The 43833-nt window shown below is 59.7% G+C and carries 53 protein-coding genes and 1 tRNA gene; all 54 read left to right on the plus strand.

What is annotated here, in order from left to right:
• Nucleotides 1–899, plus strand: an 899-nt coding sequence (tuf, locus tag H7687_RS20585; protein WP_183350940.1) for an elongation factor Tu, incomplete at its 5' end; no start/stop codon positions are given.
• Between the two features lie 66 nt (nt 900–965).
• Entirely contained in the window at nt 966–1118 is a 153-nt protein-coding gene (gene rpmG, locus H7687_RS20590) for a 50S ribosomal protein L33 (RefSeq protein ID WP_183350942.1), read from the plus strand.
• 42 nt (nt 1119–1160) lie between these two features.
• Nucleotides 1161–1237 (plus strand) — tRNA-Trp (locus H7687_RS20595).
• A 33-nt stretch (nt 1238–1270) separates the two neighbouring features.
• Nucleotides 1271–1456, plus strand: a complete 186-nt coding sequence (gene secE, locus H7687_RS20600) for a preprotein translocase subunit SecE (protein ID WP_183350944.1) — start codon at nt 1271–1273, stop codon at nt 1454–1456.
• 12 nt (nt 1457–1468) lie between these two features.
• Nucleotides 1469–1996 carry a transcription termination/antitermination protein NusG gene (gene nusG / locus H7687_RS20605; protein WP_183350946.1) on the plus strand — a complete coding sequence of 176 codons (528 nt, stop codon included), beginning with the start codon at nt 1469–1471 and terminating at the stop codon, nt 1994–1996.
• Nucleotides 1997–2060: 64 nt separating this feature from the next.
• A complete protein-coding gene (gene rplK, locus H7687_RS20610) occupies nt 2061–2483 on the plus strand; it encodes a 50S ribosomal protein L11 (protein WP_183350948.1) in 423 nt (140 codons plus the stop codon).
• A gap of 22 nt (nt 2484–2505) precedes the next feature.
• The gene (gene rplA, locus H7687_RS20615) at nt 2506–3207 is read left to right on the plus strand and encodes a 50S ribosomal protein L1 (protein WP_183350950.1); all 702 of its coding nucleotides are present in this window, start codon (nt 2506–2508) and stop codon (nt 3205–3207) included.
• 239 nt (nt 3208–3446) lie between these two features.
• Nucleotides 3447–3968, plus strand: a complete 522-nt coding sequence (rplJ, locus tag H7687_RS20620; RefSeq protein WP_183350951.1) for a 50S ribosomal protein L10 — start codon at nt 3447–3449, stop codon at nt 3966–3968.
• 60 nt (nt 3969–4028) lie between these two features.
• Nucleotides 4029–4409: a 50S ribosomal protein L7/L12 gene (rplL, locus tag H7687_RS20625; RefSeq protein WP_183350953.1), complete on the plus strand. Its 381-nt coding sequence runs from the start codon at nt 4029–4031 to the stop codon at nt 4407–4409.
• Nucleotides 4410–4571: 162 nt separating this feature from the next.
• Nucleotides 4572–8687: a DNA-directed RNA polymerase subunit beta gene (gene rpoB / locus H7687_RS20630; protein ID WP_183350955.1), complete on the plus strand. Its 4116-nt coding sequence runs from the start codon at nt 4572–4574 to the stop codon at nt 8685–8687.
• Between the two features lie 122 nt (nt 8688–8809).
• Complete coding sequence (rpoC, locus tag H7687_RS20635; protein WP_183350957.1) at nt 8810–12955, plus strand: DNA-directed RNA polymerase subunit beta'; 4146 nt, start codon at nt 8810–8812, stop codon at nt 12953–12955.
• Between the two features lie 159 nt (nt 12956–13114).
• Complete coding sequence (rpsL, locus tag H7687_RS20640; RefSeq protein ID WP_015719175.1) at nt 13115–13486, plus strand: 30S ribosomal protein S12; 372 nt, start codon at nt 13115–13117, stop codon at nt 13484–13486.
• Nucleotides 13487–13538: 52 nt separating this feature from the next.
• Nucleotides 13539–14009 carry a 30S ribosomal protein S7 gene (gene rpsG, locus H7687_RS20645; protein WP_129128342.1) on the plus strand — a complete coding sequence of 157 codons (471 nt, stop codon included), beginning with the start codon at nt 13539–13541 and terminating at the stop codon, nt 14007–14009.
• A gap of 50 nt (nt 14010–14059) precedes the next feature.
• The gene (gene fusA, locus H7687_RS20650) at nt 14060–16138 is read left to right on the plus strand and encodes an elongation factor G (protein ID WP_183350959.1); all 2079 of its coding nucleotides are present in this window, start codon (nt 14060–14062) and stop codon (nt 16136–16138) included.
• 33 nt (nt 16139–16171) lie between these two features.
• Nucleotides 16172–17362 carry an elongation factor Tu gene (tuf, locus tag H7687_RS20655; RefSeq protein ID WP_183350961.1) on the plus strand — a complete coding sequence of 397 codons (1191 nt, stop codon included), beginning with the start codon at nt 16172–16174 and terminating at the stop codon, nt 17360–17362.
• Between the two features lie 111 nt (nt 17363–17473).
• Entirely contained in the window at nt 17474–17782 is a 309-nt protein-coding gene (rpsJ, locus tag H7687_RS20660) for a 30S ribosomal protein S10 (protein WP_012529365.1), read from the plus strand.
• A gap of 21 nt (nt 17783–17803) precedes the next feature.
• Complete coding sequence (rplC, locus tag H7687_RS20665) at nt 17804–18439, plus strand: 50S ribosomal protein L3 (protein ID WP_183350963.1); 636 nt, start codon at nt 17804–17806, stop codon at nt 18437–18439.
• An 18-nt stretch (nt 18440–18457) separates the two neighbouring features.
• Entirely contained in the window at nt 18458–19081 is a 624-nt protein-coding gene (gene rplD / locus H7687_RS20670) for a 50S ribosomal protein L4 (protein ID WP_183350965.1), read from the plus strand.
• Nucleotides 19078–19362, plus strand: coding sequence for a 50S ribosomal protein L23 (locus tag H7687_RS20675; RefSeq protein ID WP_183350967.1), 285 nt, complete (start codon nt 19078–19080; stop codon nt 19360–19362). The genes rplD and H7687_RS20675 overlap by 4 nt, the downstream gene beginning before the upstream one ends.
• A 22-nt stretch (nt 19363–19384) precedes the next feature.
• Nucleotides 19385–20209 carry a 50S ribosomal protein L2 gene (rplB, locus tag H7687_RS20680; RefSeq protein ID WP_183350969.1) on the plus strand — a complete coding sequence of 275 codons (825 nt, stop codon included), beginning with the start codon at nt 19385–19387 and terminating at the stop codon, nt 20207–20209.
• Between the two features lie 26 nt (nt 20210–20235).
• Nucleotides 20236–20517, plus strand: a complete 282-nt coding sequence (rpsS, locus tag H7687_RS20685) for a 30S ribosomal protein S19 (RefSeq protein ID WP_129128539.1) — start codon at nt 20236–20238, stop codon at nt 20515–20517.
• Between the two features lie 20 nt (nt 20518–20537).
• On the plus strand, nt 20538–20873 hold the full coding sequence (gene rplV, locus H7687_RS20690; protein ID WP_012529371.1) for a 50S ribosomal protein L22: 336 nt from the start codon (nt 20538–20540) through the stop codon (nt 20871–20873).
• Nucleotides 20874–20894: 21 nt separating this feature from the next.
• Complete coding sequence (gene rpsC, locus H7687_RS20695) at nt 20895–21530, plus strand: 30S ribosomal protein S3 (protein WP_012529372.1); 636 nt, start codon at nt 20895–20897, stop codon at nt 21528–21530.
• Nucleotides 21531–21548: 18 nt separating this feature from the next.
• Nucleotides 21549–21971: a 50S ribosomal protein L16 gene (gene rplP / locus H7687_RS20700; protein WP_183350971.1), complete on the plus strand. Its 423-nt coding sequence runs from the start codon at nt 21549–21551 to the stop codon at nt 21969–21971.
• The gene (gene rpmC / locus H7687_RS20705) at nt 21961–22149 is read left to right on the plus strand and encodes a 50S ribosomal protein L29 (RefSeq protein ID WP_183350973.1); all 189 of its coding nucleotides are present in this window, start codon (nt 21961–21963) and stop codon (nt 22147–22149) included. Before rplP ends, rpmC begins: the two co-directional genes overlap by 11 nt.
• Nucleotides 22150–22158: 9 nt before the next feature.
• Nucleotides 22159–22416 carry a 30S ribosomal protein S17 gene (gene rpsQ / locus H7687_RS20710; protein ID WP_183350975.1) on the plus strand — a complete coding sequence of 86 codons (258 nt, stop codon included), beginning with the start codon at nt 22159–22161 and terminating at the stop codon, nt 22414–22416.
• A gap of 21 nt (nt 22417–22437) precedes the next feature.
• A complete protein-coding gene (gene rplN, locus H7687_RS20715; protein ID WP_129128535.1) occupies nt 22438–22806 on the plus strand; it encodes a 50S ribosomal protein L14 in 369 nt (122 codons plus the stop codon).
• 22 nt (nt 22807–22828) lie between these two features.
• Entirely contained in the window at nt 22829–23155 is a 327-nt protein-coding gene (rplX, locus tag H7687_RS20720; protein WP_183350978.1) for a 50S ribosomal protein L24, read from the plus strand.
• A gap of 14 nt (nt 23156–23169) precedes the next feature.
• Complete coding sequence (gene rplE, locus H7687_RS20725) at nt 23170–23709, plus strand: 50S ribosomal protein L5 (RefSeq protein WP_183350980.1); 540 nt, start codon at nt 23170–23172, stop codon at nt 23707–23709.
• A gap of 21 nt (nt 23710–23730) precedes the next feature.
• A complete protein-coding gene (locus H7687_RS20730; RefSeq protein ID WP_183350982.1) occupies nt 23731–23913 on the plus strand; it encodes a type Z 30S ribosomal protein S14 in 183 nt (60 codons plus the stop codon).
• Nucleotides 23914–23948: 35 nt separating this feature from the next.
• Entirely contained in the window at nt 23949–24347 is a 399-nt protein-coding gene (gene rpsH / locus H7687_RS20735) for a 30S ribosomal protein S8 (RefSeq protein WP_183350984.1), read from the plus strand.
• A gap of 25 nt (nt 24348–24372) precedes the next feature.
• Entirely contained in the window at nt 24373–24915 is a 543-nt protein-coding gene (gene rplF / locus H7687_RS20740; protein WP_183350986.1) for a 50S ribosomal protein L6, read from the plus strand.
• A 21-nt stretch (nt 24916–24936) separates the two neighbouring features.
• Nucleotides 24937–25305, plus strand: coding sequence for a 50S ribosomal protein L18 (gene rplR / locus H7687_RS20745; RefSeq protein ID WP_183350988.1), 369 nt, complete (start codon nt 24937–24939; stop codon nt 25303–25305).
• A 21-nt stretch (nt 25306–25326) separates the two neighbouring features.
• The gene (gene rpsE / locus H7687_RS20750) at nt 25327–25815 is read left to right on the plus strand and encodes a 30S ribosomal protein S5 (protein WP_183350990.1); all 489 of its coding nucleotides are present in this window, start codon (nt 25327–25329) and stop codon (nt 25813–25815) included.
• A gap of 17 nt (nt 25816–25832) precedes the next feature.
• Nucleotides 25833–26009, plus strand: coding sequence for a 50S ribosomal protein L30 (gene rpmD / locus H7687_RS20755; RefSeq protein ID WP_183350992.1), 177 nt, complete (start codon nt 25833–25835; stop codon nt 26007–26009).
• A 21-nt stretch (nt 26010–26030) separates the two neighbouring features.
• Entirely contained in the window at nt 26031–26471 is a 441-nt protein-coding gene (gene rplO / locus H7687_RS20760) for a 50S ribosomal protein L15 (protein WP_183350994.1), read from the plus strand.
• Between the two features lie 2 nt (nt 26472–26473).
• Nucleotides 26474–27781 carry a preprotein translocase subunit SecY gene (secY, locus tag H7687_RS20765; RefSeq protein WP_183350996.1) on the plus strand — a complete coding sequence of 436 codons (1308 nt, stop codon included), beginning with the start codon at nt 26474–26476 and terminating at the stop codon, nt 27779–27781.
• 9 nt (nt 27782–27790) lie between these two features.
• Nucleotides 27791–28441, plus strand: a complete 651-nt coding sequence (locus H7687_RS20770) for an adenylate kinase (RefSeq protein ID WP_183350998.1) — start codon at nt 27791–27793, stop codon at nt 28439–28441.
• Nucleotides 28438–29184 carry a type I methionyl aminopeptidase gene (gene map / locus H7687_RS20775; protein WP_183350999.1) on the plus strand — a complete coding sequence of 249 codons (747 nt, stop codon included), beginning with the start codon at nt 28438–28440 and terminating at the stop codon, nt 29182–29184. Before H7687_RS20770 ends, map begins: the two co-directional genes overlap by 4 nt.
• Nucleotides 29185–29216: 32 nt before the next feature.
• On the plus strand, nt 29217–29330 hold the full coding sequence (gene rpmJ / locus H7687_RS20780) for a 50S ribosomal protein L36 (RefSeq protein ID WP_012529389.1): 114 nt from the start codon (nt 29217–29219) through the stop codon (nt 29328–29330).
• 15 nt (nt 29331–29345) lie between these two features.
• A complete protein-coding gene (gene rpsM / locus H7687_RS20785; RefSeq protein ID WP_183351001.1) occupies nt 29346–29714 on the plus strand; it encodes a 30S ribosomal protein S13 in 369 nt (122 codons plus the stop codon).
• A gap of 15 nt (nt 29715–29729) precedes the next feature.
• On the plus strand, nt 29730–30125 hold the full coding sequence (rpsK, locus tag H7687_RS20790; protein ID WP_183351003.1) for a 30S ribosomal protein S11: 396 nt from the start codon (nt 29730–29732) through the stop codon (nt 30123–30125).
• Between the two features lie 59 nt (nt 30126–30184).
• Nucleotides 30185–30811 (plus strand): 30S ribosomal protein S4, encoded by a 627-nt coding sequence (rpsD, locus tag H7687_RS20795; RefSeq protein WP_183351005.1) that lies wholly within the window; start codon nt 30185–30187, stop codon nt 30809–30811.
• Nucleotides 30812–30844: 33 nt separating this feature from the next.
• Nucleotides 30845–31864, plus strand: a complete 1020-nt coding sequence (locus tag H7687_RS20800; protein ID WP_129128519.1) for a DNA-directed RNA polymerase subunit alpha — start codon at nt 30845–30847, stop codon at nt 31862–31864.
• Nucleotides 31865–31906: 42 nt separating this feature from the next.
• Nucleotides 31907–32440, plus strand: coding sequence for a 50S ribosomal protein L17 (rplQ, locus tag H7687_RS20805; RefSeq protein ID WP_183351007.1), 534 nt, complete (start codon nt 31907–31909; stop codon nt 32438–32440).
• A gap of 422 nt (nt 32441–32862) precedes the next feature.
• Nucleotides 32863–36396, plus strand: coding sequence for a chromosome segregation protein SMC (gene smc / locus H7687_RS20810; protein WP_183351009.1), 3534 nt, complete (start codon nt 32863–32865; stop codon nt 36394–36396).
• A gap of 140 nt (nt 36397–36536) precedes the next feature.
• A complete protein-coding gene (locus H7687_RS20815) occupies nt 36537–36896 on the plus strand; it encodes a roadblock/LC7 domain-containing protein (RefSeq protein WP_183351011.1) in 360 nt (119 codons plus the stop codon).
• Nucleotides 36896–38128, plus strand: coding sequence for a signal recognition particle-docking protein FtsY (gene ftsY / locus H7687_RS20820; protein WP_183351013.1), 1233 nt, complete (start codon nt 36896–36898; stop codon nt 38126–38128). Before H7687_RS20815 ends, ftsY begins: the two co-directional genes overlap by 1 nt.
• A 55-nt stretch (nt 38129–38183) precedes the next feature.
• Nucleotides 38184–38360 (plus strand): cell division protein ZapB, encoded by a 177-nt coding sequence (locus H7687_RS20825; RefSeq protein ID WP_183351015.1) that lies wholly within the window; start codon nt 38184–38186, stop codon nt 38358–38360.
• A gap of 4 nt (nt 38361–38364) precedes the next feature.
• A complete protein-coding gene (locus tag H7687_RS20830) occupies nt 38365–38646 on the plus strand; it encodes a cell division protein ZapA (protein ID WP_183351017.1) in 282 nt (93 codons plus the stop codon).
• Between the two features lie 317 nt (nt 38647–38963).
• Nucleotides 38964–39545, plus strand: a complete 582-nt coding sequence (locus tag H7687_RS20835) for a 5-formyltetrahydrofolate cyclo-ligase (RefSeq protein ID WP_183351019.1) — start codon at nt 38964–38966, stop codon at nt 39543–39545.
• An 8-nt stretch (nt 39546–39553) separates the two neighbouring features.
• Nucleotides 39554–41143 (plus strand): ribonuclease Y, encoded by a 1590-nt coding sequence (rny, locus tag H7687_RS20840; RefSeq protein WP_371877592.1) that lies wholly within the window; start codon nt 39554–39556, stop codon nt 41141–41143.
• Entirely contained in the window at nt 41133–41921 is a 789-nt protein-coding gene (locus tag H7687_RS20845) for a TIGR00282 family metallophosphoesterase (protein ID WP_183351023.1), read from the plus strand. Before rny ends, H7687_RS20845 begins: the two co-directional genes overlap by 11 nt.
• A gap of 103 nt (nt 41922–42024) precedes the next feature.
• Nucleotides 42025–43236 carry a tyrosine--tRNA ligase gene (tyrS, locus tag H7687_RS20850; RefSeq protein WP_183351026.1) on the plus strand — a complete coding sequence of 404 codons (1212 nt, stop codon included), beginning with the start codon at nt 42025–42027 and terminating at the stop codon, nt 43234–43236.
• Nucleotides 43237–43833: the final 597 nt, after the last annotated feature.

A 43833-nucleotide genomic window follows, 5' to 3' on the forward strand; every position in this document is an offset into this window, starting at 1 on the left:
AGATGGACGGCGCGATCCTGGTTGTTTCCGCAGCTGACGGCCCGATGCCGCAGACCCGCGAGCACATCCTGCTCGCACGTCAGGTCGGCGTCCCCTACATCGTCGTGTTCCTGAACAAGGCCGACATGGTTGACGACGAGGAGCTCCTCGAGCTGGTCGAGCTGGAAGTGCGCGAACTGCTCTCCTCCTACGACTTCCCGGGCGACGATATCCCGATCATCAAGGGTTCCGCTCTGAAAGGCCTCGAAGGCGACGCAGGCGAACTGGGCGAGCAGGCCATCCTGAAGCTGATGGACGCCGTCGACACCTACATCCCGGAGCCGCAGCGCGCCATCGACCGTCCGTTCCTGATGCCGGTCGAGGACGTGTTCTCCATCTCCGGTCGTGGTACCGTCGCTACCGGTCGTGTCGAGCGCGGCATCATCAAGGTCGGCGAGGAGGTCGAGGTTGTCGGCATCAAGGCCACCACCAAGACCACCGTTACCGGCGTCGAGATGTTCCGTAAGCTCCTCGACGAGGGCCGTGCCGGCGACAACATCGGCGCACTGCTCCGCGGCGTGAAGCGCGAAGAGATCGAGCGTGGCCAGGTTCTCGCCAAGCCGGGCTCCATCACCCCGCACACCAAGTTCAAAGCCGAAGCCTACATCCTGTCCAAGGAAGAGGGCGGCCGTCACACCCCGTTCTTCAACGGCTACCGTCCGCAGTTCTACTTCAGGACCACCGACGTTACCGGCGTGGTTGACCTCGAAGCCGGTGTCGAGATGGTTATGCCGGGCGACAACGTCTCGGTAACCGTCAACCTGATCACCCCGATCGCAATGGACGAAGGTCTGCGTTTCGCTATCCGCGAAGGCGGCCGTACCGTCGGTGCAGGCGTCGTCGCCTCCATCATCGAGTAAAACCTTTCGGGTTGTGAGTCCCGGAAGCATCGGGACACGATAATAGTTTGAAAAGGACGAAAGAAAATGCCTAGAGACATCATCACCCTTGGCTGCACCGAGTGCAAACAGCGTAACTATACCACCACGAAGAACAAGAAGAATACGCCGCAGAAGCTGGAGTTCAACAAGTACTGCCGCTTCTGCCAGAAGCACACGCCGCACAAGGAAACCAAATAGTTTGATTTGGGGATCCTGGAACTGTCCAGGATCCCCCGCCGCAGGCCAGTAGCTCTAACGGCTAGAGCACCGGTCTCCAAAACCGGGTGTTGGGGGTTCGAATCCCTCCTGGCCTGCCATTTTTTTTATCTTCACGAAGTGAGGAGTGACAAGTGCTCGCGAAAGCCAAGACTTTTTTTGAGGATGTACAGGCGGAGCTCGCCAAGGTGACTTGGCCGACCCGTAAAGAGACCTTCTCTACTGCTCAGGTAGTTGTCGTCATCATCGTGATCATCTCACTTTACCTTGGCGTCTGCGACGTGGTCCTTACTAAGCTCATCAAGTCGATTATCCGCTAGAGGACTCATCAAATGGCACACAAATGGTACGGCGTACATACCTACTCCGGCTTCGAGAACAAGGTGCGGCTCTCGCTGGCAGAGCGCATCAAGAATCTCGAGATGGAGGAGTTCTTCGGCGAGATCCTGATCCCGTGCGAAACCGTCGTCGAACTTAAGAAGGGGGAGAAGAAGACTTCTTCCAGGAAGTTCTTCCCCGGATACATCCTGGTGAACATGGAACTGAACGACGACACCTGGCACGTGGTCAAGGAGACCGCGAAGGTTACCGGGTTCGTCGGTGGCAATAATCCCTTCCCGATCCCGGACGACGAAGTCAACAAGATCACCAAGAGGATGGAAGAGGGTGCCGAGAAGCCCCGTCCCAAGGTCCTCTTCGAAGTGGGCGAGACGGTCAGGGTCATCGACGGTCCCTTCCTCAACTTCTCGGGTGTGGTCGAGGACGTCAAGCCGGACAAGGGGAAACTCAAGGTCATGGTAAGCATCTTCGGGCGTGCGACCCCGGTCGAGCTCGAATTCATGCAGGTAGAAAAGCAGTAGGGGAGACCCTCTGTTACCGATAGAAGCTTCAGGCAGTTCGAAGGAATGAAAAAGGAGTAGGAAAATGGCGAAAAAGATCACCGGTTACATAAAGCTGCAGGTACCCGCAGGGAAGGCAAACCCGTCTCCTCCGATCGGTCCCGCACTCGGTCAGCACGGCGTCAACATCATGGAGTTCTGCAAGGCCTTCAACGCGAAGACCCAGGCGGACGAAGGGACCATCACCCCGGTCGTGATCACTGTCTACGCCGACAGGTCCTTCACCTTCATCACCAAGACTCCGCCGGCTCCGGTTCTCATCAAGAAAGCTCTCGGCCTGCAGAGCGGCTCCGCTACCCCCAACAAGACCAAGGTCGGCAAGCTGACCAAGGAGCAGGTACGCGAGATCGCAACGAAGAAGATGCCCGACCTCAATGCCGCGAGCCTTGAGGCTGCCATGAAGACCATTGAAGGTACCGCGCGCAGCATGGGCGTTGAAATAGCTTAAGTTAAAGAGAGGGTTATCAGAAATGTCTATGACAAAAAAGCTTAAAGAGGCTCGCGCCAAGGTCGACAGGACCAAAACCTATCCCCTGACCGACGGCCTTGAGCTCGTGAAGAGCGCGGCTTATGCGAAGTTCGACGAGACCGTCGACCTGGTGGTGAAGCTGGGTGTTGACCCGCGTCACGCCGACCAGATGGTCCGCGGCGCCGTAGTGCTCCCCAACGGTCTCGGCAAGGACGTGCGCGTCCTGGTCTTCGCCAAGGGTGAGAAGGAGAAGGAGGCCCGCGAGGCCGGTGCCGATTACGTCGGTGCCGACGACCTGGTCGCCAAGATCCAGGAAGGCTGGTTCGAGTTCGATACCGCCATCGCTACCCCGGACATGATGGGTGTGGTCGGTAAGATCGGTAAGCTCCTCGGACCCCGCGGCCTGATGCCGAACCCGAAGGTCGGTACCGTGACCTTCGACCTGGGCCGCGCCATCAAGGAGTCCAAGTCCGGTAAGGTCGAGTTCCGCGTCGAGAAGGCCGGTATCATCCATGCCCCGGTGGGCAAGGTCTCCTTCAGCGCCGAAACCCTGAAGCAGAACGTCACCGCCCTGGTGGAAGCCCTCCAGAAGGCGAAGCCGGCTGCCGCAAAGGGCACCTACATGAAGAAGGTCTCCGTATCTTCCACCATGGGCCCGGGCGTGAACATCGATCTCGCTGACATCAGCGCGATCTTGAAATAAAGAGCAGTACTAGCTGTAAAGCCAAAGTCAAAGACAGTGGGTGCCTAGAAACAGATAAAGATTAAGATAAAGATTTAGGTTTCCTCAGTCTCAATCTCAGTCTTAATCTGCTTTCCAGGTTTAAATGCCTCCGGGCGGCCAACCGAGACTTGCAGATGTTGCGCGAAAATGTACGTTCCGCAACTTCCTGACTTTGGCGGGGTTTCGTACCCGTATACCAAAAGAAAGGAGGAAGGCGCTTGAATAAGGAAAACAAGCAAGAACTTGTTGCCGAAATGCACGACAAGCTCCAGAGGGCGCAGGCGGTATTCCTCGCGGATTTCCGCGGGATGAACGTCGGCCAGGCCACCGAGCTCAGAAATGAGCTTAGGAAAGCCAACGCGGAGTACAAGGTCGTCAAGAACACCCTGCTCGAGATCGCTTCCAAGGGGACCGACAAGGAAGGTCTGTCGCAGTACTACGCAGGCCCCACCGCTATCGCCCTTTGCTACGACGATCCCGTCGCGGCGGCCAAGGTGCTGTCCCGCTTCAACAAGGAAAACACCAACCCGTTTACCTTGAAAGCTGGCGTGCTCACCGGCAAGACCATCAACGTGGCTGAGATCCAGGCTCTGGCAGACCTGCCGAGCCGCGAAGTGCTCATCGCCAAGATGCTGGGCAGCATGCAGGCACCGGCAAGCAACTTCGTACGCGTTCTCGCGGCTGTCCCGGGCGGTTTCGTACGCGCGCTCGAGCAGATCAGGATCCAGAAGGCTGCCTAGTCGCAGTCACCGACAATTTTCGCTTTAAACATCTAACAATATTCTCTGGAGGAGAAAGAAATGGCTATCACCAAAGAAGAAGTAATCAGCTTCATTGAGAACATGTCCGTCCTCGAACTTGCCGGCCTCGTGAAAGAGCTCGAAGAGAAGTTCGGCGTATCCGCAGCCGCTCCGGTTGCCGTTGCTGCTGCTGGCGCTCCGGCTGCTGCTGCTGAAGCTGCTGAAGAGAAGACCGAGTTCGACGTCATCCTGAAGTCCGCTGGCGCCAACAAGATCGGCGTCATCAAGGTCGTTCGCGGCCTGACCTCCCTGGGCCTCAAAGAAGCCAAGGACCTGGTCGACGGCGCTCCGCAGCCGGTCAAGACTGGCATCTCCAAAGAAGAAGCTGCCGACGCACAGAAGCAGCTGGTCGAGGCAGGCGCAGAAGTGGAAGTTAAGTAAGCAGCTTCGCACCGATCTTTACCAAAGCCAAGGTCGCTTTTTGCGGCCTTGGCTGTTCTATTTTAGTTTGAGGCCGCTTCACCCCGCAGCCCCGTCCGACCAGAACAGCAGGAAATTCAAGGGGGTGGAGGTCTTCCAAGGCGTTCACCACAAGGAGAAGATATGGCTTATTCAATCGCGAATAACCCCCTGTTGCGCAAGAACTTCGCCAAGATCCACAAGATCATCGACATACCGAACCTCATCGACATCCAGAAAAATTCCTACAAGAGATTCCTCCAGCTCGACACTCCCGTAGACGCACGCAAGAACTCCGGCCTGGAAGCCGTGTTCCGCAGCGTGTTCCCGATCAGGGACTTCAGCGACACCGCCTCGCTTGAGTACGTTTCGTATTCGCTGGGCGCGCCGAAGTACGACGTGGAGGAGTGCCACCAGAGGGGGATGACCTTTGCCGCACCGATGAAGGTGAAGGTAAGGCTGGTTGTGTGGGACGTGGCGAAGGATCCCGGTACCAGATCGATCCGCGACATCAAGGAGCAGGAGGTTTATTTCGGCGAAATCCCGCTGATGACCGACAACGGGACCTTTATCATAAACGGCACCGAGCGCGTTATCGTGAGCCAGCTGCACCGCTCGCCGGGCGTGTTCTACGACCACGACAAGGGCAAGACCCACTCCAGTGGCAAGGTGCTCTACTCGGCCCGCGTGATCCCGTACCGCGGTTCGTGGCTTGACTTTGAATTTGACCATAAAGACATCCTTTATGTTCGCATAGACAGGCGTCGCAAGATGCCGGCCACCGTGCTGCTCAAGGCCCTTGGCTACTCCAACGATGCGCTGATCAACTACTTCTACAAGTCCGAGGAAGTGAAGGTCGGCGACAACGGCGCCATGACCAAGCTGGTGGACGCGGAACTGCTCTCCAACCAGAAGGCGACCGCGGACATCGTGGACCCGGGCACCGCCGAGGTGATCCTCAAGGCGAACCGCAAGTTCACCAAGGCAGCGCTCAGGAAGATGGCCGAGCACGGCATCAAGGAGATCCCGATTGCCGAGGAGGAAGTGGTCGGCAAGGTCGCTTCCCACGACATCTACGACCCCGCCACCGGCGAGATCGTGGTCGAGTGCAACGAGGAGATCACCCAGGCCAAGCTCGAGGAAATGACCCATAAGGGGATCACCTCCTTCCAGGTGCTCTTCATCGACAACCTGCACGTGACCTCCAGCTTCCGCGACACCATCCTGATCGACAAGATCGGCTCCACCGACGAGGCGCTGATCGAGATCTACCGTCGTCTGCGTCCGGGCGATCCGCCGACCCTGAAGAGCGCGCTGGTTCTGTTCGAGAACCTGTTCTTCAACGCGGAGCGCTACGACCTTTCCGCCGTCGGCCGCCTGAAGCTCAACTACAAGCTGGGCGTGGACGTGCCGCTTGACTGCATGACGCTCACCCGCGAGGACATCCTCGAGGTGGTGCGTTACCTGATCGAGCTGAAAAACGGCAAGGGCAACATCGACGACATCGACCACCTGGGCAACCGCCGCGTGCGCGCCGTTGGTGAGCTCCTCGAGAACCAGTACCGCATCGGCCTGGTCAGGATGGAGCGCGCCATCAAGGAGCGCATGAGCCTCCAGGAAGTCGAGAACCTGATGCCGCACGACCTGATCAACTCCAAGCCGGTTTCCGCCGTGGTCAAGGAGTTCTTCGGTTCTTCGCAGCTGTCGCAGTTCATGGACCAGACCAACCCGCTCTCCGAGGTTACCCACAAGCGCCGTCTCTCGGCCCTTGGACCGGGTGGTCTTACCCGCGAGCGCGCGGGCTTCGAGGTCCGCGACGTACACCCGACCCACTACGGCCGCGTCTGCCCGATCGAGACCCCGGAGGGTCCGAACATCGGTCTGATCGCGTCGCTGTCCACCTACGCGCGCATCAACGAGCACGGCTTCGTCGAGACGCCGTACCGCGTGGTCCGCGAAGGCAAGGTGACCGACGAGGTCCGCTTCTTCTCCGCGCTGGAGGAGGAAGGGCACGCCATCGCCCAGGCCAACGCCGAGGTGGACGAGACCGGCCGCTTCGTCTCCGACTACATCTCCGCCAGGAAGTCCGGCGAGTTCGTCCTGGTCGGGCGTGACGAGCTGGAACTCATGGACGTCGCCCCGATGCAGCTGGTTTCCGTCGCGGCCTCGCTGATCCCGTTCCTCGAGAACGACGACGCGAACCGCGCGCTCATGGGCTCCAACATGCAGCGCCAGGCGGTGCCGCTCTTGCGCGCCGACTCCCCGCTGGTCGGTACCGGCATGGAGCGCGTCGTGGCACGCGACTCGGGTGTTTCCTCGGTCGCCCGCCACAACGGCGTGGTCGAGAGCGTCGATGCTTCCCGCATCGTCGTCAAGATCGACGAGGACCAGTACGATGCCACCGGCACCGGCGTCGACATCTACAACCTGATCAAGTTCGCCCGTTCCAACCAGAACACCTGCATCAACCAGAGGCCGGTGGTGAAGGTGGGCGACCATGTCAAGGCCGGCGACATCATCGCCGACGGCCCCTCCACCGACATGGGCGAGCTGGCTCTGGGCCAGAACGTGCTGATCGCGTTCATGCCGTGGGGCGGCTACAACTACGAGGACTCCATCCTCATCTCGGAGCGCCTGGTAAAAGACGACCGCTACACCTCGATCCACATCGAGGAGTTCGAGGCCGTGGCCCGCGACACCAAGCTCGGCAAGGAAGAGATCACCTCCGACATCCCGAACCTCGGCGAGGAGACCCTCAAGGACCTCGACGAGTCGGGCATCATCAGGATCGGCGCCGAGGTTCGTCCGGGCGACATCCTGGTCGGTAAGATCACCCCGAAAGGCGAGACCCAGCTCTCTCCGGAAGAGAAGCTCCTCAGGGCCATCTTCGGCGAGAAGGCCGGCGACGTGCGCGACACCTCGCTGCGCGTTCCGCCTGGGGTCGAGGGTACCGTCATCGGCGCCAAGATCTTCTCCAGGAAGGGTGCCGACAAGGACGCCCGTACCGAGATCATCGAGAAGGCCGAAGAGCAGCGCCTGCGCAAGGACGAGCAGGACGAGATCCGCATCATCCGCGACTCGGCCATCGGCAAGCTGAAAAAACTCCTGGTGGGCAAGACCGCCGCCGTGAAGATAGAGGGTAGCGACGGCAAGGTGCTGATCCCCAAAGGGGCAGTCATCACCGAGGAGATGCTGAAGTCGTTCTCCATGGACCGCTGGGACGAGATCTCCATCGCCGATGACGACACCATCGACGAGAAAGTGGCCCAGACCCTGTCCACGCTGAACCAGCAGATCGACATCATCAAGTACGTCTTCGACGACAAGGTGCAGAAACTGCGTCGCGGCGACGACCTGCCGCCGGGCGTCATCAAGATGGTCAAGGTCTACATCGCCATCAAGCGTAAGCTCCAGGTGGGCGACAAGATGGCGGGCCGTCACGGCAACAAGGGTGTCGTTTCCAGGATCCTTCCGGAAGAGGACATGCCGTACATGGAAGACGGTCGTCCGGTCGAGATCGTGCTGAACCCGCTGGGCGTACCTTCCCGTATGAACGTGGGGCAGATCCTCGAGATGCACCTCGGCTGGGGCGCCAAAGGCCTTGGTTGGAAGATCGAGGAGTTCCTCGAGAAGAACACCCCGCACGACGAGATCAAGAGGTTCCTGAAGGGCGTCTACGACAACCCGGAAATGGACCGCTTCCTCGACACCCTGGAAGGGGAGGAGCTTCTCAACGTGGCGCGGCGCCTCAAGCGCGGCATCCCGATGTCGTCGCCGGTATTCGAGGGGGCGAGCGAGGAGTCGATCCAGTCGATGCTGACCCACGCAGGCTTCAGCACCACCGGCCAGGTCACCCTGTACGACGGCAAGAGCGGCGACAAGTTCATGCACCAGGTCACCGTCGGCATCATGTACTTCCTGAAGCTGCACCACCTGGTCGACGACAAGATCCACGCCAGGAGCATCGGTCCCTACTCCCTGGTCACCCAGCAGCCGCTGGGCGGCAAGGCGCAGTTCGGTGGCCAGCGACTCGGGGAGATGGAGGTCTGGGCGATGGAGGCCTACGGCGCCGCGTACGCGCTGCAGGAGTTCCTCACCGTCAAGTCCGACGATGTTGCCGGCCGCACCAGGATGTACGAGGCCATCGTCAAAGGGAAGCACACCCTGGAGCCGGGTCTGCCCGAGTCGTTCAACGTCCTCATCAAGGAACTGCAGTCCCTTGGTCTCGACGTGGAACTCTTGGAGACCGAAGAGGACTAGGTTCGTCTGTCGGACCGGTCCGACTAGTCTGACTAGTCCGGCCGGTCCGAGTCCGACAGTTCGACCGTCCGACGCAGCTTGAAACAGATAACGTAACTCCTACCGCCAAGGAGGAAAATACTTTGGAAGATATTTTCAATTTTTTCGATAAGCCGAAAGATCCGCTCCACTTCTCGTCCATCAAGATCTCGATCTCCTCGCCGGACAAGATCCGCGAGCGTTCCTTCGGGGAAGTGAAGAAGCCGGAAACCATCAACTACCGCACCTTCAAGCCGGAGCGCGATGGCCTCTTCTGCGCCAAGATCTTCGGACCGACCAAGGACTACGAGTGCAACTGCGGCAAGTACAAGCGCATGAAGCACCGCGGCATCGTCTGCGAGAAGTGCGGCGTCGAGGTCATCCCGTCCAAGGTGCGCCGCGAGCGCCTGGGCCACATCGACCTGGCCACCCCGGTGGCGCACATCTGGTTCCTCAAGTCCCTGCCGTCCCGTATCGGCAACCTGATGGACATCACCCTGAAGGACCTCGAGAAGGTGCTCTACTTCGAGGCCTACGTGGTGACCGACCCGAAGGAAACCGGCATGCCGTTCGGCACCGTGCTCTCCGAGGACCAGTACCAGAAGGCCCTCGAGGAATACAACTACGGCTTCGAGGCCGGCATGGGCGCGGCAGCAATCCGCACCTGCCTGACCTCCATGGACCTGGACCAGCTCTCCGAGCAGCTCCGTATCGAGATGCAGGAGGCAACCTCCGAGGCCAAGCGCAAGAAGACCGCCAAGCGCCTCAAGGTCATCGAGGCCTTCAAGAACTCGGGCAACAAGCCGGAGTGGATGATCCTCGAGTGCATCCCGGTGCTCCCGCCGGAACTGCGCCCGCTGGTACCGCTCGACGGCGGCCGCTTCGCTACGAGCGACCTGAACGACCTGTACCGTCGCGTCATCAACCGTAACAACCGCTTGAAGCGCCTGATGGAACTGCAGGCCCCCGAGGTCATCATCAGGAACGAGAAGCGCATGCTGCAGGAGGCGGTCGACGCGCTGTTCGACAACGGCCGCCGCGGCCGCGCCATCGCCGGCCCCAACAAGCGTCCGCTCAAGTCGCTCTCCGACATGCTCAAAGGCAAGTCGGGCCGCTTCCGCCAGAACCTTCTCGGTAAGCGTGTCGACTACTCCGGCCGTTCCGTTATCGTCGTCGGTCCGGAGCTGCGTCTGCACCAGTGCGGTCTGCCCAAGAAGATGGCCCTCGAGCTCTTCAAGCCGTTCATCTACAACAAGCTCGAGGAGCGCGGGTTCGTCACCACCATCAAGAGCGCCAAGAAGATGGTGGAGAAGGAGAAGCCGGAAGTCTGGGACGTACTCGAGGAGGTCATCAAGGAGCACCCGGTTCTCTTGAACCGCGCCCCGACCCTGCACCGCCTCGGCATCCAGGCCTTCGAGCCGGTGCTCATCGAGGGCAAGGCGATCCAGCTCCACCCGCTGGTCTGCACCGCCTTCAACGCCGACTTCGACGGCGACCAGATGGCGGTCCACCTCCCCCTCTCGGTTGAGAGCCAGGTGGAGGCACGCGTCCTCATGATGTCGACCAACAACATCCTGTCGCCGGCGCACGGCAAGCCGATCATCGTGCCGAGCCAGGACATGGTCCTCGGCATCTACTACATGACCCGCGAGAAGCACTTCGCGCTCGGCGACGGGAAGGTATTCGCCTCCCCGGACGAGGTCTCCATCGCCTGGGACGCGGCCGAGGTACACCTCCAGGCCCGCATCAAGGTAAGGATGAAGAACCTCGTCAGCGACGAGAAACCGGCCATCATCGAAACGACGGTCGGGCGTGTGCTCTTGCGCGAGATCCTGCCGGACGCGGTACCGTTCTCGGCCATCAACAAGGTCATGACCAAGAAGGAGCTCTCCAACCTGGTCGACACCTGCTACCGTCTGGCCGGCAACAAGGAGACCGTCATCCTCGCCGACAAGCTGAAGTCGATCGGCTTCCGCTACGCTGCGAAGGCGGGTATCTCCATCTCCATCAACGACATGGTCATCCCGGAAGGGAAGTCCGCCATCATCAACCGCGCCACCGAAGAGGTTCAGGAGATCCAGAACCAGTACACCGAGGGTCTCATCACCGACGGCGAGCGTTACAACAAGGTCATCGACATCTGGGCGAAATCGACCGAGGACATCGCGAAAGAGATGCTGGACAACCTCTCCCGCGATACCATCACCGATCCGCAGGGGAACGAAGTGAAGGTGCCGTCCTTCAACGCGATCCACATGATGGCCGACTCCGGCGCAAGGGGTAGCGCCCAGCAGATCCGCCAGTTGGCCGGGATGAGGGGACTCATGGCCAAGCCGTCCGGCGAGATCATCGAGACCCCGATCACTGCGAACTTCCGCGAAGGCCTCACCGTGCTCCAGTACTTCATCTCGACCCACGGTGCACGTAAAGGTCTGGCCGACACCGCGCTCAAGACGGCGAACTCCGGTTACCTCACCCGCCGTCTGGTCGACGTCGCCCAGGACGCCATCATCACCGAGGAGGATTGCGGCACCATCGACGGCCTGACCGTCTCCTCCCTCACCGAGGGTGGCGAGGTCATCGAGCACATCGGCGACCGTATCCTCGGCCGCGTGGCCCTGGACGATATCCTCGACCCGGTCACCGGCGACGTGCTGGTGGCGGCGAACCAGGAGATCGACGAGACCCTGGTATCCAGGATCGAAGCGGCAGGCCTCGAAAAGGTCAAGATCCGTTCGGTGCTCACCTGCGAGAGCCGTCGCGGCATCTGCGCCAAGTGCTACGGTCGTGACCTGGCGCGCGGCCACCTGGTGAACCGCGGCGAGGCGGTCGGCGTCATCGCCGCCCAGTCCATCGGCGAGCCGGGCACCCAGCTGACCATGCGTACCTTCCACATCGGTGGTACCGCATCCCGTCGCGCCGAGCAGACCTCCATGGATGCCAGGAACGAAGGCTACGCCAAGTTCATCAACCTGCACTACGTAACCAACTCCGAAGGGCACCACATCGTTATGAACCGTAACGGTGAGCTGGCCATCGTGGACGAGACCGGGCGCGAGCGCGAGAAGTACGGTATCGTCTACGGCGCCAAGATCAAGGTCAGCCCGGAAGAGAAGGTCACCCAGGGGCAGTCGCTGGCCGAGTGGGACCCGTACACCATGCCGATCCTCACCGAGATCTCCGGCCGCATCAAGTTCGGCGATGTCATCGAGGGCGTCACCATGGAGGAGCAGGTCGACGAAGTCACCGGCCTCTCCAGGAAGGTCATCATCGAAACCCGCGACGCCGACAAGCGTCCGCGCATCACCATCAAGGACGAGTCCGGCAAGACCGCCAAGATCGGCGAGAGCATGGCGCGCTACTACCTGCCGGTGGGCTCCAACATCAACGTGATGGAAGACACCGTGGTGGCCGCGGGTGACGTGATCGCCAAGATCCCGCGCGAAACGACCAAGACCAAGGACATCACCGGTGGTCTGCCGCGCGTCGCCGAGCTCTTCGAGGCCAGGAAGCCGAAAGACTTCGCGGTCATCACCGAGATCGACGGCGTGGTCGCCTTCGGCAAGGATGCCAAGGGCAAAAGGAAGGTCATCGTCACCCCGGAAGTGGGCGAGCCGAAGGAATACCTCATCCCCAAAGGGAAGCACATCAGCGTCCACGAAGGGGACCATGTCCGCGCCGGCGAGGCGCTCATGGACGGCTCCTCCAACCCGCACGACATCCTGCGCGTACTGGGTCAGAAAGAACTGGCCAAGTACCTGGTCGACGAGGTCCAGGAGGTCTACCGTCTCCAGGGCGTCAAGATCAACGACAAGCACATCGAGACCATCGTACGTCAGATGCTGCGCCGCGTCAGGGTCAAGGATGTGGGCGATACCAACCTCTTGATCGACGATCAGATCGAGCGCTGGGTCTTTGAGGAAGAGAACGAGAAGGCGCTGGAGAAAGGCGGGCGTCCTGCCACTGCAGAGTCCCTGCTCCTTGGCATAACCAAGGCATCGCTCTCGACCGAGTCATTTATTTCTGCTGCTTCCTTCCAGGAAACAACAAAAGTCTTGACACAGGCGTCAATTGAAGGTAAGGTCGACAGTCTGCGTGGTCTGAAGGAAAACGTGATCATGGGCCGCCTGATCCCGGCGGGTACGGGATTGGCTCTTTACCGCAACCTGCGCATGGTTGCTGAGGAGCCAGTAATCATTCCGGAGCCAGTTGAACCGGAAGATGAAGAGATCTACGAAGAAGAAGCCTAGTCCAGTATCCGGCCAGTGAGAGCGGGTTCCTCGCTTTCACTGGCCGGCGTCTCACTTTTATCAAATAAAACTTGACAAGCACGTACGTTGTTGCTATTTTCGTCGCTTCCGCGCGCGGGGTACGCCCGTGCGTGGAGAAGAAACGCGTGAGAGGAATGTATGCCAACTATTAATCAGCTTATTCGTCACGGTCGGGAGTCAAAGGGTGAAAAATCCACTGCTCCGGCACTCAGGAGCTGCCCGCAGAAGAGGGGCGTTTGCACCAGGGTTTACACCACAACCCCGAAGAAACCGAACTCCGCGCTTCGTAAAGTCGCCAGGGTAAGGCTTACCAACGGCGTCGAGGTGACCTCCTACATTCCGGGTGTTGGTCACAACCTCCAGGAACACTCCGTCGTCCTGATCAGGGGCGGCAGGGTAAAGGACCTTCCGGGTGTTCGTTACCACATCGTCCGCGGTACGCTCGACTCCGTCGGCGTCAAGGGTCGTATGAAGAGCCGTTCCAAGTACGGTGCGAAGAGGCCCAAGTAACCGTACGGTGCAGAAAGACCCAAGTAACCGATTTTAAGTGAGAGGTTAAGACATGCCAAGAAGAAGAGAAGTAGCAAAGCGGGTGATCCTCCCGGATCCGAAATACGGTGACAGGGTGGTTGCCAAGCTGATCAATATAATCATGCTGGACGGCAAGAAGTCCACCGCCGAGAAAGCTCTCTACGGTGCCCTCGAGATCGCGGCCGGCAAGGCCGGCGACGAGCCGGTCAAGGTGCTCAAGAAGTGCCTGGACAACATCAAGCCGATGCTGGAAGTCAAGTCCCGCAGGGTCGGTGGCTCCACCTACCAGGTTCCGGTCGAAGTCCGTCCGGAGCGTCGCATGTCCCTGGCCATGCGCTGGCTGGTGAAGTACTCCAACGCCCGCAGCGAGAAGACCGTCACCGACAAGCTCGCCGGCGAGATCCTCGACGCTTACAACAACCGCGGTTCCGCGGTGAAGAAGCGTGAGGACACCCATAAGATGGCAGAGGCCAACCGCGCCTTCGCCCATTACCGCTGGTAGTTTCAGGCGGCACCCTTTAAGGCTTAGAAAGCAACTCGGAGGAACAGTAAGTGGCACGTCAGGTTTCGTTGGAAATGACCCGTAATATCGGGATCATGGCTCACATAGATGCAGGGAAGACCACCACCACGGAGCGTATTCTCTACTACACCGGTGTTTCCCACAAGATCGGCGAGGTCCATGACGGCGCCGCTACTATGGACTGGATGGAGCAGGAGCAGGAGCGTGGTATCACCATCACCTCCGCAGCTACCACCTGCAACTGGAAAGACCACCGTATCAACATCATCGACACCCCGGGTCACGTCGACTTCACCATCGAGGTCGAGCGTTCCCTGCGTGTTCTCGACGGCGCTGTCGCCGTGTTCTGCTCGGTCGGCGGCGTTGAGCCCCAGTCCGAGACCGTCTGGCGCCAGGCCGACAAGTACCGCGTTCCGCGTATCGCGTTCATCAACAAGATGGACCGTATCGGCGCAGACTTCTTCCGCGGCATCGCCATGATCAAGGACCGCCTCAAGGCGAACCCGGTCGCCCTGCAGATCCCGATCGGCTCCGAGGAGAACTACAAGGGCCTCGTCGACCTGATCGAGATGAAAGGGATCGTCTTCAACGACGAGACCATGGGCGCCGTGTACGACGTGGTCGACATCCCGGCCGATCTGGTCGACCAGGCCAACGAGTACCGCGAGTACCTGATCGAAGAAGTCTCCTCGCACGACGACGCGCTGATGGAGAAATACCTGGGTGGCGAGGAGATCTCCAACGCCGAACTGAAGGCGGCCATCCGCCAGGCAACCCTCGACATCAAGATCTGCCCGGTCATCTGCGGCTCCGCCTTCAAGAACAAGGGCGTGCAGCACCTGCTCGACGCGGTCCTCGACTACATGCCGGCCCCGACCGACATCCCCGCTATCCAGGGCGTCGACGCCAACACCGAGGCTCCCATCGAGCGTCACGCTTCCGACGACGAGCCGTTCTCGGCCCTGGGCTTCAAGATCATGACCGACCCGTTCGTGGGCCAGCTCTGCTTCTTCCGCGTCTACTCCGGCGTGATCCAGTCCGGCTCCTACGTGTACAACGCCACCAAGGGCAAGCGCGAGAGGATCGGCCGCATCCTGAAGATGCACGCCAACAAGCGTGAAGAGATCAAGGAAGTCTACGCGGGCGACATCGCCGCCGCGGTAGGCCTCAAATACACCACCACCGGCGACACCCTGTGCGACGAGAACCACGCGGTTATCCTCGAGTCCATCGAGTTCCCCGAGCCGGTTATCTCCATCGCCATCGAGCCGAAGACCAAGGCTGACCAGGAGAAGCTGGGCCTGTCGCTGGGCAAGCTCGCTTCCGAGGACCCGTCCTTCCGCGTCAAGACCGACGAGGAGACCGGCCAGACCATCATCTCCGGCATGGGCGAGCTGCACCTCGAGATCATCGTGGACCGTCTGTTCCGCGAGTTCAAGGTTGAGGCCAACGTCGGCAAGCCGCAGGTTGCTTACCGCGAGACCATCACCAAGAAGGTCAAGGCTGAAGGTAAGTTCGTACGTCAGTCCGGCGGCCGCGGTCAGTTCGGTCACGTCTGGCTCGAGATCGAGCCGCAGGAGGCCGGCAAGGGCTACGAGTTCGTCGACGCGATCAAGGGCGGCGTCGTTCCCCGCGAGTACATCCCGGCGGTCGACAAGGGCATCAAGGAGTCTCTCGACAACGGCGTCATGGCCGGCTTCCCGGTGGTCGACGTCAAGGTCACCCTGGTCGACGGTTCCTACCACGAGGTCGACTCCTCCGAGATGGCGTTCAAGATCGCAGGTTCCATGGGCTTCAAAGAGGGCTGCTCCAAGGCTGCCCCGATCATCCTCGAGCCGATCATGTCGGTAGAGGTCGTGGTTCCGGAAGAGTACATGGGCGACGTCATCGGCGACCTGAACTCCCGCCGTGGCCGCATCATGGGCATGGAAGGGCGCGCAGGCGCGCAGGTGGTCAACTCGATGGTGCCGCTGGCACAGATGTTCGGCTACTCCACCGACCTGCGTTCCGCAACCCAGGGTCGTGCGACCTACTCCATGACCTTCGATCATTACGAGCCGGTACCGAAGTCGGTTGCCGAGGAAATAGTTGCGAAGGCCAAAGGCTAAGATAATTCAATTCCCTACTAGGAGGATTCCGAAATGGCAAAAGCTAAATTTGAAAGAACTAAGCCGCATGTAAACATCGGCACCATCGGCCACGTCGACCACGGCAAGACCACCCTGACCGCTGCTATCACCAAGGTGCTTGCAGGCAAAGGCCAGGCTGAGTTCAAGGCGTTCGACCAGATCGACAACGCACCGGAAGAGCGTGAGCGTGGTATCACCATCGCTACCGCACACGTCGAGTACGAGACCGACAAGCGTCACTACGCACACGTCGACTGCCCGGGCCACGCCGACTACGTAAAGAACATGATCACCGGTGCAGCGCAGATGGACGGCGCGATCCTGGTTGTTTCCGCAGCTGACGGCCCGATGCCGCAGACCCGCGAGCACATCCTGCTCGCACGTCAGGTCGGCGTCCCCTACATCGTCGTGTTCCTGAACAAGGCCGACATGGTGGACGACGAGGAGCTCCTCGAGCTGGTCGAGCTGGAAGTGCGCGAACTGCTCTCCTCCTACGACTTCCCGGGCGACGATATCCCGATCATCAAGGGTTCCGCTCTGAAAGGCCTCGAAGGCGATGCAGGCGAGCTGGGCGAGCAGGCCATCATGAAGCTGATGGACGCCGTCGACACCTACATCCCGGAGCCGCAGCGCGCCATCGACCGTCCGTTCCTGATGCCGGTCGAGGACGTCTTCTCCATCTCCGGTCGTGGTACCGTCGCCACCGGTCGTGTTGAGCGCGGCATCATCAAGGTCGGCGAGGAGGTCGAGGTTGTCGGCATCAAGGCCACCACCAAGACCACCGTCACCGGCGTCGAGATGTTCCGTAAGCTCCTCGACGAGGGCCGTGCCGGCGACAACATCGGCGCACTGCTCCGCGGCGTGAAGCGTGAGGAGATCGAGCGTGGCCAGGTTCTTGCCAAGCCGGGCTCCATCACCCCGCACACCAAGTTCAAGGCCGAAGCCTACATCCTGTCCAAGGAAGAGGGCGGCCGTCACACCCCGTTCTTCAACGGCTACCGTCCGCAGTTCTACTTCAGGACCACCGACGTTACCGGCGTGGTTGACCTCGAAGCCGGCGTCGAGATGGTTATGCCGGGCGACAACGTCTCGGTAACCGTCAACCTGATCACCCCGATCGCAATGGACGAAGGTCTGCGTTTCGCTATCCGCGAAGGCGGCCGTACCGTCGGTGCAGGGGTCGTCGCCTCCATCATCGAGTAAGAATAGAAAAACATACGGTTTTCAGGTCCGGGTTTCCGGGCGGGCACGCGAGTGTCCCTCCCGGAAATCTTCGGCTGTAAACTGAAAAACTTGTTTCATCACGAGGAAGAGATGCCTAGTCAGAAAATTAGAATCCGCTTGAAAGCATACGACCACAAGCTCCTTGATACTTCCGTTGGCGAGATCGTCGACACCGCTAAGAGGACCGGCGCACGCGTTGCCGGCCCGATTCCGCTGCCGACCGTCATCAACAAGTACTGCGTGCTGCGTGGACCGCACGTCGACAAGAAGTCGCGCGAGCAGTTCGAAATCAGGACCCACAAGCGCCTGATCGATATTCTCGAGCCGACTCAGCAGACTGTCGACGCTCTGATGAAACTCGACCTCTCCGCCGGTGTGGACGTCGAGATCAAGCTTTAATACAAGGATAGGAAGTCGACCATGAATAAGGGATTGATTGGGAAAAAACTGGGCATGACCCAGATATTTGCCGAGGACGGCAGGCGCATCGCCGTGACCGTCGTCGAGGCTGGGCCGTGCGTCGTCCTGCAGAAGAAGACCGTTGAGAAGGACGGCTACAGCGCCATCCAGGTCGGTTTCGGCGCGAAGGACGCCTCCAAGGCCAACGCGGCCCAGGTGGGCCACTGCAAGGGCGCCGGCGCGGGCGTGTTCACCACCTACCGCGAACTGCGCATGGACGATACCAGCGCGTACAACGTGGGCGACGTGATCGAAGCCGGCGTGTTCGCAGAGGGCGACCTGGTCGACGTGACCGGCACCTCCATCGGTAAGGGTTTTGCCGGCGTTATCAAGCGCTGGGGCTTCAAAGGCGGTCGGTCGAGCCACGGCTCCCGTTTCCACCGCGCCCCGGGCTCCATCGGCTGTTCTGCAACCCCCTCCAGGGTTTTCAAGAACAAGAAGATGCCGGGCCAGCTCGGTAACGAGAAGGTGACCGTGCAGCGCCTGAAAGTTGTACGCGTGGACGCTGCTGACAATCTGATTCTGCTCGGTGGAGCGATCCCCGGTTCCGCCAACGGCGTGGTCCTGATCAAGGACTCCGTCAAGGCGACGAGATAACGGGGGCTGGAGATAGACATGGCAAAGTTAGACGTATTTGACATCAAAAAAGCAAAGGTCGGTGAGATCGAAGTCTCCGACGCCGTCTTCAACGACGACGTTCGTGAGTACCTGATCCACGAGGCCGTCAAGATCCAGCTCGCTAACCGCAGGCAGGGCACCGTCGCCGTCAAGAACCGCGCCGCGGTTTCCGGCTCCGGCAAGAAGCCCTTCAAGCAGAAGGGTACCGGCCAGGCCCGTCAGGGCTGCCACCGCGCTCCCCAGTACCCGGGCGGCGGTGTTGCCTTCGGCCCGCAGCCGAAGACATACAACCTCTCCATGAACAAGAAGGCGAGGAAAGCTGCTCTGAGAAGCGCACTCTCCATGCTCTATAAGAAAGAGGCGATCACAGTTCTCAATAGCTTTGAGCTTCCTTCCATCAAGACTAAAGCATTTGTAGAGGTACTAAATGCTTTTAACCTTGACAAGACGCTCGTTATCACAGATACTGCGAATCTTGTTTTGGAGCTTTCCGCCCGCAATGTGAAAAACGTCAAGGTGCTGGGTCCCGAAGGTCTCAACATTTTCGACATCATGAAATACCAGAGCGTCGTCTTTACCGAGGCCGCCGTTCGTCGTGTTGAAGGAGCATTACAGTCATGAACATCTATGACGTCATAAAGAAACCGCTCATCACTGAGAAGACCACGGTAGAGAAGGACGACAAGAACGTCATCGCTTTCGTGGTGAACGGCGCCGCCAACAAGATCGAGATCAAGGCCGCCGTCGAGCAGCTCTTCAACGCGCAGGTTGCCGCCGTGAACACCGTCAACGTGGCCGGTAAGACCAAGCGCACCGCGAGGGGCATCGGCAAGCGTTCCAACTGGAAGAAAGCGTACGTGACCCTGAAAGAGGGCTCCAACGTCGACTTCTTCGAAGCATAAAAATTCTGTGGGGATTTAGATAATGGCTATCAAAACTTACAAACCTACTTCTCCGGGTAGAAGGGCTCAGACCTGCTCGACCTTCGAGGAGATCACTGCCTGCAAGCCTGAGAAATCTCTTGTTGAGAACCTCAAGAAGAGCGGCGGCAGGAACTCGAACGGCCGCGTCACTTCCAGGAACGTCGGTGGCGGTCACAAGCAGAAGTACAGGATCATCGACTTCCGCCGCGACAAGACCGACATCCCGGCCAAGGTTGCCACCATCGAGTACGACCCGTGCCGCAGCGCGCGCATCGCGCTCCTCAACTACGCCGACGGCGAGAAGCGCTACATCCTGGCTCCGCTCTCCCTGAAAGTGGGTGACACCGTTATCTCCAGTGAGCAGGCCGACATCAAGCCGGGCAACACGCTCCCCATCAGGTGCATCCCGCTGGGTACCATCATCCACAACATCGAGCTGAAGATCGGCAAGGGCGCCCAACTGGCCCGCTCCGCCGGCACCTTCGCACAGCTCATGTCCAAGGAAGGCAAGTACGCCCAGGTGAAGCTTCCTTCTTCGGAAGTCCGCATGATCCTCATGGACTGCAAGGCCACTATCGGCCAGGTGGGCAACGTGGATCACGAGAACGTCTCCATCGGCAAGGCCGGCCGTTCCCGCTGGCTCGGCGTCCGCCCGCACGTGAGGGGCGTCGCGATGAACCCGGTCGACCACCCGCACGGCGGTGGCGAGGGCAGGACCTCCGGTGGTCGTCACCCGGTAACCCCGTGGGGTATCCCCACCAAGGGCTACAAGACGCGCACCAACAAGCGGTCCACCGCCTTCATCGTGAAGAAGCGCAGCAAATAACTCATCTGGATAGAGGATTTTAAAAGATGGCAAGATCTATAAAGAAGGGGCCTTTCGTTGACGCACATCTGGAAGCGAAAGCCCAGGCAGAACAGGCCGGCAGCAAGAAGGTGATCAAGACCTGGTCGCGTCGTTCGACCATCACCCCGGATTTCATCGGGCTCACCTTCGCGGTGCACAACGGCAAGAAGTTCATCCCTGTGTTCGTCACTGAGAACATGGTCGGCCACAAGATGGGCGAGTTCTCACCTACCAGAACCTTCTACGGCCACGCTGCTGACAAGAAGAGCAAGCTCAAGAAGAAGTAAGGTCCTAAAGGAGTTTTGTAATGGAATCATCCGCTAAATTATCCTCTGTCCGCCTCTCCCCGAGGAAAACACGCCTGGTCGTGGACCTCGTCAGGGGCAAGGGCATTCAGACTGCGCTTAACACCCTGCGTTTCTCGCCGCAACCGTCGGCGAAGCTTATCTCGAAGCTGCTTTCCTCGGCCGTTGCCAACGCCGAGCAGAAGGGCTGCTCCGATGTGGACAAGCTCTTCGTCAAGACGATTTTCGTCGACGGCGGCGCAGTGCTTAAGCGCTTCACCCCCCGCGCCATGGGCCGGGCTAGCAAGATCAGAAAACCGACGAGCCACATTACCGTGGTCCTTGCGGAAAAGAAATAAGAACGGGTCGGAGGTGATGTTTTGGGTCAGAAAGTAAATCCTATAGGTTTCAGGCTCGGGGTTATCAAAACCTGGGATTCCAAATGGTACGCAGAGAAAGATTATGCAAAGCTTCTTCACGAAGACCTGAAGCTGCGCAATTTCCTTAAGAAAAGGCTGTATCATTCCGGCGTCTCCAAGATCGAGATCGAGCGCGCTGCGGGCAAGGCGAAGATCAACATCTTCACCGCTCGTCCGGGCCTGATCATCGGCAAGAAGGGCTCCGAGGTTGAGACTCTTAAGAAGGAGCTGGCCAAGCTCACCGACAAAGAGGTCTACCTTAACATACAGGAAGTCAGGAAGCCGGAGCTGGACGCACAGCTGGTAGCCGAGAACGTGGCCATGCAGCTCGAGCGCCGTATCGCTTTCCGCCGCGCCATGAAGAAGAGCGTCACGTCGACGCTCAAGTTCGGCGCCAAGGGGATCAGGATCACCTGCTCCGGTCGTCTGGGTGGGGCAGAGATGTCGAGGACCGAATGGTATCGCGAAGGTCGGGTGCCGCTGCACACGCTGCGCGCTGACATCGACTACGGTTTCGCCGAGGCGAAGACCACCTACGGTATCATCGGCGTAAAAGTGCTCCTCTTCAAGGGTGAAGTGCTCTCCGCTAAAAAATAGGAACAGGAGTTTTTTGCGATGTTAATGCCCAAGAAAGTTAAGCATAGAAAACAGATGAAAGGGCGCATGACCGGCACCCCGGAGCGCGGCGTATCGCTCGCTTTCGGTGACTTCGGTCTGCAGGCTACCGAGTGCGGCTGGCTGGATTCCCGCCAGATCGAAGCTGCTCGTATCGCCATGACCCGTTATATCAAGAGGGGCGGCAAGATCTGGATCCGCATCTTCCCCGACAAGCCGCTCACCGCGAAACCCGCCGAGACTCGTATGGGTAAGGGGAAAGGCTCCCCGGACTCGTGGGTCTGCGTCATCAAGCCTGGCCGCGTCCTGTATGAAATGGAAGGGGTCACCGAGGAAGTGGCGCGCGAGGCATTCCGGCTTGCGGCGCACAAGCTCCCCGTAGCCACCAAGTACATCACGAGGGCGGAAATCAATGAAGGCTAACGAACTGAAAAACGCGACGGCAGCAGAGCTTGAGACCAAGAGCGCCGAGCTTACCAAGGAACTCTTCAACGTGAAGTTTCAGCTTCACACCGGGCGTCTCGAGAACACCGCCAAGGTGGCCAATCTCAGAAAAGACATCGCCCGCGTGAAGACCATACTCCGCGAAAAGAGAGGCTAAGAGATAGATATGAGCGAAAGAGGCAACAGGAAAACTCAGATCGGCGTGGTCGTCTCGGACAAGATGGACAAGACCGCAGTGGTAAAGGTCGACCGCCTGGTGAAGCACCCCGTCTACAACAAATACATCAAGCGCTCCGCCAAGTACAAGGCGCACGATATCGATAACTCCGCCAAGATCGGCGACCGTGTTCTTATCGTGGAAACCCGTCCGCTTTCCAAGGACAAGCGCTGGAAGATCAGACAGATTATCGAGTCCAAGGCTTAAGGGCTCGCCGGGAGTTAAACAATGATTCAGATGCAGACCATATTGGACGTGGCGGACAACTCCGGCGCGAAGAAGCTCTTTTGCATTAAGGTGCTCGGCGGCTCCAAGCGCCGTTACGCCGGGATTGGCGACATCATCGTCGCTTCCGTCAAGGAAGCTCTCCCCAATTCGAAGGTGAAGAAGGGCGACGTGGTGAAGGCTGTCGTGGTGCGTACCGCCAAGGCTGTAGGGCGCCCTGACGGCTCCTACATCCGTTTCGACACCAACTCCGGCGTGGTCATCAACAACGCCAAGGAGCCGGTCGGCACTCGTATTTTCGGACCGGTCGCCAGGGAACTTCGCGCCAAGAAGTTCATGAAGATCATATCCCTCGCCCCCGAGGTACTTTAAGACTAGATCCTGGAGAATAGAGATGCTGGGCAAAAAATTACATGTAAAGAAAAACGATACCGTCGTTATCACCACGGGTAAGGATCGTTCCAAGAGCGGCAAGGTGCTCTCCATCCATCCGAAGAAGGACGGCGTTATCGTCGAGGGGATCAACGTGGTGAAGCGCCACGTGAAGCCCCGCGGTTCCGAGCAGGGGGGCATCCTGGAGAAGGAGGCGCCGGTGCACATCTCCAACGTGATGCTGCTCTGCGGGAAGTGCAACAAGCCGGTAAGGACCAGGACCACCGTTCTGGAAGACGGAAAGAAGGCGCGCTGCTGTGTCAAATGCGGCGAGTCCTTTGACAAATAGTTTTGGAGGATTCAATGGCACGGCTGGCTGAGCTTTACAATAAAGAGATGGTCCCGCAACTGATGAAGGACCATAACTACAACAACATCATGGAAGTCCCCAAACTCGTGAAAATCGTGCTGAACATGGGTCTTGGCGAGGCGATCCAGAACGTCAAGATCCTGGATTCCGCCGCCGAGGAACTGGGCGCGATCGCCGGCCAGAAGCCGGTGATCACCAAGGCAAAGAAGTCCATCGCGGGCTTCAAGCTGCGCCAGGGCATGCCGATCGGCTGCTCCGTCACGCTTCGTCGCGAAAAGATGTACGAGTTCCTCGACCGCCTGATCAGCGTTTCGCTGCCGCGCGTGCGTGACTTCAAGGGGATCAACGGCAAGGGCTTCGACGGCAAGGGTAACTACTCCCTGGGCATCAAGGAGCAGCTGATCTTCCCCGAGATCGACTACGATAAGGTCGACAAGATCAAGGGACTCAACATCACGATCGTGACCACGGCAAAGACCGACGCTGAGGGCAAGGCGCTTCTCAAGCTCATGGGCCTGCCGTTCAGGAACTAATAAAGGGTTTGGAGGAATTCCGTGGCTAAGACATCTATGATCATAAAAGCTCAGAGGGCCAAGTACAAAGTGCGCGAGCGCAATCGTTGCGCTGTCTGCGGTCGTCCCAGAGCATACTACCGGAAATTCGATATGTGCAGGATCTGCCTGAGGAAGTTCTCTAACTCCGGCCAGATCCCCGGTGTAATAAAGTCCAGTTGGTAAAAAGATTCCGATTTAGGAAAGAGGAGTAGTTTCATATGTGCATGACAGATCCAGTTGCCGACATGCTGACCAGAATCAGGAACGCTGGTATGGCAAAACACCAGAAAGTTGACATCCCTTCGTCGAACCTGAAGGTGAGCCTCGCCACGGTGCTGCGCGCCGAAGGGTTCATCAAGAACTTCAAGGTCATCGCCGACAGCAAGCAGGGGATTCTGCGGGTATACCTCAAGTTCATCGATGAGAAGGAACCGGTCATCAACGAGATCAAGAGGATCAGCAAGCCGGGCGGCCGGGTCTATGTCCACTCCGACAAGATCAAGCAGGTGAAAAACGGACTGGGCGTCGCCATCCTCTCGACTTCCAAGGGGCTGGTAACCGACAAGACCGCGCGCGAGCTGGGCATCGGCGGCGAAGTCCTTTGCACGGTCTGGTAGTCATTTTCGCTTTAAGGAGCTTTGCATGTCTAGAATAGGAAAACTTCCCATCGCGATCCCTGCGGGGGTGAAAGTCATATACAGCGCGCCGGAGATCAAGGTTGAGGGCCCGAAAGGGAAACTCTCCCGCACTCTCGTGGGCGATGCCGTCACCATCGACGTGACCGGCGACGCGGTCACCGTGACCCGCAAGGACGACACCATCAAGTCCCGCTCGGCACACGGCCTGACCAGGACCCTGATCAACAACATGGTCACCGGTGTCTCCAAAGGCTTCGAAACCGCGCTCGAGATCAACGGCGTCGGTTACCGTGCCGAGGTGAAGGGCAACGTGCTGAACCTGGCCCTGGGTTACTCCCACCCGATCAACTTCGAGCTTCCGGCCGGGATCACCGTCGAAGTCGACAAGATGACCAAGCTGAAGGTGCTGGGGATCGACAAGGAGCTGGTGGGGCAGACCGCCGCCAAGATCCGCGATTTCCGTGGTCCGGAGCCCTACAAGGGCAAGGGTATCAAGTACGCTGACGAAACCATTCTGAGAAAAGCCGGCAAAACCGGCAAAAAATAGCAATTGCTAAGGAGAAGTGCCTTGAGTTCTTTAGCCCAAAAACAGGTAGCTCGTCTTAAGAGACAGACCAGGGTCAGGAAGAAAATTACCGGTTCGCCGGCACGCCCGAGACTGAACGTCTTCAAGAGTGCTCGTCACATATACGCTCAGCTGATCGACGATACCACCGGTGCGACGCTCGCATCCGCCTCCACCCTGGTGGGCGAGGTAGCCGAAGGGCTTTCGTACACCGGCAACATCGAGGCAGCCGCCAAGGTTGGCGCCGCCATCGCCAAGAAGGCCCTGGAGAAGGACATCAAAGCGGTCGTGTTCGACCGTAACGGTTTCCTCTACCACGGTAGGATCAAAGCTCTGGCTGAAGCCGCACGCGAAAACGGTCTGTCCTTCTAGGGCAGGTAAGGAGGAATTAGTTTGCTTAAGATCAATGCCAGTGAAATGAATCTTACCGATAGGGTCGTCCATATCAGCCGCGTAGCTAAGGTGGTCAAGGGCGGTCGCAGGTTCTCCTTCTCCGCACTCGTGGTGGTTGGCGACGGTAACGGCGTGGTAGGTTACGGCCTGGGCAAGGCCAACGAGGTTCCCGAAGCGATCCGCAAGGGCGTCGAGCAGGCCAAGAAGAACCTGATCAGGGTTCCCATCGTCGCCGGCCAGACCATCCCGTTCGAGATCCTGGGCCACTTCGGCGCGGGCAAGGTGCTCATGATGCCGGCCTCCGCTGGTACCGGCGTCATCGCCGGCGGTGCCGCCCGTGCGGTATTCGAGTCCGCGGGCCTGCACAACATCCTTGCCAAGTGCCTGGGCTCCAACAACCCGCACAACGTGGTCAAGGCCGCATTCGCCGGTCTTTCCCAGCTGAAGACTGCGGAAGAGCTGATGGCGCGCCGCGGCATCACCGAATAGTACTTAAGGAGCTGAATATGTCTGAACTGAAGGTTACGCTCGTCAAGAGCTCCATCGGTCAATGCGAGAAAATGAAGGGCCGCCTGCTCGGCATGGGGCTCACCAAGCGTGAGAAGACCGTGACCCTGAAGGATACCCCGGAAGTCCGTGGGATGATCGCCAAGGTCGCCCACCTGGTACGCGTCGAAGAGTAATTCCCCCTAAAGGTGACAATCATGCAATTGAATACCATCAAACCGGCCATCGGGTCGACCAAGAATAGAAAGCGCATCGGTAGGGGCCCGGGCTCCGGCCACGGCAAGACCGCTACCAAGGGTCACAAGGGCCAGAAGGCACGCTCCGGCGGTTCCGTGAAGCCCGGCTTCGAGGGCGGCCAGATGCCGATGCACAGAAGGCTTCCCAAGCGCGGCTTCACCCCGCTCTCCAAGAAGGAGTACGCACTGGTGAACCTGTGCCAGCTCGAGATCTTCGAAGCCGGCAGCGTGGTGGATGCAGAGGCGCTCCTGAAGAGCGGCCTGATCTCCGGCGTACGCGACGGCATCAAGGTGCTCGGCACCGGCGAACTGACCCGCGCTCTGACCATCAAGGCTCACAAATTCAGCGCCTCCGCTCGCGAAAAAGTCACTGCGGCAGGTGGTTCCATCGAGGAGATCTAGTCTTGATAGAAGCCTTCCAGAACATTTTCAAGATCCCCGAGCTTAAAAAGAAGGTTCTCTTTTCGCTGGCCATGCTGGCCGTCTACCGGGTAGGGTGTCACATCCCTACTCCGGGCATCGACGCCCAGGCCCTCGCGCAGTTCTTCAAGGCTGCCCAGGGCACGCTGCTCGGTATGTTCGACATGTTTTCTGGCGGGGCTCTCGAGAAGCTCACCGTCTTCGCCCTCGGCATCATGCCGTACATCTCCTCCTCCATCATCTTCCAGCTGCTGACCGTGGTGGTTCCGGCCATCGAGAAACTCTCCAAGGAGGGTGACGCCGGCAGGAAGAAGATCATCCAGTACACCCGCTACGGCACCGTGGTGCTGTCGGTGGTGCAGTCCTTCGGCATCTCCATCGGCCTCGAAGCGATGCGCGGACCGGCCGGCGAGCTGGTGGTTCCGAACCCGGGCTGGAGCTTCCGCCTGATGACGGTGATCACGCTGACCGCGGGCACCGCCTTCATCATGTGGCTGGGTGAACAGATGTCCGAGAAGGGGATCGGCAACGGCATCTCCCTGATCATCTTCGCCGGCATAGTGGCCCGCATCCCGAACGCGATCGGCAACAGCTTCCGTCTCATCAAGACGGGCGAACTCTCCCTGTTCGTGCTGCTGCTGGTGATCGCCGTGATGTTCCTGGTCATCGCCGCCGTGGTCTTCATGGAGCGCGGCCAGCGCAGGATCCCGATCCACTACGCCAAGCGCGTGGTGGGGCTGAAGACGGTCGGTGCGCAGAGCTCGCACCTGCCCCTCAAGGTGAACATGGCCGGGGTCATCCCGCCGATCTTCGCCTCGTCGATCATCATGTTCCCGGCCACGGTCGGCAACTTCATCGACGTCCCCTGGGTGCAGGCGGCATCGAAGCAGCTGGCTCCCGGAAAGTTGCTCTACGAGATTTTATTTGTTGCCTTTATCGTCTTTTTTTGCTATTTCTACACGGCTGTGACTTTCAACCCGGTTGACGTCGCCGACAACGTGAAGAAGCAGGGTGGTTACGTGCCCGGGATCCGTCCCGGCAAGGAAACCTCCGACTTCCTCGACGCGGTGCTCACCAAGCTGACCTTCGCGGGTGCGATTTACATCTCCGCGGTCTGTGTGCTCCCCTCGATCCTGATCGGGAAGTTTAATCTTCCCTTCTACTTCGGCGGCACGTCGTTGCTGATCGCGGTCGGTGTCGGCATGGACACCCTGGCCCAGATCGAGGCGCACCTGATTACGCGCAGCTACGAAGGGTTCATGAAAGGCGTTCGCATCCAGGGTAGAAAATAGGAGGCCCCGATGAACCTCATCCTCCTTGGACCCCCGGGCGTAGGCAAGGGGACCCAGGCGAAACTCCTCATAGACAGGTTTGGTATCCCGCAGATATCGACAGGCGATATACTGCGGGCTGCCGTTAAAGAGCTCACCCCGATGGGGATCAAGGCCAAGGGGTTTATGGACTCCGGCGCGCTGGTTCCCGACGAGGTCGTCATAGGCATCGTGGAAGAGCGTCTGGCGCAGCCGGACTGCCAGAAGGGGTTCATCCTGGATGGTTTCCCGCGCACCGTGCCCCAGGCCGACGCGCTCTCCCAGGTGCTCACCGGCATTGGCAAGAAGATCGACCACGTGGTTTCTCTTTCCGTGGACAAGGACGAGCTTCTGAAGCGTCTCACCGGCAGGCGCGCCTGCTCGAAATGCGGCGCCGGCTACCACGTCGACTTCGCACCGTCCAAGGTTGCAGGTATCTGCGACGCCTGCGGCGGTGAGCTGTTCCAGCGCGAGGACGACAAGGAAGAGACCATCCTGAACCGGCTCGCGGTGTACGAGGCGCAGACCTCGCCGCTCATCTCCTACTACCAGGGTGCCGGGCTGCTCCGTTCGGTCAACGGTCTCGGGAGCGTGGAAGGGATCCAGGCCGAGATCGTCGCCATCCTGCAGGGCGCGCAGTGATAGTACTCAAATCCCGGGCCGAGATCGAGAAGATGGCGGCCGCCGGCAGGATGGTCGCCGAGATACTCGCCGGCCTGAGAGAGATGGTCGCTCCGGGGGTAACCCTGGCACAGCTGGACGCATATGCCGAGAGGGAAACGCTGAAGAGGAAGGCGAAGCCAGCCTTCAAGGGTTACAGCGGCTTCCCCTTTTCGCTTTGTTGCTCGGTGAACGAGCAGGTGGTACACGGCTTCGCCACGCAGCGCGCCCTGGTCGAAGGGGACATCGTCAGCCTCGACTTCGGCGTCCTGCACAACGGGTTCTACGGCGACTCCGCCATCACGGTTCCCGTTGGCCTGGTCTCCGAGACCGCGGCCAGGCTGATCAAGGCCACCGAAGAGTCTCTCTACCGCGCCATCGATGTTGCCGACACCGCGCACCGGCTGTCGGACATCGCCCACGCGGTCCAGTCTCACGTCGAGGCGCGCGGCTTCTCGGTAGTGCGCGACTTCGTGGGGCACGGCATCGGCAAAGAGCTGCACGAGGGACCCCAGATCCCGAACTTCGGCGCCCCGGGCAAGGGCCCCAAGCTGAAAAGCGGCATGGTGCTCGCCATCGAGCCGATGATCAACGAGAAGGGGTACGACGTGAAGGTGCTGGAGGACGGCTGGACGGCGGTTACCGTCGACGGCGGACTCTCGGCGCACTTCGAGCACACGGTAGCAATAACGGATAACGGTCCGCTGATACTTACGAAAATCTAGATTGGCAAAACGTCTTCAAAAGGAAGTGAACTATGAAGGTTCGGGCATCGGTTAAGAAGATCTGTGTAAAGTGCAAGATTGTCAAGCGCAAGGGCATAGTCCGCGTCATCTGCGAGACCCCCAAGCATTCACAGAGACAGGGCTAATAGGAGGAGCTGGCATTGGCACGTATCGCAGGGGTAGATTTACCCAGGAATAAGAGAATAGAGATCGCACTGACCTACATCTACGGCATCGGCAGGTCTCTCTCCCAGGAAATTCTTACGGCAACCGGCGTGGACATGAACACCCGTTGCGACAACCTGACCGAGGCGGAAGTCTCGAAGATCAGGGAGTATATCGATAAGAACGTGAAGGTCGAAGGCGACCTGCGCCGCGACATCTCCATGAGCATCAAGCGCCTCATGGATCTCGGCTGCTACCGTGGTCTTCGTCACAGGAAAGGTCTTCCCTGCCGCGGGCAGCGTACCAAGACCAATGCACGCACCAGGAAAGGGCCGGCTCGTACGGTCGCTGGCAAGAAGAAATAAGATTCTGGAGGGATAATGGCGAGCCCGGCTAAGAAGGTCGTTAAGAAGAAAAAAGAGAGAAAGAATATTCCCACTGGCGTGGCGCACATCCAGGCTACGTTCAACAATACCATGATCACCATCACCGACCCGGTCGGTAACGTGGTTGCCTGGTGCACCTCCGGTGCCAAGGGCTTCAAGGGCTCCAGGAAGAGCACCCCGTTCGCAGCCCAGATGGCTGCCGAGGATGCCGCCAAGAAGGCCCAGGAGCACGGCATGCGCACCATCGAAGTGTACGTGAAGGGCCCCGGCTCCGGCCGCGAGTCCGCGCTGCGCGCACTGCAGGCTGCCGGCTTCGCCGTCAGCTTCATCCGCGACGTAACGCCGATTCCGCACAACGGCTGCCGTCCCCCGAAGAGAAGAAGAGTCTAGGACCGTATCGACGGACCTGGCGTTACGGAACTATCAGTTAGGATCATAGGAGGTCTTCATTGGCTAGGTATACAGGGCCCTCATGCAGGCTGTGCAGGCGCGAAGGATCGGAACTTTTTCTTAAAGGCGAGCGTTGCTACACCGACAAATGCGCCATCAAGAGAAGGAGCTATCCGCCGGGACAGCACGGGCAGGGTCGCATAAAAGTTTCTGATTACGGTGTTCAGCTGCGCGAAAAACAGAAGGTACGTCGTATCTACGGCATCCTCGAGAACCAGTTCCGCGGGTACTTCGAGACCGCAGACCGGATGAAAGGTGTGACCGGCGAAAACCTCCTCTTCCTCCTGGAGAGAAGGCTCGACAACGTCGTCTACCGTCTCGGTTTCGCCGCTTCGCGCGACGAGGCACGTCAGCTGGTACGTCACAGCCACTTCACCCTGAACGGGCGTAAGGCTAACATCCCCTCCATCCAGGTGAAGGCGGGCGATGTGATCCAGCTGCGTGAGAAGAGCCGCAAGATCGCTGTCATCACCGAGTCCCTCGAGGCCGTGGTTCGCCGCGGTATCCCGCAGTGGCTCGAGCTGGACAAGGACGCCTTCAAAGGCACCGTCAAGACCAGCCCGGTGCGCGAAGACATCACCATGCCGATTCAGGAGCAGTTGATCGTCGAGCTCTACTCCAAGTAAAGGCTGACCAACAACCGATACAGGGGGATCTAAATGTATAGAAATTGGCGCGATCTGATCAGGCCGAAGAAGCTTCAGGTTGAGACAGAATCGCTGACTAATACATACGGCAAGTTCTACGCCGAGCCTTTCGAAAGGGGGTTCGGTACCACCCTGGGAACGGGGCTGCGTAGGGTCCTCATCTCCAGCCTGCAGGGGGCGGCCATCGTCTCCGTCAAGGCCAAGGGCGTGCTGCACGAATTCTCCGCTGTCCCGGGCGTTACCGAGGACATGACGGATATCATCCTCAACCTGAAAGGGGTGCGCCTCAAGGTGCACGGCAACGAGTCCCGGATGATCCGGATCGTGCAGAAGGGTGAAGGGGTGGTCAAGGCGAAGGATATCATCACCGACAACAACGTCGAGATCCTGAACCCGGAACATCACATCGCAACCTGCTCCAAGGACGCCAACCTGGAGATGGACCTCATGGTGAAAGTCGGCAAGGGTTACGTCCCGGCTGACCGCAACCGTGACGAGAAGGCACCGGTCGGGACCATCCCGATCGACGCGATCTTCTCCCCGATTCACAAGGTGAACTTCACCGTCACCAACGCTCGTGTAGGTCAGATCACCGACTACGACAAGCTTACTATCGAAGTCTGGACCGACGGCAGCGTGAAACCGCAGGACGCGGTGGCCTACGCTTCCAAGATCCTCAAGGACCAGCTCTCCATCTTCATCAACTTCGACGAAGACGTGGAGCCCCAGGAGGAGGCGGAGCCGGAAGAGGAGCGCGAGCGCTTCAACGAGAACCTCTACCGCTCGGTCGACGAGCTGGAGCTCTCGGTTCGCTCCGCCAACTGCCTGAAGAACGCCGGCATCAAGCTGATCGGCGAGCTGGTCTCCAGGACCGAGGCAGAGATGCTGAAGACCCAGAACTTCGGCAGGAAATCGCTGAACGAAATCAAGGACATCCTGGTCGACATGGGCCTCACCCTCGGCATGAAACTGGAAAACTTCCCGGATCCCGAGATCATGAGGCGTCTGCGCGGCGAGCAGAAAGAAGAATAGTCCATACGACTTCATTTATAGATCGAAAGGAAGTGAAAAGATATGCGTCACAACAGCGCGGGTAGAAGATTAGGTAGGACCACAAGCCATAGGATCGCTATGTTCAGGAACATGGTGACTTCCTTTCTCCAGCACGAAAAGATCACCACGACCGATGCCAAGGCAAAAGAGCTTCGCTCCATCGCCGAGAAGATGATCACCCTGGGCAAGAAGGGCGACCTTCACGCCACCAGGCAGGCAGCGGCCTACATCCGCGACAAGAAAGTCGTGACCAAGCTTTTCACCGAGATCGCACCGCGTTACGCAGAGCGTCCCGGCGGCTACACCAGGATCATCAAGCTCGGCATTCGCCCGGGCGACACCGCTCCGGTGTCCGTGATCGAGCTGGTTGAAGCTGAAATGACTCCGAAGAAAGCCGCCAAGCCGGCTGCCAAGGCTCCCAAAGCCGCCAAAGCTCCGAAGGCTGCTCCGGCAGTCGAGGCAGCTCCGGCTGCTGAAGAAGCCGCGGTTGTGGAAGAGGCACCGGTAGCAGAAGCACCGGCAGCCGAGGCCACCGAGGAGAAGACCGAGGCGTAATTGCTTCCGGTTGCAAAGAATGAAAAAGGGACACGGAAAACCGTGTCCCTTTTTTTGTTCGCGCTTGGGCCATCGCCTCCGCCCACTCCTCCGCCCACTCCTCCGCCCACTCCTCCGCCCACTCCTCCGCCCACTCCTCCGCCCACTCCTCCGCCCACTCCTCCGCCCACTCCTCCGCTCACTCCTCCGCTCACTCCTCCGTCCACTCCTCTGTCCACTCCTCTGTCCACTCCTCTGTCCACTCCTCTGTCCACTCCTCTGTCCACTCCTCTGTCCACTCCTCTGTCCACTCCGTTGTCCACTCCGTTGTCCACTCCGTTGTCCACTCCGTTGTCCACTCCGTTGTCCGAGCCCCAGCGTCCCCGTCCCACCCGCCTTTCCCCTTTACATTAAAACCCCCTCTCTGATAAGATGCGCTGCTCATGAAAATCAAAAGACTCGAAATCCACGGATTCAAATCCTTTCAAGATAAGGCCGTTCTGGACTTCAACCAGCCCATCACCGGCGTGGTTGGTCCCAACGGTTGCGGCAAGTCCAACGTGGTCGACGCGATCCGCTGGGTCATGGGGGAGCAGTCCGCCAAAAACCTGCGCGGCAAGTCGATGGAAGACATCATCTTCAACGGCACCGAGTTCCGCAAACCTTTGGGCATGGCTGAAGTTTCCCTCTTCTTCTCCACCGAGGACGGCCGCGTCCCCGCGAAATACCTCAACTTCTCCGAGATCCAGGTCACCCGCCGCCTCTACCGTGACGGCGAGAGCGATTACCTTCTGAACAAGACCCCCTGCCGTCTGCTCGACATCGCCGAGCTGTTCATGGATACCGGCATCGGCGCCAAGGCCTACTCGATCATCGAGCAGGGCAAGATCGGCATGATCCTGCACGCCAAGCCCGAGGAGCGCCGCTTCCTGATCGAGGAGGCCGCCGGGGTCACCAAGTTCAAGGCGCGCAAGGTCGTCGCCATGAAGAAGATGGAGGCGACCCGCCAGAACCTCCTGCGCATCGGCGACATCATCTCCGAGATCAAACGGCAGATGAACGGCCTGCAGCGCCAGGCCAAGAAGGCGGAGCGCTTCCGCGAAGTCAGGCAGGAGCTCAAGGAGATCGAACTCCTCTTCGCCGCCAAGGGATACGCGGGGGTAGAGAAAGAGCGCAACGGCCTGGAACGCGAGATCACGGAGCTCGAGTCGAAGCTCGTGGACGTGACCGCGAAGCTCAACGATGCCGAACTCTCCGTCGAGGAGAAGCGGCTTGCCCTGTTGGAGACCGAGCGCCAGCTCACCGCCGCCCAGGAAGAGATCTTCCGCTGGAAGAGCGAACTGCAGGGGGGAGAAAACCGCCTCGAATTCCAGCGCAAGGAACTGGTCAACCTGGAGCGCCACGGCGCCCGTTTCGAGGAGGAACTCCAGGGACTGCGCGACCAGTTGGCGAACTCTGAGAAAGAGATCGGGACCCTGCAGGCACAGCGCGTCTCGCTGCAAGAAGACCTGGCCCGCGAGAGCGAATCGCTCGAATACCGCGAGTCGCTCCTGGAGGAAATGGCTGCCGGCGAGGCAGGCGTAACCCGCGAACTGGACGAGACCAGGCGCGCCATGTTCGCCGCCCTATCCGAGGGGGCGCAGGCCGCCAACCAGCACGCCGCCGCGCAGAAACGGCTGGCCGGCCTCGCCGATCGGCTGCAGGCCAGCCAGAGAGAGCGTGTCCTCTTGGGTGAGCGGCTTTTCGAGGCCAACGCCAAGGTGGATGCCCTCAAGCAGGAGCGCGAGCAGTTAGCCCGGGACAAGGCGCTGGCGGACGAAGAGTTGACCATGGCAGGGAGCCGTGAAGCCGAGCTGAAGCAGGCGCAGGAGGCCGGCGACAAGCTGCTGCAGCAGCGCCGCGACCAGCTGTCGGCCGCCGCATCCCGCCTGAAGTCGCTCCAGGAGTTGGAGGCGCAGTTCGCCGGGTACGGCCAGGGCGTGCGCAACCTGCTCCTCGCCGAGCCTTTCAAAAACGCCTCCCTCACCATGATCGCGGATGCACTCGAGGTGGAGGAGGAATTCGAGGTGGCCCTGGAGGCCGTCCTCGGTGACCGCTTGCAGTACCTGCTCTGCGAATCTTCCGCCACCGCGCTGGACGCCGTTGCCCATCTCAAGGGGAGCGCCGGCGGCCGCTGCAGCTTCGTGACCGCGCCCCCCTGGCGCCAGCAGGCCAAGGAGATCCCGCCGGGGGCAGCTCCGCTTTGGGAGCGGGTCACCGTGCCCAAACAGCACGCCCATCTGGTCGAGCCGCTTCTTGCCGGCGCCTACTTGGCCCGCGACCTCAATCACGCGCTTGACCTTGCCGCGTCCTTCCCAGCCTCCACCTTCGTCACCCTGGAAGGCGATCTGGCTCATGGTGGCGGTATCGTCAATGGTGGTTCGGCCGAGCCCGCCCAGCAGGGGATCATCCACAAAAAGCGGGAGATCAAGTCGCTGGGAGCCGAGGTCGAGCGTCTCGAAGCCGAGGTGCAGGAACTGGCCGATAAGCGCGAGAAGAGGAGAGGGGACATCGCCGAGGCAGAGGCGCACCGCGTGGAGCTGCGCCAGACCCTGCATCGCCTCGACATCCGGATCGTGAACGCGGACAAGGACCTGCAGACTGCGCTGTCCGAGTGTCGCCGTATCGAGGAGAATGGTGCCGTCCGCGAGGCCGAGGAAGAGCAGTTGGCCGAGGAACAGGCCCTGGTCTCCGGCGAGTTGGCCCAGGCCGATGTAAAAAGGGCCCAGGCCGAGGAGCGCAAGGCGGCCCTGGAAAAGACCGTTGAAGCACTGCAAGGGCGCCTGGAGGGATCCCGCTTCGAAATGGAAGAGGCGCGCGAGATGGTCACCTCAATGAAGGTGCGTGTCGCTGCGCTCAGGGAGAAAGGGGAGTCCACCGAGCGTGCGCTGCGCCGCGTCGAAGGGCTCTGCACCGACCTCGCCAACCGCATCGCCTCCCGCACCAGGGAGCTCGAAGGTTCCGGCGACGAGCGTACCCGGCTCTTGGCCGCCATTGCGGAAGGGGAAGAGGCGCTGCGCGCAGTGGTCAAGCAGCAGCTGGCCAGCGAGCAGGCCCTCTTGCAGGTGAAGGATCGGTACGAGACCGAAGCCGCCAAGGTGCAGGAGGAAGAGGCGCTGCTGAAAGGCATGCGTGCTGATGCCGTCACCGTGAGGGAACAGCTGAACGCCAAAAGTCTCCGTCTCACCGAGGTGAGCATGCGGCTTGCCCACCTGGAGGAAACCCTCAAGGAAAAGCACCGCATGGAGATCGCCGACGCGCTGCTCAACTACTCCAAGGTGGAGTGGGACGAGGTTGAAAGTACCAAGCGCCAGGCCGAGCTGCAGAAGACCATCAACGAGATGGGCGAAGTGAACCTGATGGCGATCGAGGAGTTCAAGGAGATGGAGGAGCGTTTCTCCTTCCTCTCCAGCCAAAAGGACGATCTCGAGGAGTCGATGAACGCCCTGCAGAAGGCGATTCAGCGCATCAACCGCACCACGAGGAAGCGCTTCCTGGAGACCTTCCAGATGGTGAACGAGAAGTTCCAGCAGATCTTCCCGCGCCTGTTCTGCGGCGGTCACGCCGAACTGCGCCTGACCGACGAAGAGGATCTCCTCAACACCGGTCTGGAGATCGTGGTGCAGCCCCCGGGCAAGAAGCTGCAGAATGTGTCGCTGCTGTCCGGTGGCGAGAAGGCGCTCACCGCCGTTGCGCTCATCTTCTCCATCTTCCTGATCAAGCCTTCGCCGTTCTGTCTTCTTGACGAGGTCGACGCGCCGCTCGACGACGCCAACATCGGCCGGTTCAACGACATGGTGCGTGAGATGAGCGCCAACTCCCAGTTCATCATCATCACGCACAACCGCGCCACCATGGCCGTTGCCGACACCCTGTACGGCGTCACCATGGAAGAGCCCGGCGTTTCCAAGCTGGTGTCGGTGCGCCTGAACCGTTAGGAGAATTTCTCCCCTCGCCCTCCGGGAGAGGGGCGGGGGTGAGGGCTTTGCCGTCACTTGCAATGCTGAACTGGGATGAGTGTGCCGGGTTGAGCTGCCGCCACCCCCATGCCGTTATATTTTCACCGTAGGAGCTTGACGTGCCGTTCAAGAGACTGTTGACTACACTGGTTGAATCCGTGCCCGGTGGCAATGGTGCCATTCTGGCTGACTGGGAAGGGGAAGCCGTCGAGCAGTTTTCCCATGGCGACCCCTTCGAGATGAAGGTCACGGCCGCTCACTGGGGCATCCTGCTCACCCAGCTCAAGGGGCTGCACGAGAAGTTTGCTACCGGCTCCGTGCAGGAAACCGTCATCAGTACTGACGAGCAATACGTCATTGTGGGCGCCATCGGCGAGGACTATGCCTTGGTAATGACCATGGACCGCAATGCACTGCCGCTGCTGGCCCTGAAGAAATTCCGGGACACCGCGCAGCTTTTGCATAAGGAGATTTATTGATGGCCGAGGAAAACAAAGGATTTTTCAAAGGTCTTTTCAAAAAGCTCGGTATCGGTGGCGCCGAGGAGCCTGCCGAGACCGCCGGCGAGCAATCTGTCGAAGAACAGGAGCAGCAGGAGCGGCGGGAGGAAAAGCAGCAGGAGGCAGCAGCGCCTCTGCAGCCGCCCGTTTCCGCGCCTCCCGCACAGGCGCAGTCTGCACAGCCTGTCGTCACCCCCGCCTCTGTCCCCGAACCTTCCGCCCCCGCACCGCGTCAAGTCTGGACCGAGCCCGCCGCGCCGGCGCCGGCCCCGGTATCCGAACCCGTCGAGCAGGCCAAGCCCAGCTTCTTCGATCGCCTCAAGCGCAGCCTGAGCAAGACCCACGAGACCATCATCGGCCGGGTGGACACCCTGTTGCTGGGCAAAAAGCAGATCGATACCGATACTCTCGAGGAGCTTGAGGAGATCCTGATCACCGCCGACCTAGGCGTCAAGACCACGGTCGACCTGATCCGCACCCTCGAACAGCGCCTCAAGCGCGATGAACTTCAGGATGGCGCCGCCCTGAAGAGGGCTTTGAAGGAAGAGATCCAGCTGCGCCTCCTGGAGCACCATGCACCGCTGGTGGTCACCGACAAGAAGCCCTTCGTCATCATGGTGATCGGGGTCAACGGCGTCGGCAAAACCACCACCATTGGCAAGCTGGCCGCCCGCTACGCAGGGGAAGGGAAGAAGGTGCTGCTGGCCGCAGCCGACACCTTCCGGGCCGCCGCCGCTGAACAGTTGGAGACCTGGGCCAAGCGCGTGGGCGCTGACATCGTGCGGCACAAGGAAGGGGCCGACCCCTCCGCCGTCGTCTTCGACGCCTGCAAGGCCGCCATCGCGCGCGGGACCGATGTCCTCATCATCGATACCGCAGGCCGGATGCATACCAAGGTCAACCTCATGGAGGAGATGAAGAAGATCCGCCGGGTGCTGACCCGTGAAATTCCGGACGGTCCGCATGAAACCCTGCTGGTGCTGGACGCGGCCACCGGGCAAAACGCGCTCTCCCAGGCGAAGCTGTTCAAGGAGGCCGCCGACGTTACCGGCGTGGTGCTGACCAAGCTCGATGGCAGCGCCAAAGGTGGCATCGTCGTTGCGGTTTGTCATGAATACGCTCTGCCTGTCAGATTCATTGGCGTGGGGGAGTCCGTAGAGGACCTACGGGCCTTCGATCCGGTCCAGTTTGTAGACGCGCTTTTCCAATGATAGCCTTGACTTTTGGGTACTTATCGCATATGATTTTGCCGCAAAAGGTGCAATAATGAGTGATGAGCTGTTTAATGAACTAGAAGGGCGGCTAAATTCTCTAATTAATGTCGTTGGCGAGTTGAAACTCGAGAACGATCGGCTGAAAAATGAGAATTCGCGGCTTCATGAAGAACGGGTCGGTTTCAAGGCCCGCATAGATGCGATACTGAAAAAGTTGGAAGGGGTCTGACCGCTTGATCGCCACGCACAGCATCAGGGTCCTGGGGCGAGAGCTCCAGGTGAAGAGTGTTGCGACACCTGAGCACGTGGCGCAAGTCGAGGCTCTGGTCAACGAAAAGCTGGCGGAGGCGGAAGCCAAGGTCAGTGGTGGCGATACCCAACTGGTAGTAATCCTGGCGTTGATGAATTTGGCAGAAGCCTGCCTGGACGCCCGGAAGCAAATGGCAGAAGAGCAACGCACCTGCAGCGAGCGGGTAGCGGGGCTGATTGAACGGCTGGACCGGCAACAGTTTTAGAGTTTCAGGTCTCTTGCGGGAGATTAAACATATAGCTGATTGGTTGTACGGTTGCAAAGCTTTGCCAGAACCTGCGTGGAGAAGTGGTTTCTCCGCGTTTGCTGATAGTAGCCTAAAGACGTTAAGCAGCATGTCCAGGGGTTAATGGCTGCATTTACATAAAGTTCAAATTTGGCGCTTCATTTGAACGCGGCCCACTCTATCAAAACCTGTCAACGCAACACCCGTCACCCCCATCAGCACTCCCCACCAGAGCACCTGTCTCGAAGGGCGGCCCTTGCCGTCCACCTTCTGAACCAACACGGAATTAAAGCGTTATGCCCAAGCGTGCCCATAGAGCCGCGACCCTTGCCCGACGCCGCGAACTGTCCAAGCCGCAGGTGGCCTCGCTGAGCTTGGCCCTGCAACAGCGATTCCTGGATCTGCCCGAATATCAGGCCGCCAGGGCGCTGGTGCTCTATGCGCCGATCCACCACGAAGTCGATACGGAAGTGGTTGCTGCCGCAGCCCTGGCCTCGGGCAAGCGGCTGCTGTACCCGGCGGTTGTGGGCAATGATTTGAAGTTCTGCCAGGTGGCGGCTCTCACCGAGCTCGCCCCCGGCAGGTACGGCATCCCGGAGCCTGAAGGCGAGGGATGCGATCCGGCGGAAGCGGACCTCATCGTGGTGCCCGGGGTGGCCTTCGACCTGTGCGGGCGCCGCATAGGTTACGGCAAGGGGTACTATGACCGCTCTTTGCACCGTCTGGAAGGAAGCGGGAAGCTGGTGGCGTTTTGCTACGACTTCCAACTGCTTCAGGAGATAGCCGGCGAGCCGCACGACGTGACGATGGACTTGATCGTCACCGAGAGTCGGGTGGTTCGCGTTAATAAACATATATGTGAGGGGGAGCAACCGTGAAAGTCGACATAACTATTGCCATTTTGCTAGTGCTTGTCGCGGCCGCCATCGGGTACGTGATAGGCAACGTCCTGCGCAAGAAACTCTCGGATTCGCTGGTGACCAATGCGGAGACGCTGGCCGCCAAGATGATCGAGGATGCCAAGCGCCAGGCTGAGGTCGTGGCCATGGAGGCCGCCGTCCAGGCCAAGGACGTGGTTTACCAGGCAAAGGAAGAGCTGGAAAGGCAATTTGAACAAGAGAGCCGCGAGAAGCGTCGCGACCTGCAGGCCCTGGAGAAGAGGCTGCAGCAGAAAGAAGAAAACCTCGACAAGAAGACCAACCTGTTCGACCAGCGTGATGCCGACTTCCTGAAGAGGGAGCAGGGGCTGGCGCAGCGCGAGCAGTCTCTGTCCAACAAGGAGCAGGGGCTCACCCAGAAGGAAGAGAAGCTGGACGCTCTGGTGGGTGAGCAGAAGGCGAAGCTGGAGCAGATCGCCGGCATGACCGCCGCCGAGGCCAAGAAGTTCCTGATGGACTCCATGGAAGACGAGGCGAAACTCGACGTCGCCAAGCTGATCAAGGCGATGGAGGAGGAGGCCAGGGAAACCGCCGACAAGAAGGCCAAGGAAGTCTTGGCCCTGGCAATGCAGCGTTATGCGGGCGAGTACGTCGCCGAGCGCAGCGTCTCCGTCGTGACTCTTCCCTCCGACGAGATGAAGGGGCGCATCATCGGCCGCGAGGGGCGCAACATCAGGGCTCTTGAAGCCGCCACCGGCATCGACCTGATCATCGACGACACTCCGGAAGCGGTCATCCTTTCCGGCTTCAACCCGGTCAGGAGGGAAGTGGCCAAGCTGTCGCTGCAGAAACTCATCGCCGACGGCAGGATCCATCCCGGCCGCATCGAGGAAGTCGTTGCGAAATCGCAGGAAGAGATCGAGCAGGCCATGAAGGAAGCCGGCGAGCAGGCCGCCTTCGACCTGGGCGTGCACGGCATTCACCCGGAGATCCTGAAGCTCATCGGGCGTCTGAAGTACCGCACCTCCTACAGCCAAAACGTTTACCAGCACTCGCTGGAAGTCGCATTCCTCTGCGGCATCATGGCTGCAGAACTCGGCATCAATGTGAAGCAGGCGAAAAGGGCGGGTCTGCTGCATGACCTCGGCAAGGCCGTCGACCACGAGATCGAGGGCTCCCATGCGGTCATCGGCGCGGACATCGCCAAGAAGTACGGCGAGTCGCCCAAGATCGTCCACGCCATCATGGCGCACCATGAGGACGAAAAGCCGGCCACCGTTCTCGCCGTTCTGGTCCAGGCGGCCGACGCTCTTTCCGGCGCCCGCCCCGGTGCACGGCGCGAGATGATGGAAACCTACGTGAAGCGTCTGGACGATCTGGAGAGGATTGCCACTTCGTTCGACGGTGTCGTGACCTCCTTCGCCATCCAGGCCGGCCGCGAGATCCGCGTCATGGTATCCAGCGACCAGGTGACCGATGACCGCGCGCTGGTCCTCGCCAAGGACATCGCCAAGAAGATCGAGACCGAGATGACCTACCCGGGCCAGATCAAGGTCAACGTGATCAGGGAAACCAGGGCAACCGAATATGCCCGTTAAGCTTCTCTTTATCGGGGACGTGATCGGCAAGCCCGGTCGCGAGGCGCTCTCCCGTGAGCTGCACCGCATCGTTGACCGGCACATGGTCGATCTCGTGATAGCCAACGGCGAGAACGCCGCCGGCGGCTTTGGGCTGACCGAGGAGACCGCGCGAGACCTGTTCAAGTGCGGCGTCCAGATGATCACCTCCGGCAACCACATCTGGGACAAGAAGGACGCGCTGGAGTACATCAAGCGCGAGGACCGCATCGTGCGCCCGGCCAACTATCCCGAGGGAACTCCCGGCAAGGGGACGACCATCGTCAAGACCCCCGGCGGGGTGAAGGTCGGCATCCTGAACCTGGAAGGCCGGGTTTTCATGAACAACCTGGACTGTCCTTTCCGTTGTGCCGACAAAGAGATCGCAAAGCTCAAGGAAGAGACACCCATCATCTTTGTCGACTTCCATGCCGAGGCCACCAGCGAGAAGGTCTCGCTGGGCTGGTACTTGGACGGAAGGGTTTCGGCGGTCATCGGCACCCACACCCATGTGCAGACCGCCGACGAGCGCATCCTGACTGCCGGCACCGCCTACATGACCGATGCCGGGATGACCGGATCTTTCGACTCCGTCATCGGTGTCAAGAAGGAAGAGGCTATCCTGAAGTTTGTCACCCAGCGGCCGTCCAAGTTCGAGGTGGCGAAGAAGGACATCCGCATCAACGCGGTGGTTATCGAGGTTGATGAGAAGAGTGGACTCGCGCTGAACATCGAGCGAATCAACATCGCCTGCGGCTAGGTCGCAGGTGCCTCTCCGAGCACGTGATCAACGTGTCCCCTCGCCCTCTGGGAGAGGGACAGGGTGAGGGCTGTTTTTTGAAATACAATCTGGAGGGAAAGTGATGACCGTTGCAGAGCAGATGGAAATTATCAAGAGGGGCGCCGTAGAGATCCTGGTGGAGAAAGAGCTGGTAGAGAAGCTCGAGAAATCCGCCAAGACCGGCGTGCCTCTCAAGATCAAGGCCGGTTTTGACCCGACCGCGCCGGACCTGCATCTGGGGCACACCGTGCTGCTGCACAAGATGCGTCAATTCCAGAAACTCGGCCACGAGGTGCACTTTCTGATCGGTGACTTCACCGGTATGATCGGTGACCCCACCGGCAAGTCCGAGACCCGCAAGGTTCTGACCCGCGAAGATGTCCTGAAAAACGCTGAGACTTACAAGGAGCAGGTGTTCAAGATCCTTGATCCCAAGCTCACCAAGGTCGTGTTCAACTCCGAGTGGCTGGGGAAGCTCACCGCATCCGACATGATCGGGCTTGCTTCCAAGTACACCGTCGCCCGTATGCTCGAGCGCGAAGACTTCAGCAACCGCTTCTCCAACCAGATGCCGATCAGCATTCACGAGTTCATGTACCCGCTGGTGCAGGGATACGACTCCGTGGCGCTCAAGGCCGACGTCGAGCTTGGCGGTACCGACCAGAAGTTCAACCTGCTGGTCGGGCGTGAGCTGCAGAGGGAGTGGGGGCAGGCTCCTCAGTGCGTCATCACCATGCCGCTTCTCGAAGGTTTGGACGGCGTGAACAAGATGAGCAAGTCCCTGGGCAACTACATCGGCATCAACGAACCCGCCGACGAGATCTACGGCAAGGTTATGTCCATCTCCGATGAGTTGATGGTTCGTTACTATGAACTGCTGAGCGATCTGACCATGGCCCAGTTCGAGCAGCTGAAGGCCGACCTGAAGAGTGGGGCGGTGCATCCGATGGAAGCCAAGAAGCAGTTGGCCCGCGAGATGGTTGCCCGTTATCACGGGGCGGACGCCGCGACTGTGGCAGATGAGAACTTCGTCAAGCGCTTCAAGAACAACGAGACCCCGGATGAGATGCCCGAGTTTGCGCTGAAAGCTGAAGGGGAGAAGGTTCTGCTGTGCAGGGTTCTGGCTGAGGCGCAGCTAGTGAAGTCCAACAGCGAAGGGCGTCGTTCCATCCAGGGGGGCGGTGTCAAAATCAACGGCGAGAAGATCTCCGATGAGAACCTGGAGATAGCGTGCAGTGGTGAGTACATCATACAGGTAGGCAAGCGCCGCTTTGCCAAAGTATCATTTGCCTAAAGTTTCAAAAGCCGACACCGATAAAGAGGGGGCGATGCGCAAGCATCGCCCTTTTTCGTTTGTGTCAGTTTCGCGGTCCACTATTGTCCACCGTGTCCACTGGGTCCACCAGTGTCCACCAAAAAGGCCAAACCTTTAGCGTTTGCTGCTGCTTCGGCCACTGTTAACAAAAACAAACAACAAACCCGTTGACGCAGTCGAAGCCATTTGCTATAACCACCCTCCGCTGACGAACAAGACACTTTGTCCGGCGGCGGCCAACGAAAAAAGCATTGACAGCCGAAACGGCCTTTGCTATAAGGTTGAGCTTCGCAGCAACGACGTTCTTTGCAACCGAATATTGAGCCGGCAGGAAGAAGGGCCACAGAAGCACCTCGCGGTGTTCTGACAGTCCTTCGGGCGCGATCTCCGGATCGAGTCACTGCAAAATGCCTCGAAAAATTTTTGAAAGAAAATCTTGACAGGCGGCAACGGTTCAGGTAGGGTGCTGAGTCTGTCGCAACACGGCGGCTTGGTCTTTGAAAACTAAATAGTAGACGAAACAGCATTTGCGAGTTTCAAAATGTAACAAGTCAGTTGTTTCAAACTAGAATCGGA

The organism is Geomonas paludis, assembly GCF_014193585.1.
Lineage (GTDB): Bacteria > Desulfobacterota > Desulfuromonadia > Geobacterales > Geobacteraceae > Geomonas > Geomonas paludis.

What these genes read in the sequence shown, in the direction of transcription:
- rpoB (WP_183350955.1), top strand. Translation starts at nt 4,572, where the DNA reads ATGGCTTATTCAATCGCGAATAACCCCCTGTTGCGCAAGAACTTCGCC.
- rplK (WP_183350948.1), top strand. Translation starts at nt 2,061, where the DNA reads ATGGCGAAAAAGATCACCGGTTACATAAAGCTGCAGGTACCCGCAGGG.
- rpmC (WP_183350973.1), top strand. Translation starts at nt 21,961, where the DNA reads ATGAAGGCTAACGAACTGAAAAACGCGACGGCAGCAGAGCTTGAGACC.
- tyrS (WP_183351026.1), top strand. Translation starts at nt 42,025, where the DNA reads ATGACCGTTGCAGAGCAGATGGAAATTATCAAGAGGGGCGCCGTAGAG.
- H7687_RS20845 (WP_183351023.1), top strand. Translation starts at nt 41,133, where the DNA reads ATGCCCGTTAAGCTTCTCTTTATCGGGGACGTGATCGGCAAGCCCGGT.
- rplB (WP_183350969.1), top strand. Translation starts at nt 19,385, where the DNA reads ATGGCTATCAAAACTTACAAACCTACTTCTCCGGGTAGAAGGGCTCAG.
- rpsQ (WP_183350975.1), top strand. Translation starts at nt 22,159, where the DNA reads ATGAGCGAAAGAGGCAACAGGAAAACTCAGATCGGCGTGGTCGTCTCG.
- H7687_RS20835 (WP_183351019.1), top strand. Translation starts at nt 38,964, where the DNA reads ATGCCCAAGCGTGCCCATAGAGCCGCGACCCTTGCCCGACGCCGCGAA.
- H7687_RS20800 (WP_129128519.1), top strand. Translation starts at nt 30,845, where the DNA reads ATGTATAGAAATTGGCGCGATCTGATCAGGCCGAAGAAGCTTCAGGTT.
- rplE (WP_183350980.1), top strand. Translation starts at nt 23,170, where the DNA reads ATGGCACGGCTGGCTGAGCTTTACAATAAAGAGATGGTCCCGCAACTG.
- smc (WP_183351009.1), top strand. Translation starts at nt 32,863, where the DNA reads ATGAAAATCAAAAGACTCGAAATCCACGGATTCAAATCCTTTCAAGAT.
- H7687_RS20675 (WP_183350967.1), top strand. Translation starts at nt 19,078, where the DNA reads ATGAACATCTATGACGTCATAAAGAAACCGCTCATCACTGAGAAGACC.
- H7687_RS20770 (WP_183350998.1), top strand. Translation starts at nt 27,791, where the DNA reads ATGAACCTCATCCTCCTTGGACCCCCGGGCGTAGGCAAGGGGACCCAG.
- rpmJ (WP_012529389.1), top strand. Translation starts at nt 29,217, where the DNA reads ATGAAGGTTCGGGCATCGGTTAAGAAGATCTGTGTAAAGTGCAAGATT.
- rplN (WP_129128535.1), top strand. Translation starts at nt 22,438, where the DNA reads ATGATTCAGATGCAGACCATATTGGACGTGGCGGACAACTCCGGCGCG.
- rpsJ (WP_012529365.1), top strand. Translation starts at nt 17,474, where the DNA reads ATGCCTAGTCAGAAAATTAGAATCCGCTTGAAAGCATACGACCACAAG.
- rplQ (WP_183351007.1), top strand. Translation starts at nt 31,907, where the DNA reads ATGCGTCACAACAGCGCGGGTAGAAGATTAGGTAGGACCACAAGCCAT.
- rplC (WP_183350963.1), top strand. Translation starts at nt 17,804, where the DNA reads ATGAATAAGGGATTGATTGGGAAAAAACTGGGCATGACCCAGATATTT.
- rpmD (WP_183350992.1), top strand. Translation starts at nt 25,833, where the DNA reads ATGTCTGAACTGAAGGTTACGCTCGTCAAGAGCTCCATCGGTCAATGC.
- rpmG (WP_183350942.1), top strand. Translation starts at nt 966, where the DNA reads ATGCCTAGAGACATCATCACCCTTGGCTGCACCGAGTGCAAACAGCGT.
- rpsG (WP_129128342.1), top strand. Translation starts at nt 13,539, where the DNA reads ATGCCAAGAAGAAGAGAAGTAGCAAAGCGGGTGATCCTCCCGGATCCG.
- rpsL (WP_015719175.1), top strand. Translation starts at nt 13,115, where the DNA reads ATGCCAACTATTAATCAGCTTATTCGTCACGGTCGGGAGTCAAAGGGT.
- rplL (WP_183350953.1), top strand. Translation starts at nt 4,029, where the DNA reads ATGGCTATCACCAAAGAAGAAGTAATCAGCTTCATTGAGAACATGTCC.
- rpsS (WP_129128539.1), top strand. Translation starts at nt 20,236, where the DNA reads ATGGCAAGATCTATAAAGAAGGGGCCTTTCGTTGACGCACATCTGGAA.
- rplP (WP_183350971.1), top strand. Translation starts at nt 21,549, where the DNA reads ATGTTAATGCCCAAGAAAGTTAAGCATAGAAAACAGATGAAAGGGCGC.
- rplA (WP_183350950.1), top strand. Translation starts at nt 2,506, where the DNA reads ATGTCTATGACAAAAAAGCTTAAAGAGGCTCGCGCCAAGGTCGACAGG.
- nusG (WP_183350946.1), top strand. Translation starts at nt 1,469, where the DNA reads ATGGCACACAAATGGTACGGCGTACATACCTACTCCGGCTTCGAGAAC.
- ftsY (WP_183351013.1), top strand. Translation starts at nt 36,896, where the DNA reads ATGGCCGAGGAAAACAAAGGATTTTTCAAAGGTCTTTTCAAAAAGCTC.
- rplD (WP_183350965.1), top strand. Translation starts at nt 18,458, where the DNA reads ATGGCAAAGTTAGACGTATTTGACATCAAAAAAGCAAAGGTCGGTGAG.
- rpsH (WP_183350984.1), top strand. Translation starts at nt 23,949, where the DNA reads ATGTGCATGACAGATCCAGTTGCCGACATGCTGACCAGAATCAGGAAC.
- rplF (WP_183350986.1), top strand. Translation starts at nt 24,373, where the DNA reads ATGTCTAGAATAGGAAAACTTCCCATCGCGATCCCTGCGGGGGTGAAA.
- rpsK (WP_183351003.1), top strand. Translation starts at nt 29,730, where the DNA reads ATGGCGAGCCCGGCTAAGAAGGTCGTTAAGAAGAAAAAAGAGAGAAAG.
- rplV (WP_012529371.1), top strand. Translation starts at nt 20,538, where the DNA reads ATGGAATCATCCGCTAAATTATCCTCTGTCCGCCTCTCCCCGAGGAAA.
- rplO (WP_183350994.1), top strand. Translation starts at nt 26,031, where the DNA reads ATGCAATTGAATACCATCAAACCGGCCATCGGGTCGACCAAGAATAGA.
- tuf (WP_183350961.1), top strand. Translation starts at nt 16,172, where the DNA reads ATGGCAAAAGCTAAATTTGAAAGAACTAAGCCGCATGTAAACATCGGC.
- rplX (WP_183350978.1), top strand. Translation starts at nt 22,829, where the DNA reads ATGCTGGGCAAAAAATTACATGTAAAGAAAAACGATACCGTCGTTATC.
- H7687_RS20825 (WP_183351015.1), top strand. Translation starts at nt 38,184, where the DNA reads ATGAGTGATGAGCTGTTTAATGAACTAGAAGGGCGGCTAAATTCTCTA.